General features: G+C 53.3%; 36 protein-coding genes, 5 tRNA genes and 1 pseudogene (1 of these 42 running past the window's edge). 9 read left to right on the top strand and 33 right to left on the bottom strand.

Features of this window, described 5'->3' with window-relative positions:
- A protein-coding gene (locus Q5741_RS17560; RefSeq protein WP_305025424.1) for a bifunctional 2',3'-cyclic-nucleotide 2'-phosphodiesterase/3'-nucleotidase crosses the window boundary here: on the top strand, positions 1–2,844 show its 3' portion. The gene continues 1,275 nt to the left of window position 1, outside the view; 2,844 of the gene's 4,119 nt are visible here — the last part of the coding sequence; the start codon falls outside the window, past its left edge; its stop codon occupies positions 2,842–2,844.
- Positions 2,845–2,927: 83 nt separating this feature from the next.
- Here Q5741_RS17560 and Q5741_RS17555 read toward each other — a convergent pair whose 3' ends face one another.
- Positions 2,928–3,764, bottom strand: a complete 837-nt coding sequence (locus Q5741_RS17555) for a methyl-accepting chemotaxis protein (protein ID WP_305025423.1) — start codon at positions 3,762–3,764, stop codon at positions 2,928–2,930.
- 121 nt (positions 3,765–3,885) lie between these two features.
- Complete coding sequence (locus tag Q5741_RS17550; protein ID WP_305025422.1) at positions 3,886–4,491, bottom strand: TetR/AcrR family transcriptional regulator; 606 nt, start codon at positions 4,489–4,491, stop codon at positions 3,886–3,888.
- Between the two features lie 210 nt (positions 4,492–4,701).
- Between Q5741_RS17550 and Q5741_RS17545 the strand changes: the two genes are divergently transcribed.
- The gene (locus Q5741_RS17545; protein WP_305025421.1) at positions 4,702–5,463 is read left to right on the top strand and encodes an SDR family NAD(P)-dependent oxidoreductase; all 762 of its coding nucleotides are present in this window, start codon (positions 4,702–4,704) and stop codon (positions 5,461–5,463) included.
- A gap of 118 nt (positions 5,464–5,581) precedes the next feature.
- On the opposite strand, the gene Q5741_RS17540 is transcribed toward Q5741_RS17545, so the two are convergent.
- Positions 5,582–6,472, bottom strand: a complete 891-nt coding sequence (locus Q5741_RS17540) for an aldo/keto reductase (RefSeq protein ID WP_305025420.1) — start codon at positions 6,470–6,472, stop codon at positions 5,582–5,584.
- Positions 6,473–6,816: 344 nt separating this feature from the next.
- Here Q5741_RS17540 and Q5741_RS17535 point away from each other — a divergent pair, with 344 nt between their 5' ends.
- A complete protein-coding gene (locus Q5741_RS17535; RefSeq protein ID WP_305025419.1) occupies positions 6,817–7,212 on the top strand; it encodes a hypothetical protein in 396 nt (131 codons plus the stop codon).
- 99 nt (positions 7,213–7,311) lie between these two features.
- On the opposite strand, the gene pyk is transcribed toward Q5741_RS17535, so the two are convergent.
- The 8 genes from pyk to Q5741_RS17495 form a co-directional block, all read right to left on the bottom strand.
- The gene (pyk, locus tag Q5741_RS17530) at positions 7,312–8,727 is read right to left on the bottom strand and encodes a pyruvate kinase (RefSeq protein WP_305025418.1); all 1,416 of its coding nucleotides are present in this window, start codon (positions 8,725–8,727) and stop codon (positions 7,312–7,314) included.
- A gap of 134 nt (positions 8,728–8,861) precedes the next feature.
- Entirely contained in the window at positions 8,862–9,878 is a 1,017-nt protein-coding gene (locus Q5741_RS17525) for a lysylphosphatidylglycerol synthase domain-containing protein (RefSeq protein WP_305025417.1), read from the bottom strand.
- 317 nt (positions 9,879–10,195) lie between these two features.
- Positions 10,196–12,457, bottom strand: coding sequence for a glycoside hydrolase family 3 protein (locus Q5741_RS17520; protein ID WP_305025416.1), 2,262 nt, complete (start codon positions 12,455–12,457; stop codon positions 10,196–10,198).
- Positions 12,458–12,584: 127 nt separating this feature from the next.
- A complete protein-coding gene (locus Q5741_RS17515; protein WP_305025415.1) occupies positions 12,585–13,904 on the bottom strand; it encodes an MFS transporter in 1,320 nt (439 codons plus the stop codon).
- 168 nt (positions 13,905–14,072) lie between these two features.
- A complete protein-coding gene (locus tag Q5741_RS17510; protein ID WP_305025414.1) occupies positions 14,073–16,592 on the bottom strand; it encodes a GH39 family glycosyl hydrolase in 2,520 nt (839 codons plus the stop codon).
- 3 nt (positions 16,593–16,595) lie between these two features.
- A complete protein-coding gene (locus Q5741_RS17505; RefSeq protein WP_305025413.1) occupies positions 16,596–17,687 on the bottom strand; it encodes a threonine aldolase family protein in 1,092 nt (363 codons plus the stop codon).
- A gap of 35 nt (positions 17,688–17,722) precedes the next feature.
- A complete protein-coding gene (locus tag Q5741_RS17500; protein ID WP_305025412.1) occupies positions 17,723–18,538 on the bottom strand; it encodes an endonuclease/exonuclease/phosphatase family protein in 816 nt (271 codons plus the stop codon).
- Positions 18,539–18,670: 132 nt separating this feature from the next.
- Positions 18,671–19,570: an NAD(P)-dependent alcohol dehydrogenase gene (locus Q5741_RS17495; protein ID WP_305025411.1), complete on the bottom strand. Its 900-nt coding sequence runs from the start codon at positions 19,568–19,570 to the stop codon at positions 18,671–18,673.
- 68 nt (positions 19,571–19,638) lie between these two features.
- Between Q5741_RS17495 and Q5741_RS17490 the strand changes: the two are divergent.
- Positions 19,639–19,800: pseudogene (locus Q5741_RS17490) on the top strand (helix-turn-helix transcriptional regulator); the annotation flags it as partial.
- 47 nt (positions 19,801–19,847) lie between these two features.
- Positions 19,848–20,567, top strand: coding sequence for a DUF4386 domain-containing protein (locus Q5741_RS17485; protein ID WP_305025410.1), 720 nt, complete (start codon positions 19,848–19,850; stop codon positions 20,565–20,567).
- 123 nt (positions 20,568–20,690) lie between these two features.
- Here Q5741_RS17485 and msrA read toward each other — a convergent pair whose 3' ends face one another.
- The gene (gene msrA / locus Q5741_RS17480) at positions 20,691–21,287 is read right to left on the bottom strand and encodes a peptide-methionine (S)-S-oxide reductase MsrA (protein WP_305025409.1); all 597 of its coding nucleotides are present in this window, start codon (positions 21,285–21,287) and stop codon (positions 20,691–20,693) included.
- Positions 21,288–21,415: 128 nt separating this feature from the next.
- Between msrA and Q5741_RS17475 the strand changes: the two genes are divergently transcribed.
- Together Q5741_RS17475 and Q5741_RS17470 are read left to right on the top strand one after the other, a co-directional pair.
- A complete protein-coding gene (locus tag Q5741_RS17475) occupies positions 21,416–23,185 on the top strand; it encodes an SWIM zinc finger family protein (RefSeq protein WP_305025408.1) in 1,770 nt (589 codons plus the stop codon).
- The gene (locus Q5741_RS17470) at positions 23,182–26,142 is read left to right on the top strand and encodes a DEAD/DEAH box helicase (RefSeq protein WP_305025407.1); all 2,961 of its coding nucleotides are present in this window, start codon (positions 23,182–23,184) and stop codon (positions 26,140–26,142) included. Before Q5741_RS17475 ends, Q5741_RS17470 begins: the two co-directional genes overlap by 4 nt.
- A 79-nt stretch (positions 26,143–26,221) precedes the next feature.
- Here Q5741_RS17470 and htpG read toward each other — a convergent pair whose 3' ends face one another.
- From htpG to Q5741_RS17455, 3 genes are all read right to left on the bottom strand, one after another.
- Positions 26,222–28,099, bottom strand: coding sequence for a molecular chaperone HtpG (htpG, locus tag Q5741_RS17465; protein WP_305025406.1), 1,878 nt, complete (start codon positions 28,097–28,099; stop codon positions 26,222–26,224).
- 136 nt (positions 28,100–28,235) lie between these two features.
- Positions 28,236–29,030, bottom strand: a complete 795-nt coding sequence (locus tag Q5741_RS17460; RefSeq protein WP_305025405.1) for a sulfite exporter TauE/SafE family protein — start codon at positions 29,028–29,030, stop codon at positions 28,236–28,238.
- A 7-nt stretch (positions 29,031–29,037) separates the two neighbouring features.
- The gene (locus Q5741_RS17455; RefSeq protein ID WP_305025404.1) at positions 29,038–29,901 is read right to left on the bottom strand and encodes an alpha/beta fold hydrolase; all 864 of its coding nucleotides are present in this window, start codon (positions 29,899–29,901) and stop codon (positions 29,038–29,040) included.
- Between the two features lie 250 nt (positions 29,902–30,151).
- Between Q5741_RS17455 and udk the strand changes: the two genes are divergently transcribed.
- Positions 30,152–30,787 carry a uridine kinase gene (gene udk, locus Q5741_RS17450; RefSeq protein WP_305025403.1) on the top strand — a complete coding sequence of 212 codons (636 nt, stop codon included), beginning with the start codon at positions 30,152–30,154 and terminating at the stop codon, positions 30,785–30,787.
- Between the two features lie 146 nt (positions 30,788–30,933).
- Here udk and Q5741_RS17445 read toward each other — a convergent pair whose 3' ends face one another.
- From Q5741_RS17445 to Q5741_RS17400, 10 genes are all read right to left on the bottom strand, one after another.
- Positions 30,934–33,699: an alpha-mannosidase gene (locus Q5741_RS17445; protein ID WP_305025402.1), complete on the bottom strand. Its 2,766-nt coding sequence runs from the start codon at positions 33,697–33,699 to the stop codon at positions 30,934–30,936.
- Complete coding sequence (locus tag Q5741_RS17440) at positions 33,696–36,899, bottom strand: beta-galactosidase (protein WP_305025401.1); 3,204 nt, start codon at positions 36,897–36,899, stop codon at positions 33,696–33,698. Before Q5741_RS17440 ends, Q5741_RS17445 begins: the two co-directional genes overlap by 4 nt.
- Positions 36,896–38,215 carry a glycoside hydrolase family 125 protein gene (locus Q5741_RS17435; RefSeq protein WP_305025400.1) on the bottom strand — a complete coding sequence of 440 codons (1,320 nt, stop codon included), beginning with the start codon at positions 38,213–38,215 and terminating at the stop codon, positions 36,896–36,898. The genes Q5741_RS17440 and Q5741_RS17435 overlap by 4 nt, the downstream gene beginning before the upstream one ends.
- Positions 38,216–38,347: 132 nt before the next feature.
- The gene (locus Q5741_RS17430; protein WP_305025399.1) at positions 38,348–41,515 is read right to left on the bottom strand and encodes an alpha-mannosidase; all 3,168 of its coding nucleotides are present in this window, start codon (positions 41,513–41,515) and stop codon (positions 38,348–38,350) included.
- The gene (locus Q5741_RS17425) at positions 41,515–43,821 is read right to left on the bottom strand and encodes a glycoside hydrolase family 3 N-terminal domain-containing protein (RefSeq protein ID WP_305025398.1); all 2,307 of its coding nucleotides are present in this window, start codon (positions 43,819–43,821) and stop codon (positions 41,515–41,517) included. The genes Q5741_RS17430 and Q5741_RS17425 overlap by 1 nt, the downstream gene beginning before the upstream one ends.
- A gap of 47 nt (positions 43,822–43,868) precedes the next feature.
- Positions 43,869–44,789, bottom strand: a complete 921-nt coding sequence (locus Q5741_RS17420) for a carbohydrate ABC transporter permease (RefSeq protein ID WP_305025397.1) — start codon at positions 44,787–44,789, stop codon at positions 43,869–43,871.
- Positions 44,790–44,818: 29 nt separating this feature from the next.
- Positions 44,819–45,748, bottom strand: a complete 930-nt coding sequence (locus tag Q5741_RS17415) for an ABC transporter permease (RefSeq protein ID WP_305025396.1) — start codon at positions 45,746–45,748, stop codon at positions 44,819–44,821.
- Between the two features lie 79 nt (positions 45,749–45,827).
- Positions 45,828–47,303, bottom strand: coding sequence for an ABC transporter substrate-binding protein (locus Q5741_RS17410; RefSeq protein ID WP_305025395.1), 1,476 nt, complete (start codon positions 47,301–47,303; stop codon positions 45,828–45,830).
- Between the two features lie 274 nt (positions 47,304–47,577).
- Complete coding sequence (locus Q5741_RS17405) at positions 47,578–49,098, bottom strand: response regulator transcription factor (protein ID WP_305025394.1); 1,521 nt, start codon at positions 49,096–49,098, stop codon at positions 47,578–47,580.
- 1 nt (position 49,099) lies between these two features.
- Positions 49,100–50,932: a sensor histidine kinase gene (locus tag Q5741_RS17400; protein ID WP_305025393.1), complete on the bottom strand. Its 1,833-nt coding sequence runs from the start codon at positions 50,930–50,932 to the stop codon at positions 49,100–49,102.
- A gap of 295 nt (positions 50,933–51,227) precedes the next feature.
- Between Q5741_RS17400 and Q5741_RS17395 the strand changes: the two genes are divergently transcribed.
- Positions 51,228–53,978: an endo-beta-N-acetylglucosaminidase gene (locus Q5741_RS17395; protein ID WP_305025392.1), complete on the top strand. Its 2,751-nt coding sequence runs from the start codon at positions 51,228–51,230 to the stop codon at positions 53,976–53,978.
- Between the two features lie 84 nt (positions 53,979–54,062).
- Here the strand turns inward: Q5741_RS17395 and Q5741_RS17390 are convergent, their stop codons facing one another.
- The 8 genes from Q5741_RS17390 to Q5741_RS17355 form a co-directional block, all read right to left on the bottom strand.
- A complete protein-coding gene (locus tag Q5741_RS17390; RefSeq protein ID WP_305025391.1) occupies positions 54,063–54,449 on the bottom strand; it encodes a GyrI-like domain-containing protein in 387 nt (128 codons plus the stop codon).
- A 72-nt stretch (positions 54,450–54,521) separates the two neighbouring features.
- The gene (locus Q5741_RS17385; protein WP_305025390.1) at positions 54,522–55,502 is read right to left on the bottom strand and encodes a helix-turn-helix transcriptional regulator; all 981 of its coding nucleotides are present in this window, start codon (positions 55,500–55,502) and stop codon (positions 54,522–54,524) included.
- Between the two features lie 73 nt (positions 55,503–55,575).
- Entirely contained in the window at positions 55,576–56,973 is a 1,398-nt protein-coding gene (locus tag Q5741_RS17380; RefSeq protein WP_305025389.1) for an MATE family efflux transporter, read from the bottom strand.
- A gap of 212 nt (positions 56,974–57,185) precedes the next feature.
- Positions 57,186–57,257 (bottom strand) — tRNA-Gly (locus Q5741_RS17375).
- Positions 57,258–57,262: 5 nt separating this feature from the next.
- A tRNA-Leu gene (locus tag Q5741_RS17370) sits at positions 57,263–57,346 on the bottom strand.
- A gap of 21 nt (positions 57,347–57,367) precedes the next feature.
- Positions 57,368–57,440: transfer RNA gene (locus tag Q5741_RS17365), tRNA-Lys, on the bottom strand.
- Positions 57,441–57,503: 63 nt separating this feature from the next.
- A tRNA-Phe gene (locus Q5741_RS17360) sits at positions 57,504–57,576 on the bottom strand.
- Positions 57,577–57,593: 17 nt separating this feature from the next.
- Positions 57,594–57,670, bottom strand: a tRNA-Asp gene (locus Q5741_RS17355).
- Position 57,671: the final 1 nt, after the last annotated feature.

The following is a 57,671-nucleotide window of genomic DNA, read 5'->3' as shown; positions in this document are numbered from 1 at the left end:
GAAGACTATGTTAAGAAAAATCTGCCTCAGTATGCCAAAACTCCAGTTCTGTCTGTAGGCGCTCCATTCAAAGCCGGACGCAACGGTCCTGAGGAGTATACGGATATCGCTAAAGGTTCTCTGGCTATCAAGAGTGCCGGTGACCTGTACCTGTACGACAACACGCTGAAAGCTATTCTGGTGAAAGGTTCTGTTATCAAGGAATGGCTCGAAATGTCTGCGGGCAAGTTCAACCAGATTGATCCGAACAAAACGGAAGAGCAGCCGCTTCTGAATGATTCTTTTGCGGTTTACAACTTTGACGTGATTGACGGTGTAACCTATCAGGTGGATGTAACGAAGCCTGCGAAATATACACCTGACGGCAAAGTCAACGATGCCAACTCCAACCGGATCGTTAACCTGCAATTCCAAGGGAAGCCAATTGATCCTAATCAGGAGTTCATCGTAGCCACGAATAACTACCGTGCAAGCGGCGGCGGCAACTTCCCTGGTGTGAAGGGCAGCAAGTACATCATCGACAGCCCTGATGAAAACCGTCAAATCCTGATGGACTACATCACGAAGAACAAGGAAATCAACCCGACGGCTGACAACAATTGGTCGATCGCGCCAATCTCCGGTAACGTGAAAGTAACATTCACTTCTTCTCCTAAGGCCGAGACGTATGCCAAGAACTCCAAGGACATTAAATATTTGAACAAAACGGATGATAAAGGCTTCGGCGTCTTCTCTTTGGATCTGAGCAAGGCAGCAGCGCCCTCTGTGCCGACTACACCGTCAACACCGGCACCAACTACCGGTTCGTTCAAGGATGTGCCAGAGGACCATTGGGCATTCAGCTACATCAGTGATCTGGCTGCCAAGAAGCTGGTATCCGGTAAAACTGCAGACGCGTTCGCACCAAATGCGAATGTTACGCGTGCTGAATTTGCTTCCTTGCTTGTGAACGCACTGGAGCTGAAAGCCAAAGGCAAAGCTCCGTTCAAAGACGTTGCGGCTTCCAGCTGGTACAGCAGTGCTGTAGCAGCAGCTTATGAGAACGGCCTGATCTCCGGTGTAACCAAAAACAGCTTCGCACCGAATCAGCCTGTGACTCGTGAGCAAATGGCTGTGATTGCTAAACATGCTCTGGACGTAAAAGCCGGCGAAACCATCAAAGCCAGCTCGACCAACAGCTTTGCTGATGCTTCCAAAATCAGCGCTTGGGCTCAGTCCGATCTGAACGTAGCTGTAGACCGCGGCGTAATCGGCGGACGCGGTGCAAACCTGTTCGTACCGAAAGCAACGGCTACCCGTGCTGAAGCTGCGAAGGTTGTGGCTACACTGCTCAGCAACATTGAAGTCCAACTGCTCAGCATTAATGACTTTCACGGCCAGCTCGATTACAAAAAAGAAGTAAAAGACGCCAGCGGCAAAGTAACATCAACGCTTGGCGGCGTCGAATATCTGGCTGCTTATCTGAAGCAGCGTGAAGCTGCCAACCCGAATACCCTGCTGGTTCATGCAGGTGACGCGGTAGGGGCGAGCGCACCAGTATCTGCACTGATGCAGGACGAGCCAACCATCGATATCCTGAACCGCCTTGGATTCGATGTAGGTACAGTAGGCAACCACGAGTTCGATAAAGGTCCTCAGGAAGCTCTCCGCCTGATTAACGGCGGTGTGAATCCGAAGACAGGCAAGGACTTTGGCGGCGCTGATTTTCCTTATGTTGTAGCTAATGTCCTGCTGGACGGCAAACCGTTCCTTGATCCTTATGTGATCAAAGAAGTGGGCGGCGCTAAAATCGGCTTCATCGGTGTAATCACCAACATCACACCAACAATCGTTAGTCCTGCAGGCGTTAAGGGCCTGACCTTTACAGATCAAGCCGCTGCTGTCAACAAAGCCGTAGCTGAACTGAAAGCAAAAGGTGTTAAATCCATCGTTATCCTGGCCCACGACCCGTTCTCCGGCAGCACTACAGCACCAACAGGTGAAGTTGTCGATCTGGCTAACCATGTGGATCCGGAAGTTGACGTTATTCTGTCCGGTCATGACCATGGCCGTCTGAATACGATCGTGAACGGCAAGCTGATCGTTGAGTCCAATTCCTATGGTACAGCCTTCTCGGATATGACTCTGACGATCGACCGCGCGACTCAGAACATTATCGAGAAAAAAGCGGATGTTGTTGATGTGAAACAGGAAGGAATTACACCTGACCCTGAGATCAAAAAAATGCTGGAGAACTACCAGCAGCAAAATGCACCAGTTCTGAATGCTCCGGTAGGCAAAACCGATGCAGCCATCACACGTACTACAACACCTGCCGGCGAGAGCGCTCTGGGTAACCTGATTGCTGACGGTATGCGTGAAACGATGAAATCCGATTTTGCCTTTATGAACTCCGGCGGTATCCGTAATGATCTGCCGCAAGGTACTGTCACTTATGGCAATATGTTCAGCATCAACCCGTTCGGTAATGTCCTGATCAAGCTGACTCTGACTGGCGCCCAAATGAAAGAGCTGCTGGAACAGCAATGGACAGCAACAGGTACGAAGATCGGCCAAGTATCCGGCTTTACGTACAGCTATGACGACAGCAAACCTGTCGGCTCCCGGATCGTGGAGATCAAGAAAGCTGACGGTACCAAACTGGATGATAAAGCTTCCTACACGATTGTAGTAAATGACTTCATGTCTACCGGTGGTGACGGCTACACGGCACTGACGAAAGGAACCAACCGTGAAGCAGGTCCTGTCGATCTGGATGCATTCATCAGCTATGTTAAAACGAAATTCGCAAGCAGCAGCATCACGGCTAAAACCGAAGATCGTATTACGAAAGTGAACAAGTAATACCCGAACTTATTCATTCATAAAAGGCTCTGGTCCGAGGACCAGAGCCTTTATATTTTCTTCAACAAGAGATTTATCCGATTTTACGCTTCGTATGTAATCACTTTTTTGATGAAATCTGCCATCGTCTGATTGGTCTTGTTCAACCGCTCAATAGCCTCCATAAACTGACTCACCAGCTGAGCCTGCTCGTGGGAGAACGTCGCGATCTCTCCAATTTCAAGCTCCAGCGCTCGGATGGAATCCTGCACACTATGCAGTGACTCCTCAATGGTAGCTGTGGCCTTTTTGGTATCCACCGATAGCTTGCGCACTTCTTTGGCTACTACGTCAAAGCCGGCACCGGCTTCCCCTACCCTTGCCGCTTCAATAGCTGCATTCAATCCCAACAGATTGGTCTGATCCGAGATTTCACGAATCAATGCTGCAACCTGGGTCACGCTTTTGGAGTTATCCACCGCTTGACGCGTATTCACGAGGATTCCCTCGGTAGTCGAGCTGAGCTCTTCAGAATGGGCGGCTACATGCTGAATGCCGTCGAGCAGTTCGGCTGTAATTTCTTTAGCATTGACCATCAGCCGGCTGAGCATGTTCTGGTTCTTCATACTGTACATGACACATAGAGATGCAACGACCTGGTCCTCTTCATTCTTGATAGGGATAAATAAACAATCAAAGGGTGTGCCGAACATATCTTCAGGAAAATGAACGAGATTCTTCTCCCGGCCATTCTTCAGATTTTTAAAATCCCGATCAGCTTCCATCAGCGGGCTGCCCACCTCAAAGCCCATTTCCATCCCGGGGATCGGTGAATAATACAAAAATTTCTCATGATCCAGAACGGACAACGACGCATCCTCCCGAACTACTTCCCGAATCAACGGCATCGCGGCAATCACAGAACTTACGATATCAGACATAAACGAACTCCCCTTTTAATACGAGTTATGCACCTCATGCTCCGTTATAAGATGCCTATTAAGGTTTATATCGGCTGTAACTCGTTGATTGTGCAGTTGACATCCCTTTCGGCCTGCTTTGTCAATCCTGACGGGAGTGGTTAAATACAAGCTGCGTCGGCTTCACATTAATCAGTGCGGTCAGCTGTTCACACATATAATCGGCTGAATAGATAAAGTTGCTCTCTGCCCAGTACATAATTACGCCTACCGTAGCGGAAATCTGGTAACTCAACATGATTTCATAATTGATAGGTATATCACTAGGCTCCGTAATCAGGCGAAAATCGCCCGTAAGGTAAGAGCGAAACATATCACAAAGCTGGTTCGGCAGGTCCCTGTACATCGAATGGAGCGCTTTAAAGAGCGGTTTATTCTGATCTACATAATGAAAGACCTTTGTCGTTGAGGGCAGCAGCTGGTTCAGCTCGAACGTATCAAATTCCCGGTAAGGGTCCGCATAGGCCTTGCGCATCCCATTCATAAAGTCATCACCGATCTCCTGCAACAGTTCCTGCTTGCCCAAGTAGTGCTTGTAAAAAGTAGTACGGTTATAGTCAGCACGATGTGCAATCTCTTGTACCGTAATCGGATCATATCCCTGCTCCAGGATGAGAGTGATGAAAGCTGACTTTAAAGCTTCCCGGGTTCTGCGGATTCTGCGGTCCATTTCTTGCTGTTCTTTCATGAACAATTCCTCCTCCAATGTCGATTATCGCTATTTTTATCACCATGATGATCGCTCATGTCGATTAGGCGACGTTATCTTAATTTGTGATTATTGTTATAACAATTAGAAGGCGTATACTTGAATTGTAACGTTCAATAAGATGGCATATATCCAAGTGCACATCCTATTGACGATTCTCTATTCTATAACGCTAAGGAGCGGATTCATATGAGTCAAACGAAAACAGCTGTCATTACAGGCGCCGCAGGCGGTATCGGTAAGGAGCTGGCCCAACGTCTGGCCCAACGTCAAGTCAATCTTGTACTGGTGGACCTGAATGAAGATGCCTTGAAGCAGGTAGTCACCGATCTGAAACTGGATGACTCTAATTCGTTAATTGTAACAGCTGATGTATCCAAAGAAGAAGATGTTGAGAACTACGTAAATCAGGCTGTAACACGTTTCGGAACGATTGACTATTTTGCCAACAATGCCGGTATCGAAGGCCCTTCGGCCCTAATCGAGGATATAAGTGTCAAAGCTCTTGATCTCGTATACCATGTTAACGTTCGCGGGGTTTTCCTCGGCCTTCAGAAAGTGATTCCTGTGATGAAAAAACAGGGGTACGGCGCGATCCTGAATACATCCTCGCTAGCGGGATTGATGGGCGGCCCTACCGTATCTCCTTATATTATGTCCAAACATGCGGTTGTCGGTCTGACCCGCGTGGCGGCGAACGAGCTGGCTTCCTTTAATATCAGGGTGAATGCCGTCCTGCCAGGCTCTATTAACACACGCATGATGCGTCAGATTGAACAGAATTCCGGCAACTCTGATCAGTATAAGGACAGTATTGAGTCTACCATTCCAATGGGCCGCTACGGCGAACCGGAAGAGGTTGCTTCAGTTATGAACTTCTTGCTCTCCGAGGAAGCTTCTTATGTAACAGGTTCTCTGTACACCGTGGATGGCGGTATGATCGGGCAGTAAGCTCGTTTTACAGTATCACTTTAAATTTTACTCTCTCTATGACAAAAAGCCTGCAGTCGTCCAGATGGACGGCTGCAGGCTTTTCGTTATGCGCTATGGAATCAGGAATCTTTTTAACCTATACAATATCCAATGGAACTTTGTGGCCCGGTGCAGGAAAGGCCTGATCCAGCAGATTCAAATCTTCCTCTGTCAGCTGTACCCGGGCGGCCGCAGCATTATCCCGAACATGCTCGGGCGAAGAAGTCTTTGGTATAGCCATCACATCCGGGTGACGTATGCACCATGCCAGCAGGAGCTGATACGGTGTAATCCCGTGACGTTCCGCTACGGCTTTAACTGACGGATCATGGACCAGCTCGGATCGCAGGGAGCCGGCCTGGGCAATCGGACAGTAAGCCATCACTGGCATACCGTTCGCCCGCTGCCACGGCAGCAGATCATACTCAATTCCGCGGGAACCGAGATGATACAGCACCTGATTGACGGCACAGTGACCGCCTCGCTCCAGGCTGGTGAGCTTTTTCATCTCACTGGTGTCGAGATTGGATACACCCCAGCGTCGTATTTTCCCTTCAGTAACCAGGCGCTCCATCCCTTCCACCGTCTCTTCCAAGGGGATATTCCCCATCCAGTGCAGCAAATATAAGTCTAGATGATCGGTTCCCAGACGCTTCAGGCTAGCTTCACAGCTCTTGGCAATCCGATTCAGCCCGGCATTGTGTGGATATACCTTGGATACGAGAAAAACCTGATCGCGAATTCCCCGTATAGCCTCTCCTACCAGCTCCTCAGACCGGCCTTCTCCGTACATTTCCGCCGTGTCGATCACTCTCATCCCCAGCTCTACACCCAGCCTTAACGTCTCAATCTCCTCCTGCCGCTGGTCCGGGTTATCGCCGATATGCCAGGTACCCTGACCCAGCCGGGGCAGCTCGGTACCGTCATGCAGCACCAGAGATGGAATGTCAGGATGAAGTGCGTCCTTATGGTGTGATTGTATTGTCATTGCAGGTCCTCCTTCTGTTCAAGCCTCTGATTTATGTTTACCCCCCATTCCGTAGGCCAATCGCCCAAACGGCATTTGGCTGAATCTTTCCCGAGGGTTTCTGCGTAATATAAAGGGGCTGTTGGTGGTCATTTATCCAGGATAACTCCTATTAAGGTCAGCTTAAGGTTCATCGTCTATAATAAAGTTCAGAGTCGACCACCGGCGTTACCTGCCTGAACGGCTGCGGCTACTTATCCGTTATACATCATTGAGCCAGAGAAAATGAAGCTGATTGAAATTACATAGAAGCCCATGCATCGTACATGAGTGCCATACTTTATGAAGGAAAAGAGGATGAACCTATGAAACCAAGACATATTATTATCGTTGGGACGGTCGTTGTCGCCATGACGGTCAGCAATGCTGCCTGGGGTAAAACCGCAGTCCGGGCCGATGCCGCGTCTGCGACGAAAACATTGACCCGAGCCATACCCGCTGCAGAGCAGGAGGACCTCCTCTCCCTGCTGAAGCTGAACTCCGAGGAGCAGCTTCATGATGCGCTGTATAACGGCCAGTCTCTGGCAGAAATCGCCCAGTCCCAGAACGTGAATGTCGAGAAGGTCATCAACCTGCAAGTCCAGGAGCTGGGAGCCCAGCTTGACCAACGGCTCGCTGCAGGCAGCTTGACAGAAGGCCAGTATAAGGAACAGAAACGTGAACTGACCTCCATGATTACAGACAGCGTATACGGCCGTTAGACGAAGGATGCTGGTCAAAAAAAGCACGGGACCCCTAAAGAAGGGGTTCCGTGCTTTTGTACATGCCGGGTTTACTGTAACGAGCACGCTGCACCCGTTCTAAACCTGCTGCACCTTGATCAGGTTCGTATTGCCTGTCTGTCCGATCGGTACGCCCGCTGACAGGACAATAATGTCGCCTTTCTTGATGTGTCCGGAACGCAGGGCATGGTGCGTAGCCGATTCGAACATTTCATCCGTGGATGATACCTTAACCCCTTTGACCGGAATGACCCCGGACAGCAGACACATCTGCGGAAGCACCTCTTCGTGCTGGGTGACTGCAATAATAGGCGCAGCCGGGCGATACTTGGAAATCATCCGTGCGGTAAAGCCACTCTCGGTAGATGTAATAATCGCACTGGCGTCCAGCTCCAGCGATGAATTGACAGCACCCTGGCTAATGGTCTCTGTAATGTTGTTCGCATGCTGACTGCGCTTGCTGTCAAACTGGACACGGTAATCAATCTGGTGCTCGGCCCGCAGGGCTACGGCGGCCATCGTCTGTACCGATTCCAGCGGATATTTGCCGGCAGCCGATTCACCGGACAGCATCACGGCGTCAGCCCCCTGGATAACAGCATTAAATACGTCACTGACTTCCGCTCTTGTCGGACGAGGATTCACCTGCATCGATTCCAGCATATGTGTTGCTACGATAACCGGTTTGCCTGCCAGGTTACATTTATCAATCATTTCTTTTTGCATCACAGGTACTTCCTGCACCGGCACCTCAACGCCCAGATCCCCGCGTGCCACCATAATGCCATCGGAAGCTTCAATAATATCATCCAGGTTGGTCATGCCTTCTTCGTTCTCAATCTTTGAAATAATCTGCACATGTCCGGCACCGTGCTTCTCCAGAATACTGCGGATTTCGCGGATGTCATCACCTTTGCGGACAAAGGAAGCGGCAATAATCTCAATGTTATGCTCCAGTCCGAACATAATGTGCTTTACATCCCGCTCGGTTACACCTGGAAGCGTCGTTTTGATCCCAGGGAGGTTGACCCCTTTTCTTGGCTTCAGGATACCGCCGCTGATAATCTCACAGTGCATTTCGGTGCTTTCCACCGATTTCACCCGCAGATCCACCAGACCATCATCGATGAGAATCCGGTCTCCCGTCTTCACCACCTTCGGCATATCCGGATAGTTAACCGCGATGCGCTCGGCATCTCCAAGAATCTCTTCGGTTGTGAGCGTAAGTATCTGCCCAGGCTTAATCATCACGGAGTCTTCACGAAGCTTGCCAATCCGGACTTCCGGACCCTTGATATCCATCATGATCGGCACGATGGTGTTCAGCTCAGCGGCCGCCTGGCGAACATTGTTGATCCGTTTCAGATGATCCTCCGGTTCACCGTGTGCCATATTCAGCCTTGCCACCGTCATACCGGACTGAATCATACTTTTCAACAGGGAGATGGAGTCACAGGCAGGTCCCATAGTACATACAATCTTGGTTTTCAGCATATCGTTGTCCTCCTCAATTCGTCGCATTCGTATTCGTTCTCGTTAATTTTAAGTATACCTTTTTTATTTTTCTATAAAATAAGGTATTGAAAAATAATGAAGCCTGACAAATTTCGCTTGAATCCTTCAACAGGTTAACTGCTGACGATACCGCCGCGGCGTTTTCGCTTCCGCCTGTTGCCCATCACCAGTTCAATGAGTGCCAGCACCAGTCCCATTAAACATGGAATCAAATAATAAAATAGACGGAAAAGGACCAGAACCGCAGCTGTACGATCCGGAGGATAGCCGGTTGCCTGCAGGGCAATAAGTACGGTCAGGTCGAACCCCCCCATACCGCCTGGTGTCATGCTCAGCAGCCCTGTAATAGCAGCCGCTATATAGATGCCTATAGTGTAGTAGGGTGACAGCCCGGGCAGCAGCTGCACCGCAATCAGCCAGAAACAGAGACCGGCCAGCATCCACTCCAGGGCAGAAGCAGCTACCGAGAACGTAATCGTCCACCCGTTCATCAGGCCTGAATCACGGTTTACCCATTTGGCATACAGTCCGGAACGTACGATGATTAAATACAACGGCAGAAACAATGCCATCCCCCATACCGCATAGGATATCCAGGCGTACGACATGATCTCGGGATGAATAGGGAAAATACCGGCCACCCCAAGCCAGGCGAGCACAGATAATCCGATGACCGTGGTCATGGACAGAAAAGCTACAATCGCTGTAACGACGCGTACCGGAACACCCTGACTGCGGTATAGCCAGGTTCTCAGTCCCACACCTGCAATTCCGGCGAAGCCGATAACGCTGTTACAGGTGTTCGCGATCCACGAATATCGGAAGGTCTGCCATAGACTGATGGGCATGCGGAAATGCCGGCGCAAAATGATGTCATACAGGCTCAGGGAAGCTACCGAGAACAGGGCAAAACCGAGCAGCCCGGCGATGACGCCAGGTCTCATTTCATGCAAATGATGAAAAGTCGCTCTCCAGTGGATCCGGTGAATTTCCTTGCGACCCTGCATATAAATCAGTGAAATCACGATCACCGGGATCAGTATCTGAAGGATTTTGAATTTTTGTATGGTAGAAAGAATGGTTTTAAGTACAGAACGCTTGTTATTGTCCGGTTGATGCGGCTGCTGCATGAAAGGTCTCCTAACACAAGTAGTGTATCCGTACGTACAGCAGCTAACAGCCGCGCGCAGCACGATACGCTTCTAATATACCCCGACCCGGTCGGAGCGAAAAGGCTCTGCCTCTTCCAAGCACCCAATAAAAGGGTTCTCCTCCATGCTATCGCTTCTGCGTAAAGATTGCAAAAAAACGAAATAATTGTAACCTGTGCCTATTTTCATTCCATTTGCTTGCCAATCATCAAAAAAGGGACGCCGGCAGCTGCCGGTCATCCCTATCCTATCTATTACTATTGAAAAACGTATTAACGGACATGCCGGACTCCGAATCATGCTCTCGCATACTTGCGGGTACGCTCATCGGAGATGACACCGCCCCAGTTCATTCCAAATGCAAAATCATAGACATGGCCCTCCGTATCCACATGGCAGTCCATATCATGCGGTACATCCTCCAGCTGCTCTTCCACCGTCTTCATGTTCGCAGGCATCTGCATGGGCAGCAGACCTGAAGGCTCTACGGCACCGCTCAACACTTCCATAAGTGCCTGGTCCTGTACCCCAAAGTTAGCAACAATCGCATCGACCTCGGCCTCAAATTCTTCCACAACCGCCGGGTTGGACAGCAGCATGGAGACGATGACCGGCTTGCCGTTCATCTGCCGCTTGGTATCAAGCACGGCGTCAAGGTCCGCAGTATTGTGCGGTGTGACACTTTTACCCTTATAAGAACGGTTCAACACATCCCCCTCACGGCTGTCACCGGCCAAGCTCACTTCACGTGCATGCTCAGCGGTATAAGTCCCATACTGCAGACTCAGCGGCACATAACCATTGCCTCCCTGCTCAACATCCTCCTGGCTGTACCCTGTGCCGGATTTCGGTGAATGGATAAACACGAGTCCAAAGTCAGCTTCTTCCGGCTTGTCGGTTACATTGAAGTACTTGGACACCACATTCAGATTCACCGGATATTCATAAGACGGGGGCGTCGGGTTTCCGAACCAGTCTTTACCTTCAGGAAGGGAGCGTTTTGGAATGTAAACGGTGCTCTTCTGCTGCAGCGGCAGCACCCCGTCATGGTTCTTCAGCAGAACAATCGACTTGAGCTGGGCTTCGTAGCCCTCTCTCATGAACGCTGCATTGCCGACCACCCGCTCGCTCTCCTCCGGATCAAGGTATGGATTCTCGAACAGACCTAGACGGAAGATGTTCTTCAGCAGTCGAACCGCAGAGCGTTCGAAGCGGCTGCGCATTGCCTCCTCACCGTGTTCAGCGACCCCCATCCGGTAAGCTTCCAATACCGGTTCAATCTCATTGTTGCCGCCGAACTGGTCAACGCCTGCCATCAGCAGCTTGTAGTGCCGCTCGGCCACACTAAGCTTCTCCACTCCCCATGGCTTGCCGCTCAGGAATGAATCTCTGGCCGTCTCATCTGCGGTAATCAGCCAGTCCGTGCAGACAACACCGTCGTATCCATATTTCTCACGAAGCAGATCTTTAATAATATAAGTACTGTAGGAATTACCCACGTTCTCGCTGGTGGCCTGGTCGACGGACACCGTATAATACGGCATAACCGCAGAAGCCGTCCCCGTCTTGCCTGACAGCTTGAATGCACCGTTCACGAATGGCAGCAAATGCTCTTCAAAGTTATCTCCCGGATACACCGCATACTTGCCGCAGCCGTAATGGGCATCGCGGCCAGCTTCCCCGGAACCGCCGCCTGGCCAGTGCTTCACCATTGCATTGACACTGTCGTATCCCCAGCCGTCCATAATCTCACGTTCCGATCCAGAATTCTGGAAGCCGTCAACATAAGCTTCCGCCATAGCTGTGGTCAGCCCGGAGTCCTCGCCGAACGTACCGTTAAAACGGAACCAGCGCGGTTCAGTCGCAATATCAATCTGAGGGGACAGTGCTGTGCTAAGACCAAGTGCACGGTATTCTTTTGCCGCTACCTGGCCGAATTTGCGCGTCACTTCCGGATCGAAGGTTGCGGCAAGACCTAATGACTCAGGCCACATGGAAATTTTACCGCCTGAGCCTGCATTGAATTCAGAACTGGAATCTGAAGCATGGCGAGGGTCTGAGCTGTTGTTGGCCGGGATGCCGTGGCCGGTTCCCTCTGCGAACGCCTGAACCTTGTTGTTCCAGCGGGCGGCAATCGCAGGACTCTCTACGGTAGTCACCAGAATATGCCTCAAATGATCTTTCGCCAGGAAGTGAAGCTGCTCATCCGTTAACTCCCATGGTTTAGCACCGCTCTCTTCATAGGTTTTACCGCCGTAGGTACTGGCAAACCAGCCTTTGCTTTCAGCCGGAATCGATTGATGGCGGCTGTACAGCATAAGCCCTGCGATTTGCTCGACAGACATTTTGGAAGCCAGATCTTTCGCACGCTGTTCCGCGGGCAGACGCCAGTCTTCGTAAATGTCGAGTTCTCCGTCTTTGCTGAGGTCCTTAAAATACAGTCCGTCTCGTTCGATAATCTTGACGCCGGATGCGGGCGAATAACCCAATACGGGGCCATTCGGATTATGAACGTATTGAATCGTTTGTTCGTTGGGTACAGCTGTAGTTTGACTCATAATAATGATCCTCCATCCCCTAAATGCAGGTGTTTTATTGATTTCAGATAAACAAGAAAGAGCCGGGGATATCTCTGTCTCCGGCTCCTCCCTGTTCAGATTCCTATCCTTAGCATGATGCAATCCGTTACAGTGCCTGGTGCTGACTTCCGCCTACGATAGGACTGGCTTCTGTACTCTTGGGACCATCCACCTGCGGATTCTGTCCCACTTCCGGAATTGGCTTAAGTGCTATGACTGACAATACGGTGCACACGGCCAGCGCAATATAAAAGAAGGACCAGCCGCCGACGCCGAGCAGGAGTGGAGCAATGGCCGGAACAATAGATTGCGGAAGCGCATTGGCCACGTTCATGATGCCAAAGTCTTTGGCCGCATCCTCCTTATTAGGAAGAATGCGGGACACCAGCGCCATATCAACGGCCGAGAAGCAGCCGTAACCGATACCAATCAGCAGCGAAGCGAGTGTGTAGGACATCATCGTTGGCACAAACGCATACAGGAAAATCCCTGCGGCAATGACGATAACGGTTACATAAAGGAACGGCTTTTGTTTCCCTACTTTATCGGACCAGATTCCGCCCAGCACACTGGTAATCGCCGTACCGATCATCGCAATAATGTTAATGGTGGCTACGCTTGCTGTTGCAGCGCTTTCAGACAAGCCCATACGGTTTACGAGCATGACAGTCAGGTACAAGCTGCTGCAGTACCCCATCATCATCAGAAATTTTAATGCTACAGCCCACGTAAAGTGCGGGTATTTGCGCGGACTCGGGTACACCTTGCTAATTCTCTCGCTCAGCGAAGCCTTGGTTTGAGGCTTTTTGACAACATCGACTTTACCATCACGAATCAGGAACAAGCTGATAAGCGGTCCTACGATACCCAGTGCAGCCATAACCGACCACTTCACGCCGGTGGAGGCATCCCCCATCACATTCATCAGCAGCATACCGATCGCAATCGAAGCCGGGATACCGAGACCCATAATACCGGAAAGGGTGCCCTGCCGCTTGGAATCAACCTGATCCGGAATCAGGGCTGTATAGGATGCCATTCCAAAGTTAAAGAACAATTGAGCTACAGCCCAGCCCAGGATAATCTGCCAGGTTTGCGAAGCAAAACCAACAACCAGCAATGCGGCACAGCCGACCAGAGGCCCTATCAGAATCCATGTACGCCGGCGGCCGAAGGAGATATTCGTACGGTCACTGATCGCCCCGCCGATCGGGTTGCCCAGCAGGGCAAAGAAAGCCCCGATCCCGGCTACCAGACCGTAAGAAGAGGTATAGCCGTTGGGATCAATTTCAATCATCTTAAATGTCAGCAAAAGCGTTGCAGGAGTCATAAGTGCTAGCATCATCAGGCCATAGCCGAGTATGATACCGAATGTGAGCCGGCGAAATGGTGTGATCGCCTGACCTTTTATAACGGAACCAGCCATTGTGGTTACCCCCTTTATCTACTTGGAAACGATTACAATTTCATTGTAAATGAAAACGCTATCTCTATGAGAGATAGCGTTTTATATAGATTTAGGTTAATTTTTAATCAGTTTAGTGTAACCGCTTCATTTCATGACAGGTCGCTTCATTAAAAATTGACATAATCACTACAGCACGGGAATGATCTCGACCAGCTGCACAGCGTGCGGCTCCAGCACGGAAACACAGGTCCAGCTGTCTTGAATCTCCAGCTGCTGCACATGACGCCGTGGTACCGAGCTGTCCTGCAGATAGCTCAGGTCCTCCGTCCTCAGTACCGAAGGGGCCCCCATCTCCACCCACTTGTCATAGCTGCTTCCATGCAGCCGGTCAATCGTATGGGTAACGACTTGGTATAGACCCTCCGGAATCCCTTTCAGCTCAATCTCCTGCCGAAGGGTCTTCTCCTCTTTGAAGCCGTTATAACGATTAGTGGCATGGATAAAAGACGTATCTCCCATAGCATAGAGGTCATCGAAGTGAGCATAGTTGTAGGTCATGATCTGATACCCGCCGTTACCGGCTGTCACGATGCTGCCTTCCTCACGGGCGATCCGTGTGCTTCCCAATCTGGACAGCAGCTGAAACGCATACATTCCGGGTTTCGGAATACCATACTGCGTCAACAGTCCAAGCCCGCCATGAAACAGCTCTGCTGCAGCGGGATATTCCTCGTGATTGTCACTTAATACCCAATAACCGAAGCTTTCGATGCGATCCAGATTCTCCACGATATTCTTCACAATATAAGCCGCCTTGTACAGCGTATCGTTAGTCAGATCCCGGTGATACGCGGTCGAATTCCACTCTGTCAGATACAGGGGAAGCTGTGACAGTCCCAGATCCTGCAGCAGCTGCTGCTCACGGATCAGCATATCCCGCAAAAAATCCGGATTGGCGGAGATGCCCTTGAATTCCTCCAGCAGCTTGCGGTAGGCGAGGGGGACGTCGAGCTCGTCTGATTCAACAATCTGGTCCATGCCCTCGTGCGGATAGAAATGCACCGGGACAAAATCCGGAATACAATCTCTCTCCCGGCAGAAGGCGAAAAATCGCTCATTCAGCTCATTGGAGTGAATCGTAATGATTCGCCCCGGCCCGCCAATCTGCAGTCGCGGGGAAATCGTTTTGACCGTCTCATACGTACGGGCATACATTTCATTAAACTCATCCAGCGTGGACGGCCAGAAGATCGGGAATTCCGGCTCGTTCCAGAACTCAAACATCCAGCTCTCCACCTCGGCTGCACCATAACGGTTCATATTATGCCGGATAAAGGCGTCAACCATGCCGCACCAGCGGTCGAGCGAAGCCGGCGGACTCGTATAGCTTTTACGGTAAAAGACCGTTTTGTCCGGGTCCGCAGCCATCGCCGAAGGCATAAAGCCCAGCTCGATGAAAGGCTTCAGCCCGATCGACAGCAGAAAATCAAACAGCTGGTCGGTCAATCGGAAGCTCAGCACAGGCTGGCCGGAGGAGTCCTCACGGTAGACCGACATCCCGTCATCGAAGATACCATGAAAGCGCAGGTAACGGAATGGAACGGTACGCTGCACATATCTCAGCTGCTCCTGAATATCACCAAGAAGTCCTTCCTGGGCTTTACCGATCGTGATCACATTTCTCCACGTATGACGGAGCGGGTCTCCCGCTCCCCCAACCTCAATTGATCTTCTCACCAACTGAATGGAATGAAGATGCTCCTCATGATAGGTCACTCTCCGCTGGAGATACTGGTTAATGATCCCGAGCGCGCTGGATTGATTAAAGGTCAGGTAATTGGATGAGGGACGTTCCTGCTTGCCTTCCCGGAGATCCGGCCTGTACTGCTTGCGGTATTCATTTGGCGTTATGTGATAGCGATTCTTGAAGGCTGCGTAGAAGGACTTAACGTTCGGAAAGCCATGGTTTTCTGACAGCTCTGCAATGGGAAGCTCTTCATGACGCAGCAATTCCTCCACCGCGTTCTTAAGCCGGATGCTGGTCAGATAGTTCTGAAAATTAAGGCCCATGTGTTCACTAAAAAACTTGGACAGATACGGTACTGACAGAAACTCGCGCTCCGCAATCGATTGCAGGGTTACCGGCTCCTTATAGTGGTCCTCAATATAAGTAATAATCCGGAGCATCCGTTCCATGTACTTCTCATTGGCTCCCCCGGCGGTAACGCTGGATTTAAACTGCTTGACCAGTACGGAGAGCACTCCGAGCATACGGGACTGCATCTCCAGCTCGTAGGCTTCCCCCTTCTTATAGGTCAGGTGGACCATCTCGGCCAGCAGCTGGCGGATCTGGTCCAGTGCAGACTTCTTCTCAGGCGGGGCCGTACCGGCATGACAGTCGAACTGTATGTGCTCACCGCCCGCCAGATTAGCCTTCATATAGTTCAGCGGGATCTGAAAGGTAGCGATGATATTCAGATCAAGTCCGATCACTTCATGAACGAGCGAGTGGTTGATCAGCAGCACATCTCCTTCACTAAGGCTGTACTTGAGGCTGCCGACGGAGGCCTCCAGATTGCCCCGCAGCACAAAAATGATCTCCATGCTGTTGTGCCAATGGCTTGGTACATAGTTCACACTGTGCAGCGAGACGTCAAAAGGAACGCATTCATCCGTGACAATCAATTCATAGATGGAACTGCTCATGAATCAGAACTCCCCGAGCAGCCGGTCCAGCTCCTGAAGACTGTGACGCAGTCGTTCCTTCGGCAGACCGGCATAACGGTCGCCCAGACTGATTTCACTGTAGCAGGTTGATGGCCCTGTCTCGTTCAAATAGGCAATCAAGCCGACACCGGTTGTCTCCTGTACCTGAATCAGGATAGGCTCCAGCTGGGCCCGCGGCACGTTGAAATAAACATGAAACATGCTGCTGACAGGTGTCTGCGGCAGGGTGGAAACCTGCCTGCATGCATTCAGCTGGGCCGCCAGCTCCTTGGCTTCTTCATAATACTGGCCCATCTTATCCTGCCGCTGCCGCAGATAATGGTCTGCAGTGATGATATAAGGATAGAGGCTGATGAGATCGCCGCCGTGACGTCTTTTCCATACTTTTGAAGCTTCCGTAAATGAGCGCTCTCCTGCAAGCACGGCCCCTGCAATACCGCCGATTCCCTTGTAGACGGAAAGATAGACACTGTCGAACAGGCTGCACACCTCGGCTGCTGTTCTCTGATAATAAGGCAGAATCTCAAGCAGGCGTGCACCATCGAGGTGAAGCCTTATTCCCTGCTCACGGCAATAACGTGAAATCGCCTCCAGCTCTTCATAAGCAGGCAGCTGCCCGCCAATCTCCCGCTGAGGCAGCTCCAGCAGCAGACAGGAAATATCCTCCTGCAGCCCTTTCACATCCTCAAGCGTGATTAACCGCTCCGGATCCGCCAGCAGCACAGACTCGATATGATGAAGCTCCTTCAGCCCGTTCTCTTCGTGGATTTCCAAATGGCAGAGCGGATGGTAAGCGACTCTCTTCAAGCCTTTCTCTTCACACCAGATCCGCAGTGCAATCTGCTGGGCCATCGTTCCGCTCGGAAAGAAAACAGCACGCTCCTTGCCCAGCAGATCTGCCATTCGCTGCTGAAATTCCTCAATGACTTCCCCTTTACCGTACATATCGCTCAGCAGACTGCCATCCAAAGAATCGAATACATCCTTCAGCACCTGAACGCTGCGCGGGCCATGCCCGGCAATTTTGTATTCAGCCGCATTATACGAATCCGCCAATGTTGTTTCTTTAGTCATTCTATTCCCTCCGATTCCTTGATCTGCTTGCCTGTTTATAATTCAACGGCCACTCCGTAATGATCGGAGACCACCGGTCCGTTCGTACCGTTCAACACGACCTGAGAGCGAAGCGCCTTCACAGGCTGTGAAGAGAAGATGTAATCAATTCGAAGCTTGGCCTCATTGTTTTTCCAGCCGGCAATAGCTTTAGTCACCGTGGCTCCATCATCCCGCTGTGCTGCTGCATGATAGAGATCATGCCAACCACGGGAGACGACATAGTCGTATCCTTCGTCACGGACCTCCGCGACATTATTAAAATCGCCCATTATATACATTTGACGTGAACGGTAAGACTGAAGCAAATCCTCTGTACGATCCCACTGCCCGCGGAAGGATTCTTCATCATTCCACCAGCCGTAATGGGCGCTGAAGAACCAGACAGCCTGTCCGAGCACTTCCGTTTCAATCCCTGCAATTTTGCGTGTGCGGTAATTGTTATGATCTTTCAACTGGGAGACATAATCGTGCATCGTACCGGTGATCGGCTTCCGGGACAGCAGGGCGAGGCCTTCATCATATACGGAAAACGTCTTGTGGGTCGTTACCCAAGTCCAGGAATAAGGCTGATCCAGCTGCTCGCGAAGCAGATAGGCAAAGTTATCTTCGCGGATGACCGTTTCCGGATCCGATGCGTGATAGCCCGCCAACGCAGATATTTCAACGGCCCGGCTGTTCTGCTGCTGGTTCACTTCCTGAAGTGCGATGACATCGTACTTCTGTTCATTAATGAAATCGGCCAGCTGCCGGATTTTATCCAGCTGTTCAGTCTCCATCCAGGAGTGGGTGTTGAGCGTTAACAGTTTCATGATGTCACCTTCGCTTGATGTATTTTTGATATATCGTTATTAACAGTATACTCCTTGAACATTCATCTGCCGAATTCGGTGTACGGTAAAAAGAAACAAGCACCCCTGAGCCTGGGGTGCTTCAAGAAGCCGTTAGGCTTTAATTTTTATGACGGCTTTCCCTTTAACCCGGCCTTCTCCAAGATCACGAATCGCCTGGGCCGCATCGTCCAGTGAATAACAGCGGTCTACAACAGGAGAAATATAGCCCGCCTCGGCCAGCTCCTTCCATACCTGTTGATCTTCGTGATTTGGGCGATGAATCAGAAGCGCGAGATGCTTATCCTCAAATCTGGAGGTCAGCGGCGCCGCAATTATTGTTTTAAAGATGCTGGACATGGTACCGCCGATCATAACATAGCTCCCTCCTGGCTTAAGCGCGCGCTTGATGGAGGCTAACGAACGGGTTCCAACCACATCCATGATCAGATCATAGTGCAGCTTGTTGGCTGTGAAGTCCTCTGCAGCATAATCCAGGACATGATCTGCTCCAGCCTGACGCATGACCTCCAGCTTATCGGCACAGTCTACACCGCTCACTTCTGCTCCAAGGTATTTGGCATATTGGATTCCGAACGTACCAACGCCGCCCCCCGCCCCATTGATCAAAACCTTCTGGCCTTGCTGAAGCTTACCCTTATCGCGCATACCCTGCAGTGCAAGAACCGCGGCCTGGGGAATGGCGGCCGCCTGCTCGAAACTCAGCCCGGCCGGCTTGGCAGTCAGGGCCTTTTCCTGCACACTGACATATTCTGCGAATCCGCCCCAGCCTGATCCGGAAATATCGCCGAACACCTCGTCCCCCGGCCGGAACCGCTGGACACCAGCACCAGCAGCAACGACCCTGCCTGCGATATCTGCCCCAAGTATACGGTAACGGGGCTTGCGCAGTCCGCCCATGCGGTTCACGAAGGGCTTGCCTCGCAGCAAATCCCAGTCCCATGAGTTTACCGAAGCCGCATGAACTTCAATTAATACTTCATACTCCTTCACTGCGGGAATGTCCACCTCTTCAATCCGCAGGACCTCGGGTGATCCGTACTGGTCATAGACCAGGGCCTGACAAGGCCTTTGTAACCAGACAGACCATCGTAGCTCTCGAAAAAGGGAATTATTCGCCTTCTCTCGAATTGGCTTTCCGCATTGCTCTGGCCTTTCATTTACCTCTGGAAGAAGTATTCTTTTATGAGACAGAGACAGAGACCAAGTCCCAGGAAAATTAGTGCTTTCGTTTCACAGCTTGTGAATTTATTGAAAGTGGGGATGTTAAATGAGTTTGAGGACTGCAGGCAGATTGGTGGGTTTTTTCTTTATTCTTGCAGTTGTTACAGCCGTCGTGGGGGGGCTTGTTCTGTATGATCCTGTTCTAAAGGATCCCGGTTATCTGGTTCAAGGTGCTGAACATGCCAACCAGGTCATATTAGGAGCGCTTATGGAGTTACTTCTTGTCATCTCTGCTGTGGGTACTGCAACAACCATGTTCCCGGTCCTCAAAAAATATAATGAAACGATCGCACTCTGGCACGTCTGCTTTCGTTTTCTTGAAGCAGTTGTCATAACGATAGGTCTCATCAGCGTACTGTCTCTGGTTACCCTGAGCCGTGAATTTACAGCGGCGGGCGTCTTGGACACAACCTCTTTTCAAGCTTCGGGAATTGTATTAAAAGCCATTCACGACTGGACCTTTATGCTTGGCCCCTTGTTCATGCTCGGAATTAACACCATGATGTACAGCTATATTTTTTATAAATCCAGATTGTTACCGAGATTTATCCCTATTCTGGGCATGTCAGGGGCAGTGCTAGTTTTCATCTGTGCCTTGCTGGTCATGTTCGGTGTAATTAAGCAGGTTTCATTCTGGGGAGGAATTCTTGCGCTGCCTGTTGCCGCTAATGAAATGATTCTGGCCGTATGGCTCCTTATCAAAGGATTCAATGAATCTGCCTGGACCTCCCTGTCTGCTAACAAGAGCGTACAAAGCTGCAGCTAATCTCTTATGCTCCTCCCAACCAATCTGCATTTTCTAATTTTATAATTCTAACCTTTTTTGCTTCGCAGCCCTGTCCACCCCTTTATCTTCTCATGTGGTTAGTCTCCCTTCTTCAGTAGTTCATCATGATGATATGAAGACTGAATCCGGCCCATAGGCGGGAAATTCAATATGTCCTCTGGCAGCTGCATTGAGCCGGGCGGCCAGCGTATTGTCCCACCAGTCACAGGACGGCGGTACGACCGATTGAAGCTTGCGCAGATACTCCGGCCGCCGCTGCAGATAATATTTCTGATGGCGTTCTTCAGCGGGATAAAACTCGGTAAGCATCGCAATCTCTGTGGCACTGCGGTCTGTACCGCTATGATGCCTCCGGGCAGCCTCCATAGCGGTACACCGCTGCTCTTCATCAAAACACAGGATCAGCGACCGGTACTGTCTTCCTTTATAATTGTTAATCACAGCAGGCTGGTGATGGTTCCAGAACAGCTCCAGCAGTTCCTCATAGCTTAGCCGCTGAGGGTCATATTCGACCCTGACACATTCCGAATGATCGCCCAGACAGCGGTATCGGGGAGCGGGGGCCGTTCCACCGGCATACCCTGTCTTCGTGCCTATGACGCCGGGCAGTGCTCCGAACCGGGCCTCTGGTCCCCAGAAGCAGCCCATACCGAACACGGCCAGCTTCGGCTGCAGTACTGCATGATCTTCGGTGTTCATCGTTTCCCCCCTGTTCATGCTGGATAGACCAAAATACCAACATACATTCGTATATTTGTTATAATAAACTCATTAATAAAGTTCCATCTAATCAGATTTACCAATCAGGTCAGGAGACGATGACATTCATGCTGCCAATCTATATGATGGATGATTCGCAGTGGCGTGCCCTGCTGCAGGATACCGCCGCCGCGATCAATGACCTTACTATAAAACGGGGGTTTCAATATTTCAAACAGGGCCGGGTCCGGCAGTTCTCCATGCCTGATGCCGGCCAAATTCAGGCTGTTGTGCAAGGCAGCGAGGATTATAACGTGGTGCTGAATCTGGATGAGCTGCCCGAAAGCCGCTGCGCTTGTCCGATTCAACAGAACTGCAAGCATATAGCGGCTGTTCTGATGGAATACGCCGACCGGCAGAACCGCCCCGTGACTTCCATCGTCAATGTGAATTCAACAGCGCTGTTCCAATCCGCCGGCAAACCAGGCTTGGCTGCACGAAGCGGAATGACTGCAGGCAAAGCCGCTCCTGCTGCAGGAACTGGCGCCGGCTCCCAAGCACCGGTGTCCGCTCTGCACAGCAAGGCGGCCCTATTCGTGCAGTTTAAAGTGCTGGCCGAGTCCCTCCCGGAGCGGCCGATTGCTGCCTGGCACGAGCTGTTCCAGCGCTGCATTGACGCAGCCGGGGTCGGCAGCAGCAATACTTATTTCACCGAGAGTGCACTGAACTCGCTGATGGCGATCAAACCCCCGCTCTCCGGCGGGATGGAGCAGCTGTACCAGCTGCACATCCGGCTGTTTCTGCTGGGCCGGCTGGTCCCCCGGCAGCGTCCCGCGGGAACGCCCGGCAGCACCTATATGGGGTACCATACCCAGATGGCGGCTGACGAGATCAAGACAGCCATTGACGGCCTGCTCCAGGAAGGATTGGATGCTGCCGTAGATATGGAAGCGGCCCTGAAGCACCCGGTTGCCGAAGCGGAAAGTCCTGTGACCAATAACAGCTCTCTGGTCGGGGCCCGCATTCAGGAAACGCTGGACGATCTCCGCGATCAGATGCTGTCCCAGTACCGTCAGCTCGAGTACTACCCGTCCATTTACTATGGAATCTGGCAGTTCTGGATTTCACCGCGCGTTCATGGGAAACCGCTGTACCGGGAGGAGCTGGACAAGCTGCAGCAGGCCGGATCTTCTCTCGAAGAAGTGCCCGCTTCAGCCCGTCTGCCGCTGCACCTGGCTGCTGCCTGGATGCATTTCTACCTTGACGAGGATGATTTGGCGCTGGCCGAGCTGCAGACTGCTGACCGCACCCACTCCCTCCGGTTTCCACCGGAGCAGCTGCTCCCGTTCACCCGCAGGCTGGCTGAGAATCAGGCTTGGTCCCGCCTGCCCGCTTGGCTGGAAGGAATTGCGCCGCTCCTGTCCGGCGTACGGTCCGGACAGCTGAAGGAATATACCGCACAATGGCTGATCTGCGCCGAGCAGGTTCCCGGCGCTGAAGCTTTAATGTGGTCGGCGCTGCGCGGCATGCTGCCGTCCACCGCCACCATCTACCAGGAGCTGCTCCTGGCTCGAGGGCGCTGGCGGGAATGGATGGATTACCAGCTGAGCGCGGGCAAGGAACCGCTGGAATACCGTGTAACGGAGCTGCAGCCGCTGGAGAAAGAAGCCCCTGAACTGCTGCTGCCCTTTTATCATCAAGCTGTGGAACGATATGTCCTGCAGAAGAACCGCAGCAGCTACAAATCGGCGGTCAAGCTGCTAAAGCGGCTGGCCAAGCTGTACAAGAAGCTCAAGCAGCAGGAGCGCTGGGACGCCTATATAGAAGGCTTTGCTGTTCGCCACAGCCGTCTGCGCGCACTGCAGGAGGAAATTCGGAAAGGGAAGCTGCTGTCATGAATCCATATGTTAACGATATTACGATCGGCCTGTTCCTGACATCTTACGGGGATGCCCTGGTTTACGGGTCGCTGCCGGACGGACGGCCTGTGCCCGGCCTGCAGCTCAAACAGCGGCTGTTTGCCTGGCATGCGCCTTCCTTTTATGGCACCGAGCTGGAGCTGCAGCAGGTAGAGGAGATGGAGCTGGCCGTTCTTCCTGCCGAGCAGGTGATCCCGTTCCTTGCTGAACCGGCCTTACTCGCGCACTTGTCCTGGACTTGGGATGAGGCCACTGAGCCTCTGCTCGCTGCCGCTCCGCCCCTGGCAGAGAGCATCAACCAGCGCCACTACATCCCCAGCTTCAAGGCCTTCCGTGAAGGCAAGCTGCAGTGGCTCTGGGATGAAGACCGGCTCGATTGGCCGGTCAAGAGCCAGCTTCGGCAGCTGAGCGAGGATATCGACCTGATGGCCGGCCTGACCGCAGCGTATTCCGCCGCGGTCTTCCAGCGCCATTACGGTACCGAGGCCGAAGCTGCCGACCTGCGGCGCGAATATCCGCAGCTATTCGCAGGCCGCAACCCGCGTCTGGCCGGGCTGGACGCGAAGACCTGGCTCGTCGAGCTGGGCTGGAAAGCCGACACCGCGCCGTTCCGGCCGCTGCTCCAGCTGCTCGAGCCGGGCGAGGAAGAGCCCGCCTGGCGCCTGCAGCTGGTGCTCCAGGACAAGCTGGACCCTGTCCATCTGGTCCCGGTGCACCTGGCGGCCAGCGGCGAAGCCGCCGGATCGTGGCCGGACAGCTGGTCGGCCTCGATTGTGGAGCGCTCCAGCGGCTGGCTGGAGCGGCTGCGAGCCGGCCTGCCGCGCGAGCGCTGGGCCGGGCTGCAGGAGGATGTCCTATCGCGGCCGCTGGATCATGAAGCGGCCTGGCAGTTCCTTACATCCGACAGCCGGCGGCTGCTGGACCTGGGCTGGCAGGTGCTGCTGCCAGCCTGGTGGGAATCCGCCAGCCGCAAGAAACCCCGCCTGCGTGCCAAAGTGCAGGCAGAGGAAGCCGCCGAACAGCAGCAGAGCGGAGAATCGCTGTTCGGGCTGAACTCGCTCATTGCCTTCGACTGGCGGATTGCCATCGGCGATGTCGACCTGAGCGAGGAGGAGTTCCTGGCGCTCGTGGACCGCAACGAGCGGCTCGTTCGCTTCCGCGGTCAATGGATTCCGCTGGATCCGGTGCTGCTGGCGCAGATCCGCCGCGCCATGGACGGGGTAGACCGCAGCAAGGGACTGTCCTTCCAGGACGTGCTGCATCTGCATCTGCTGAAGGCGCGGGACGAAGCCGAAGATGGCGAAGTCGATGAGGAAGAAGAAGACGAACGCGATCAGGTCCAGCTCGAGGTCGAGCTGAACGAACACCTGCTGGCGCTGATCGGCAAGCTGCGTCAGCAGAAGGATCTGCCCCCGCTGCAGGTGCCGGAAGAGCTTCATGCCACCCTGCGCAGTTATCAGCAGGAAGGATTCACCTGGCTGGCCTTCATGCGCCGCTTTGGGCTCGGCGCCTGTCTTGCCGATGATATGGGGCTTGGCAAGACGATTCAATTTATTACGTATCTGCTGCATGTTCAGGGATCGGAGCACAGCGAGGCCGGTTCCCGGATGCCCGCACTGCTCATCTGCCCGACCTCGGTGCTCGGCAACTGGCAGAAGGAGATGAACCGCTTTGCCCCTACCCTGCGGGTAGGTCTGCATTACGGCAGCCGCCGTCATCATGGCGAGGCGTTCCGGCAGTTTACAGAAGAAGTGGATGTCATTCTGACCTCCTATGCTACCGCTACCCTGGATTTGGAGGAGCTGGCCCTGTATGAATGGACGGCCATCTGCCTCGATGAAGCCCAGAATATCAAGAACGCCCAGACCAAGCAGTCGATGGCGGTCCGCAGCCTGCCGACTGTGCACCGGATCGCTCTGACCGGTACACCGATCGAGAACCGGCTGGCCGAGCTGTGGTCGTTGTATGACTTTATGAACCCCGGCTATCTCGGAAGTATGCGGGCCTTCCAGAATCGCTTCGGCACCGCTATTGAACAGGAGCGCGATGAGCAGCGGATCCGGGATCTGCAGAAGCTGGTTCAGCCGTTCATGCTGCGGCGCAAGAAGAAGGATCCGAACATTCAGCTCGACCTGCCGGAGAAGAACGAGATGAAAACCTATGTCAGCCTGACACCGGAGCAGAGCGCCCTGTATGATCAGACGGTACAGGAGCTGATGACCCAGGTGAAGGAGCTGCAGGGGATGCAGCGCAAAGGCGCGATCCTCTCCGCGCTGACCAAGCTGAAGCAGCTGTGTGATCACCCGGTGCTGCTGACCAAGGAATCTGCGGATGTGCCGGAAACGGATGAGGAGCTGCAGGCCGTGAACCGCTCGCTCGTCGGCCGTTCGTCCAAGCTGGAACGGCTGCTCGCCATGGTACGCGAGCTGCGCGAAGAGGGCGAGCGCTGCCTGATCTTCACCCAATATATCGGGATGGGCGAGATGCTCCAGGAGGTGCTCAGCCAGGAGCTGGGAGAGCCGGTGCTCTACCTGCACGGCGGCATCTCCAAGTCCGCACGGGACCGCATGATTGAGCAGTTCCAGTCTCAGACCCTGCCTGCCGCAGAGCAGCCGTCCATCTTCATCCTGTCCATCAAGGCAGGCGGAGTCGGCCTCAACCTGACGGCGGCGAATCATGTCTTCCACTTTGACCGCTGGTGGAATCCGGCGGTAGAGAACCAGGCAACCGACCGCGCATACCGGATGGGACAGACGAAGGACGTGCAGGTGCACAAATTCATTGCGCTCGGCACGCTCGAGGAACGGATTGATGAAATGCTGGAGAACAAACAGCAGCTGAGCGATAACATCATCTCCAGTACCGAAGGCTGGATTACCGAGCTGTCCACGGAGGACTTGAAGGACCTGATCACGCTGCGGCGAAATTGGGAATAAAATTATGTAACAGCAAAAAGGGTGTTCCTGCTGCCATTGCGGCTGCGGAACACCCTTTTTGAAGAAATCCTTATTTCGTTTAGACCATAACCTTGCAGATGCTGTTCGTGAATTCCACCGGATCCTGAATCGGCAAACCTTCAATGAGCAAGGACTGGTTGTACAGAAGACCCGTATAGAGCTGCAGCTTCTCACGATCCTGCTCGTAAGCTTTTTTCAGAGACTGGAACACTTCATGCTGCAGGTTAATCTCCAGCACCTTGTCAGCTTGAACACCCGGATTATCCGGCATCTGCTGCAGAATTTTCTCCATCTCGATCGTCAGATCACCTTCGGCTGTCAGGCACACCGGATGGCTTTTCAGACGCTTGGAAGCTCTGACGCTCTTCACTTTGCCGCCAAGCAATTCCTGCATGGCCTCGAACAGTGCCTTGTTCTCGTTCTCTTCCTCTTCGGATACCTGGTCTGCTTCGTTCTCGATGCCGAGGTCGCCGCTGGATACAGATTTAAATTCTTTCTCCTTGTAGCTCATCAGCATTTTGATCGCGAACTCATCCACGTCATCGGTAAAGTACAGGATCTCGTAGCCCTTGTCCTTCACCATCTCCGTCTGCGGCAGCTTATTGATCCGCTCTACCGATCCACCGGCGGCGTAGTAGATATACTTTTGGTCTTCCGGCATGCGGGATACATACTCATCCAGGGTAACCAGCTTCTGCTCCTTGGAGGAGTAGAACATAAGCAGATCCTGCAGCATATCCTTGTTCATGCCATAGTCGTTATAGATACCGAACTTGAGCTGGCGGGCAAAGGAGCTGTAGAACTGCTCGTACTGCTCGCGTTCATCCTTCAGCATGCTCTGCAGCTGGCTCTTGATCTTGTTCTTGATATTCTTCGCAATCAGCGTCAGCTGACGGTCATGCTGCAGCATTTCACGGGAGATGTTCAGAGACAGGTCCTCGGAATCCACCATCCCTTTGACGAAGCTGAAGTAATCGGGCAGAAGATCGCCGCATTTCTCCATAATCAGAACGCCGTTGGAGTAGAGCTCCAGCCCTTTCTCATATTCCTTCGTGTAATAATCAAACGGCGTTTTCTCCGGAATATACAGGATGGCGTTATAGACTACAGCGCCGTCCGCACTGATATGAATATGCTTGAGCGGCTGGTCAAAGCCATAACGCTTTTCGGCGTAGAAATTGTTGTAGTCTTCATCCGTCAGTTCACTTTTGTTCTTCCGCCAGATCGGGACCATGCTGTTGACGGTCTGCTCTTCGCGGACCTCCTCATATTCGCTCTCCGTTCCTTCCTTCAGCTTGTTGGACATGATGTCCATTTTGATCGGATAACGGATGAAGTCCGAATATTTTTTGATAATAGCCTTCAAGCGGTACTCTTCCAGATACTCATCATAGGAATCTTCTTCCGTATTCTCTTTGATATGCAGGATAATATCCGTACCCACGCTGTCTTTCACAGCCGGCTGGATGGTATAGCCTTCAGCACCTTCAGACGTCCATTCGAACGCGGTATCACTGCCCAGCGCCTTACTGATTACGGTTACCCGGTCGGCAACCATGAAGGCAGAGTAGAAGCCGACGCCGAATTGACCGATGATGTTGTGACCATCCTGCAGCTCGTTCTCATTCTTGAACGCCAGCGAACCGCTCTTCGCGATGACACCCAGATTATTCTCCAGGTCCTCTTCGGTCATCCCGATTCCTGTGTCCGAGATGGTGAGCGTACGCCCTTCTTTATTCACAGATAATTTAATGTAATAGTCTTCTTTGTTGAATACCAGGGAGTCGTCCGTCAGTGCCTTGTAGTAGATCTTGTCGATGGCATCACTGGCGTTGGAGATCAGCTCCCGCAGGAAGATTTCCCGCTGTGTATAAATGGAGTTAATCATCATTTCGAGCAGACGCTTCGATTCGGCCTTAAACTGCTTGGTCGCCATGCGTGTTATTCCCCTTTCAAACCTTAAGTATGGTTAATCACAATTCATATGGATAACGCACGTTTAGCACTCTAATGATCAGAGTGCTAACACTAACTTTTATATAACATAAACCAAAATTGAATGTCAATGAAGATCAACCTTTAAACATTAACCGCACAGCTACAATAATCAAACATACCGATAAGGCACGCAAAATGATCTTGGCCGGCAGCCTCGATGCCACCTTGGCGCCCAGCTGGCTTCCGATCAGCGCACCGATGGCCAGCCAGAGCACCTTGATCCAGTCGATATGCCCCAGCCAGGCATGGGAAATGGTTCCCGCCAGAGCCGAAATCAGGATGGACAGTGCGGATGTCGCCACCGCAATATGCGGAGGGAAGGACAGCAGCATCACCATCGTCGGCACCATAATGGAACCTCCGCCAATACCGAACAGACTGGAGATAAATCCGACAATCAGGCCGATGCCGATCCCGGTCTGGATGTTGAACGAATACGTGAACCTCTGACCGGCAGCATCCACCAGAGTTCGGGTAACGGTAGGGCGCAGCAGGCCGCCTTTGGCACCTTCCTTCGGTTTCATGAGCAGGAAGAGGGCCATAAGGAAGAGGAAGATTCCCAGGGCAATGAAGAAGCCGCGGCTGCTGATGCCGCTCGACGTGATGGCTCCCAGCACTGAGCCCGGCACCATCGCCAGTGCAAAAGCGACACCGCTTTTGTAATCAATCCTTTTCTGCTTGATAAATGCCGCTGTACTGGATATAGAACTGATGGCAAGCACGGCCATGGACGTTCCGACAATTTGATAGACCGGCATTGGATAAACGAGGGCGAGGAATGGCACCATAATAAATCCGCCGCCTAATCCAACCACGGTCCCGCACAGGGATGCAAACAGCCCGACCAGGATCAGAAAAACATCATGCATAGGTTATTCAGCTCTTTTCTAAGTTGTAGTTGTTCAAAAAATCGCGCAGCGTCTGACACAATAATGCCGGCTGGTCAATCCACGGGTAGTGTCCGGCCTGCGGCAGAACCTTCATCCTGCTGTTGGACAGGAGCTGTGAAAGCCTGGCCGCATAACCGGCCGGACGCGGATCCGCAGCTCCATGGACGAACAAACTCGGCACCCGGATCTTTCTGACTTGCAGCCGGAAATCGTTCTTGACCATCCAATTGGCAGTATCGCTGTTCACCGATGCATTCACTTCCGCGTTAAGATAGGGACTCTCGGTTTTGGGCAGCAGGTGCCGGCGTTCCGGATAAAACAAATCCGTCCCTGCGCTCAGATAACGGATGCGATTCAGCGCGTTTTCCTGCTCCTTGCCGCTTAATTGTTCCACAGTCGAGCGTAGATATGTATATTCTTCCCGGTCCGCAGCCTGCATAAGTTTCAGCCGGTTTACGCGGTAATCCTGATGCCAGTCCGGGTCTATGCCCGTTCCTGACATATAGATCAGAGCCTCTACGCGCTCTTCATAACAGGCTGTGTAGGCGAGTGCAAGAAAAGCACCCCAGGAATGGCCGCAGACGACCCAGCGTTCGATACCCAGTGACATCCGCAGCTGCTCCAGGTCCTTAATCATGATGGCTGTATGGTAAGGACCTTTTTTGGCAGACCGGAAGCTTCCGCGCTGATCATATCGGATCACCTGGTAGTCCCGTGTAAGCATCTCTGCGACCGGCTCCATGTAATCATAAGAACCCGGTCCACCGTGCAGCAGCACGACCGGCAGTCCCTGCCCGTTCATGAGATGCCACAGCTTCGTGCCATTAACCTCCAGCATGCCGCTCTGCATAACCAGCCTCCTTTCATATATGATTTATATGGTACCCGTTAAAAGGTGATCATTCATGATGCGTATTCATGGTTATAAATGGATATTTTAAATAAAGAACCCCTCCATTATACACGAAGATCTGCCAGAAGTCGGACGACCGTAAAAATTGCCAACCCTTTGCGTTCATTTTCAGGTGAAAAAAAGCGCGTACTATGCTACAATACTAGGATTGTTAAGGCCAACATCTCAGGGAGGTTTAGTAAATCGCATGCTTACGATAGGTATTGCCGGCGGAACCGGTTCGGGAAAGACGACGGTTGCCCGTTCAGTTATAGATCGTTTGGGTTCAGGTAAAGTTACATTTATATCTCAGGATAATTATTATAAGGATCACGCCCATCTCAGTCTCTCAGAACGTGAACTGATCAATTATGATCACCCGTTTGCATTCGACAATGAGCTGTTGATTGAGCACTTGGAGCAGTTGAAAGACGGCCAGTCTGCGTTTGCTCCGGTGTACAATTTTGCGGCTCACGCCCGCTCGGCTGTGGAGACGGTAGAACTGCTGCCGAACAACATTGTGATCATCGAGGGGCTGCACGTCCTCTCGGATGAGAAGCTGCGCGGCCTGCTCGACATCAAGGTGTTCGTGGACACGGATCCGGATGTGCGCATTCTGCGCCGGGTGCTGCGGGATATTGAGGAACGCGGACGGACAATCCAATCGATCCACCAACAATACATGGCAACAGTCAAGCCAATGCACGAGGCATTTATTGAGCCTTCCAAAAAATACGCCGATCTGATCATCCCTGAGGGCGGGCAGAATGAAGTGGGCATCCAACTGCTGGCCGTGCTGACCGAGAAATATTTGACCGGTGACCGGACCTGGGGCGAAGCTTAATAGAAGCTATTGATAGTCATCCATGATGGATGGCTATTTTTTATTTTGTAATCTCTTCTTCCCTTCGCCATATGAAAAAGGTATCGGACAGCCAACACGGTTGGCTGCCCGATACCCTCTTGCCCCGATCCCCTCCTGCAAGGGAATTAATTCTCCAGCTTCAACCCTAACGTTACAATCTCGCAAGGTCCAACCGGCTGCCTAACTTCTGTTGAGCCGTTATCCCTGCTCTGCCGCTCTGTTTCCTGACCCCGCTCCTCCAAAATAGTGCTCCGGTATACCTGCTCGACAGGCCGTTCAGAAACCAGCTTCAGAAGGGTCTGCTCCCGGGTCATGTTAAACCAGCGTATCATCAGATCCCCTGTTTTCTCGTTCACTTTCAGCGAGGAGAAGGCCAAGCCCGGTGCTTCCCACTGCAGCGGTATGTAGTTCGGCTGCACGGAACCGCTGTGCACATCGGTCTGACGGACCGTCCATGGAACCTGATACTGATAGGCATCGGCGTACGAACCGGAAGCGATGCCGTCGCCGCTGTGCGGAATCAGCTTCAGATTTGCTGTCTGCCGGCCCAGACACTGCGCCTCCGGTGTCGGGAACCAGCCCCAGTCGCCCAGCTCACCGACGGAGCGCAGTAATGTTACCGCCACGGTATTGCGTCCATCCCGCAAAATTTCGTATTCCTGCAGACCCCGATTGGCTACCGTCAGTCCGGCATTTGCCCCGCTCACATCCACAAAAGCCTGCTGATGCTGGGTATTGCTCGGGTTCTCCCACTCCGGTGCAGGCGTCTGATCCCGGTCGACAATCTCGAACATCGAATCCGCCTGATGTACATCTGCTTCCAGATCTGTCGGGAACAGTACCCGCAGCCGGTGATCCTTCGCCGTGTTGTTCATCGTAATGTCGAGTTCCACACCGGCGCTGCTGCGGCTTAACGATATCACGGTTGTAATATCCAGTGTCACCAGCTCATTGGAGCGCTGCGCCTTACGGTGCGGATACCAGACCAGCTCCCGCTGTTCACGCTCCAGCACCTCATCAGCGGAACAAGGGACCTCCCAGCGGTGTTTGATCTGCAGCGCGGCCCGGTATGGAGTTGCCTCCAGCACCTGAATCTCTGCGGCCAGCCCGCGGGTTGTTAAGGCCTGCTCTCCATCCGGCTGGCGGTACATATATTCATTGCCGATGTCGCCCGTATCCTCATAGATGCCCAGATCCCGATACAGCTGCCCTGTTTTTTTATCCAGCAGAGTGAACGAACCATCGTCTGCTACCTCAATCTGCAGCCATTCATTCTCCAGCGTCCGCTGATTTTTGAGCAAAGACCCTGCAGCCGCTGCCGGTAAAGCCTGGGGCTTCCCGTGTTTCTCCCGCACCCAGGCATAGAGAGCCATTCCAAGTGCCGGAATCTGCTCGACTTCAAAGGTAAGCCGGACCCGGCGGCACATATATGGCTGACGGAATCGGTCATCCGGCAGGTCATACCCGAACTGTGTTCCCAGATCCTCTACGCCGCAGGCCAGCCGGCGTCCATCAGAGTCAACCAGTATACGACCGGACACATCAACTGCTTCCACGAGACCTGCAATCTCATCCAAAGGCCTGCCGTCACGGAAGTAATGGCGCTCGACATCAATATCGATCGACACGGTGCCGCTGCGTACCCAGCCTGTTGTGTTGAACACGATGACAGGGAGGGCCTCCTCCCCATATCCAGCAAATACTGATGTATCCACCGCGTCTGCGATAGCCCTTGAGCTCTCCTCCACTAGAGTCTCCGCTACATGTCTGCTCTTATCAAAGCGGGTCACCATCTCCCGGTGCACCTCATCCACGCTGCATCCGCAAATGCTGTCATGCGGGTGGTTCTGCATGAGTGTTTTCCATGCATAGGTGAACAAATGATGCGGGTAACGCTGCCCGAGCAGATGGGCGGCAGCAGCCAGCGGCTCTGCCACCTTCTCTAGAAGAGCCTGCCCGCGCTGATTCATCTGCTTCAGATAGACGCGCGCAGACGCTGTATTCACCAGGGTTCCCCATCCATCGGTACGCTGGCTGCGCAGCTCTCCCTGCACAGAAGACAGTTCTTTGCCCTGCAGCTGCTGGGCAAGTGCCTCCAGATAATCCGGAAAATTCGAGTGAATGAATTGGACTTCCGGGTGAAGCTTTCCGGCTGTACGCAGCGCTTCTGCCAGATCCCGCTGAATGGGCTGATGATCGCAGCCATTCATGTACAGCAGCTCATTGGTAGCCGCATACTTCTCTGCATCGCTCAGCTTGCGGTCCCAGAAGCTCCGTGCCTCCTGCTCCTCGACCGGCACCTCATTCCCGTTGGAGTACCAGTTGGCGAACAAAATGCCCAGCACTTCCGAGCCGTCCGGTCCCCGCCAGATCATTTCGGAGAAGGAAGATTCATAGCCGCCGTCGGCAACCGTGTTGTTGAACCCCGTTGGTTTAACCCCGCGTCCGAAGAATACATTATTAATTCCCGATTGTACCATCAGCTGCGGAATCTGACCCACGAGGCCGAAGGTATCCGGAAAGTAACCGATTTTCGCCGGTATTCCATAGCGGGCCGCATCCCGGTGCCCGATCTGCATATTCCGGATGTTGGCTTCACCGCTGGTCAGAAAGGCATCCTGCAAGATATACCACGGTCCGATGATAATCCTCCCCTCACGGATATACTGCTCCAATCGTTTCTGCTGGTCCGGCCGGACCTGCAGATAATCCTCCAGAATAATCGTCTGCCCATCCAGATAGAAGCTCCGGTAATCCTGATCCCGCTCCAGCGTGTCCAGCAAAGTATCCATGAGGGAAACCAGCCGCATGTGATGCTTCTCATAGGGCAGATACCATTCCCGATCCCAGTGGGTATGCGAAATGACATGTGCCGTTGTGTGTCTGTTCATCGCTCAGCGCCCCCCTCCTCAAGTTCAATCTTCACTTCTTCAGGACGATACACACCCAGCAGTTGTCCCTTCCGATCGGTGGCGAACAGAACAGAGCGCCCTTTCTCCAGTTCAAAAGCGTACGTATTTCCTGTCCCTGCATCTCGGACACGAACATCTGCATTCCAGGCATACTCTGACACGAAGACATACAGACTACCTCCATGAAATGCCAGCTTCCGGCCATACACGCCAGGCAGCTCACCGCCGGATAACCATTCTAATTCAGCTGTGATCCCCGCCTTCCCGGCCGCATAACGATACAAGGCTTGGATGGGCTCATCCCGGTCGTTCAGTTCCAACGGAAGCGGGCACCAGATCAACTGCCCCTTGCCAAGAGGCACTTCCACGACATCGTCCGTTCCTCCGGACGGCACCGCGCCAGATGCGCTCGGCCTGCTCTCCATCCGCTCTTCCTTAGCTACCTCCGCGATCCGGCGGTGGCCGTACGATACCGGAAAGGCTCTGCCGTCGAGTCGCAGCATCTCCTCCCGCTGTACATTACCGAGTCTGCGTGCTCCCACCAGTTCATCGGCCCGGCCGCTCGTGTGCCAGTACGCATCAATGCCAAGGGAACCTGTGACCAGCAGCGTCGAGCCTGCGGTTTCAACCAGCTCAAGCAGTCTGGCCAAGGCTTTATCCTCGAAGTTGTGTGCACTTGGCAGGATAAGCAGCTTCGGCATGTTCGTATCCAGCGAGTCCAGATGGTATTCTGAGACCGCGCGAAACGGCAGCTTCAGATCATAGGCCAGCACGCGTGTCAGTCTCGTTGTCGCATCGAAGGCCAGCGGACGGTTCGAGAAGTCATTGGAATAAGGGAATACAACAGCGATATCCTCCAGTTGACGATCCTGGAACAAATCCCGGATTCCGTTCATAAAACGGCCAAAATCATAAGACACATCGGCTTCCGGTTTCTCGGTCCCGTCTGCACGCAGTGCACCGATATGCGATTCATTGGCATTGTCCATATAAAAATTGGTATTCCAGATCCAGTGAATAGCCCCGGCTCCGCCGGTGGAGAAAGCATAAGCATATTTGCGTTCAAGCAGGTTCCGCAGCTCGGATTCCGTCCGCTTCGCCCGTCCATCCGGGGTCTCCACGTACATTACGCCGGTTTCCTGAATCAGATTGGGCTTATCCGGTGTCTTGGCAAAGATACCGTCCCATACCAGGAAGTCATTGAACCACCAGGAATGGACCGTTGTATAGTCAACCGCTTCTTCATAGAAGAACGGGGATGGACGCTGGGCTCCCAGTGCCTCGTCTTGGCCGATGGTAACCAGGTGATTCGGTACCAGTTGCTTGATCGTATCGCGCAGCTCCCGCGCCCAACGATTGTGCATGTCCATGGAGAACAGGCAGTAGTCCAGCCAGCGGGTTCCCTTTTTGGCCCGGTGCATGTCCTGTACGTCAAAATTGATATCCTCCGGCTCCGGAATCACCGCTGCACAAAAGTCCGGCAGCTGCTCCGGCGACATGTTCCAGCGTTCCTGCAGCTGTTCAATACTGCCGTGACGCTGAATCAGCCATTGGATGAACGCTTTCTGCTCATAGGGATCTCTGGCAGAGCGTGGACCCTCCGCAAATATGCGAGCCGGATCGAACATAGATGGCTCATTGATCAAATCCCAATCGATATGTGTAGATGCCGTGTGGCGGCTGACGATGCTGCGGATGAACCGCTTCTGTGCCTCTACACTCTGTGGATCCAGATACGGATTGACTCCCTCCCAGGTCTCCGGCGTAAAGGAGAAGAACGTAAAAGTCACCTGCAGCCCATGCCGCTTGGCCGTCAGGAAGAACGCATCCACCGCGCGCAGCACCTCTTCGGAGACGTAGCCGTCCACCTGCATGATGTTGCGGTAAGCCGTCCATACGCCCGTCCGGATCCAGTTGATGCCTGCCTTGGCCATCTGGGCCATATCCCGGTCCCATACATCCGCGTTAGGCAGGAACAGGAATTTGCGGGCTACATCCGAGGTCATATACGTCATCCCAACCACCGGGAGCGGACGTCCTTCCTTGATAAAATAATCCCGGCTGCGTGCGATGGGCTGCCCGGCAGCCAACAGCTCCTCGTCCCGCCGCCAGTAGCCCTGGCGCAGAATACGAACCTCACCGTCCGGCGCTACGGCCCGGCATACAATCCGGTGAAGACCGATGCCAAGGGGCAGCTTAACCGGAATCCGGATGTGCTTCTGTTCATGCGTGACTTCGGTCTTCAGGCTGTATTCCCAGCTATCCGCAAGTTGGCTTGCCCGTTGGTCAATTGGCAGTGATCCCGATCGTTCAGGTGAAGTCACTTTGATCTCAAAGGACCATCTCTCCGCCGCATTAGCCTTCGCTGGCAACCTAGCCCGCTGCAGACGCTGGGTCTGAAGGGTCAGTATAGCCTGTTCACCTGCTTCATACGAAGCATAGTTCGGCCGGATCGACAGCTCTGTCACACCTCTGGCACAGTACGCGGCCCAGTTCAGCATCTGCTCCATGCCACTCTGCTCCCAAAAGGCTGCCGTCAGCGGCAGATGGATGAACAGCCAGCGGGAACCGGAATATGTCCCCCGCGAGTTCTCCCACAGGACAACCGGTGCAGCGATTTCACGTCCTGCTGCACTGACCCCTTTCAGCAGAGGATAAATCTGCGTACTCATGCTGCCGGCTGAACCCATCTGATGCGGAAGGTCGCTGTTCCGGGTCGTATGCGGAACGAGATTCCATGTACCGGCCAGCGGGAACAGCTCTTCATATCCCTCCAGCAGTGGAAGGGTATCGGAAGCCGTGTAAGAAATGACTTTGGCTGCATCCACCGGCAGGGTCTCATGAATATACAGTTCCTGATGATACGCAGTCTGCTCGGCCTCCGGCTTCCAGCTTCCTTCCTCCCAGCGGACCGGAATTTTGAAAGGCGCTCCGCCCACATTCATCCACCCGCCGCCTTGACGCAGGTAAGCGGCAATGGCAGCCCAAGCCGATTTCGGGAAGAACGGCGCATGCAGGTTAACGAAGCACCCGCCTTCCGCCTGCTGCAGCGCCCCGGCCAGTTCATGGGCCTTAACGAACAGCACTTCTCCGCCCTGTTGCAGCAGGAGATCAGGAGCTGGAAGTGCAGCTGCCGCTGGGAAGGACGGGTCGCATAGAACGATCACCTTAAGACTCATAGCAGACCCTCCTTCATCGCTTGATAGACAAGCTGCGAGAAGAGACTGTTGGACCAGGCGAACCATTTGCGTGTAAATACAGTCGGATCATCTGCATGGAATCCCTCATGCATATAGCCAGTGTCCGCGTCGGTCGCCTCCAGCATGTTGATCATCTCAAGCTTCTCTTCCGCGCTCTGTGCTGTCAGCCCCTGCATGGAGAGCGCCATATGCCAGATGTAGTCAGGCGGTGTGTGCGGGCTGCCAATCCCTTTGGCTGCTGTACCCTCGTAATAGAATGGGTTCTCCTTGCTGAGCGCAAAGCGGCGAGTGTTCTGGTAGATCGGATCATCGGCCGTCGTATAGCCCAGATAAGGGATCGACATCAGTCCGGGTGTCCCGGCATCATCCATCAGGCAGTAGTTCCCGAATCCATCTGTCTCATAAGCATAGATCGGGCCAAACTGCGGGTGGCGGTAAATCCCGTACAGCTGAATGCCGCGATTCACCTCCAGCTCCAGCTCTTGAAGCTCCTCCAGCAGGGCCATATCCCGGAACACCCACTCCGCGAATTCCTGCATCTGGCGCAGTGCCACTACCGCGAACATATTGCCGGGAATGTTGTAGTGAAAATCACAGGCGTCATCACTGGAGCGGAAGCCTGACCAGATCATACCGGTATAGTTCACCGGCATGCCTTTGCCTTCATTGCGCAGGGAATCATGCAGGATCCCGTTCCTGCGCATGAAGCGGTAGGAAGACTTGTCGGCATGATGCTGCTCTATTCGGAATACATCCAGAATCCGCAGCATTGCTGATTTGAAGCTGGCATCGAAGATGTCGGTCAGTCCGGTCTCCTTCCAATAAGTGAAGGCCAGGCGCACCACGAAGCAGAGCGAATCGATCTCAAACTTGCGCTCCCACACCCAGGGAGACATCTTCGTCTCGTCAGTCGTGTTCCAGTGCCAGTCATTGGCTGATTCGTTAAATGCGTTCGCATACGGATCAATGAGCACATACTGGATATGCCGCTGAATCAGCCCGCGGATGATCCGCTGCAGATCGGCATCGTCCTTGGCCAGCGGAACGTAGTGAATGACCTGCTCGACAGAGTCCCGCAGCCAGGAGGCTGGAATATCGCCGGTGATCACAAAGGTCGTACCGTCATCCATCAGCTTTGTTGTCGTTTCGAGCGTATTGGGAAAACAGTTCTTGAACAGCTGCAGCAGCTTCGGCCGGTGGGCCAGCTTATGCTCCGCCTCCTCTAGCACTGCTTGTACAGCTGCCGGCAGTTCGAGCGGCGGCATCGGTATTTGGGGAAGTCTGAATTGTTCCACGTGAAGTCACTCCTCTAATTGGGTGGGTTGTTCTATCAAATCTGTCATTATGCGCATTCCATCACTCGAGCCGCCCTTCTGAAGCAGCTTATGCTTCCGAAATACATGCCACCTTTGCTGCCAGCGAAGATTCTAATCCGTCTTCCCGGTGGTGAGCAGAATCGTTTTGATCTCGTACGGCTTGAAGTTCAGCTCGAACACACCGTCCTGATGGTCCACGGGCTCGCCCGGGACTTCCAGAGCGTCCGAGAGATGTGCGCTCTCTATTGGGAATGGCCAATGGATGGCCACCGTTTCCCTTCCTCCCGCTGATTCATACAGACGCAGTACGATCCCCCCGCCGTCTTCAGCAGGTTTCACGGTGTCCAGCACGACATGCTGGCTATCCAGCTGAATCAGCGACCCGGTGTGCGGCAGACTTCCCGGCGCGCGAAGCGCCTCAACGAACTGGATGCCATGGTTAAGCTCAGCCGCATGCCGCAGCGTATGTGCGGAGCGCCAATCGCCTTCATGCGGATACAGCGAATAGGTAAACTGATGCTCACCCTGATCAGCCGTATTGTCCGGCCAGCGTGGAGCACGCAGCAGAGACAGACGAATGACACTGCCTTGGATGTCATAGCCGTATTTGCAGTCATTCAGCAGACTGGCACCATAACCATGCTCGGATACATCGGCAAAACGATGACCGCAAACCTCATACTGTGCCTGCTCCCAGCTCGTATTGCGATGGGTCGGCCGCTCCAGGGTCCCGAACGGAATCTCGTATACCGCCCGGTCTGTAACCACATCGATGGGAAAAGCTACTTTCAGCAGCTTATGTGTTTCCTTCCAGGAGACATGGCTGATGAAATCGATACGACGGCTGTGATGATAGAATACGATGTCCTGCGTGATCTCCGACTCATGAATCCGCCAGCGGAAGCGCAGCACGTCCTTGGTTTTTCCGGCCAGCACCACCTGCTGCTCCAGCAGCTCCGCCTCGCCGGCCGGCTGCTCCTCGTAGCGCGGGTCAATATCCCAGGCATCCCACAAGGTCGGACGGTCGTGGAACAGCTGCAAATGATTGGCCCGCTCCCCGGACGGAATGACCTCACGGCGTGCACTTTTGTCGTACAGGCTCGTCATTTCCCCGCTTGTATTGAAACTGACTCTATAGAAGGGAGTCTCCCATTGGCCGTCAAAGACCGGCTGAGGTGAAGAATTACTGCTTATATCCTGATCAGGCCCACCTTCTCTCAGAACGTCCTGCTTCATCGCGTCCTGTGTACCTTCTATCCGCACCCCCGGCGTCAGCCATACCGTTTTGTACCCGAAGGCCGGAACATCCGGGACATAAATAGAGGCTCCATCCGGCTCTACATCGACCTCCATAGGAATGCCGTCTTCATCCCGTACGGTCAGCCCTGAGGCAAACGATCCTTCCAGCGAGTGCACCACACTGCGGGTCCAGCCGAGACTGTTGAAAATGATATGAGGTATACCGGTCTGCGGGCCGTCCGTTTGAATTCTGCGAACCAGTGACTCTACCGCAGGCGCTAAGGCCTGCTGCCCGAGCTGAACCACCTGCCGGTATTCCTTCTCTGACGTGACATAAGACTCCGGAATAGCCGATCCGGGAATAATATCGTGGAACTGATTCAGCAGAATCAGCTTCCAGCCCTCATGCAGCGCCTCCCGTGCGCTCTGCTGCTCCTGGGCCGCCAGCTCCGGTCCGGCCAGCACCTGCCAGAGCTCGGCTTCCCGGTACAGTACCTCGGCCTGCCGGTTGCTGCGCTTGTTGCGCGCATGCGTCGTGTAGGTGCCGCGATGCAGCTCCAAGTACAGATCGCCGTGCCAGGCAGGCAGCTGCGGGGCCGCAGCCGATATACCGGCGAAGAATTCGGCTGCTGTACTATAGCGGCTGGCAGGCTGGCCGGTCATCAGCTCACTGCGGTCGATGTATTCCAGCATCTCGCGCGTCACCCCGCCGCCGCCATCGCCGTGGCCATAAAGCAGCATCTGTTCAGGGTGTATCGCCTTCTCTCGGTACGATTGCCAGTGTTCATGAATATCCTTTGGCAGCGTATGCTCATTCACGCCATGATTGAGATAAGACAGCATCGCTGTTCCATCAATCCCCACCCATTGAAAGAGGTCGTACGGGAAGACGTTCGTGTCATTCCAGCCCAGCTTGGTCGTCATAAAGTATTCAATCCCGCCGTGCTGCAGAATCTGCGGCAGCGAAGCACAATAACCAAATGTATCGGGCAGCCATTCGATGCTCGAGGTTTTCCCGAATTCCTGCAGGTAAAACCGCTGCCCGTACAGCATCTGCCGCATCAGCGATTCTCCGCTCGGAATGTTCAGATCCGGCTCCACCCACATGCCGCCAACCAGCTCCCAGCGTCCTTCGGCGACCCGCTGCTTCACCCGCTCATACAGCTCGGGATCATGCTCCTTCAGAAAAGCAAACAGCAGCGGCTGGCTCTGGGCATACCGGTAATCCGGATATTCATCCATCAGCCGGTCGACCGTCGAGAATGTCCGGCTTGTTTTGCGCACCGTCTCCCGCACCGGCCACAGCCAGGCGATATCGATATGCGATTGCCCAACCATATGCTCTAACCCTTCTGCGTTGCCGCCAACCTTCTGCACATCCGCTTTCAGATCAGCCTCAATACGGCCAAGCTCCACTCCAGCACGGATTTCTGCCTCTGCGAGGTTCACAAACCGGTCCATCACCCGATATAAAGCCTCCATCAGCCGGACCCGGCGAAAATCCTCTGCGGGCAGCAGCTGCAGGGAGTCTCGCACCACTGTCACCGTATACATCAGACTCCGTACCGCCTCATTCGGCCGGACCAGCTGGCTTACAATAGAGGTGATCGGCGGCTGAATCACCGCCTGCTGATTCAGCGGATCCACGGGTTCGGGAATCGGATCGAACAGCTCGATCTCCAGTTCCGGTACCGCTCCAATCACGGACGGATCCAGCGTCACGTAAGTATGATTGCGATCCAGCCCCTGATAGGAACGGCCGTTCACACGCAGCAGGCCTTCGCCGCCCGAGTCAAATACCAGCCCGAACGACCCTTCCAGCCATGATCCCTCCAGCTGGATCGTCGTCCTGAAGAAGTAAGTCGTCCCCTGTCTGCTCGGGAAGGAGCTTAATCCCGCTCCCTCAGTATAGGGGGCCAACCCTTCATATTGACCCGGCAGGATATAGTCCGACCGGGTGATGCTCCAGCTGCTCAGCTCCTGCTGCTCCAGCCACTGGCATTCGGACAGCTCGCGGATCAAACGTCTGATTCGTTCCATTACGCCTCCTCCTTTACCATGAGATCGGCACTTAGTGTATCCATCACATGCCGGCCCACCTGTATGCGGAACCATCCCGGCTCCACGATCGGCTTCAAATCAGTGCCGATATACTGCAGCTGTTCATCGCCAATGGTGAAGGTGACGGTCCGGGTCTCACCGGGCTGAAGAGATATTTTGCGGAAGCCTTTCAGCTCCACTAGCGGACGGGTAACTGTGCTGACAGCATCCGTAATATACAACTGTACAACCTCCTGTCCCTGCCGGTCGCCGGTGTTCGTCACATTCACCGAGACCGTCATCTGCTCTCCGCGGCAGATTGATTCTGTGCTCAGCCTCATCATGTCATAGCTGAACGCGGTATAGCTCAGGCCATAGCCGAACGGATACCGGGGCTTCACATCCTCCTCCAGGTACCGCTTGCCGCGCGAACGCTTGCCGTTGTAGTAGACCGGCAGCTGTCCCACCGATTTTGGCAAAGACAGGGTCAGCCGTCCGGACGGGTTCACGTCCCCGAACAGGACATCTGCAATCGCATGACCGCCCTCCTGTCCCGGATACCATGCTTCAAGAATGGCAGGCACATGCTCATCCACCCATGGCTCGGCGACCGGACGGCCGTTGATGTAGACCACCACTATCGGCTTGCCGAGCGCATGAACCGCCTGAATCAGCTCCAGCTGAACGCCGGACAGTCCCAAGCTTGTGCGATCAATGCCTTCGCCGCAGTCCATATCGTTCCAGGCACTGTCGCTCACCTTCGAAGCTCCAGTCTTCAGATCAATCGTGCCTTCACCGAAATCCCGGGCGCTCGAACCTCCCATCACCATCACGACCGTATCGGCCTCGGCTGCACAGGCCAGTGCATGCTCGAAGCCTTCACGCGACTCTCCGCGAATGCGGCAGCCAGGTGCATACAGCACCCGCTCTGTACCGCCATCCAGCTTGCCCACAATGCCATCCAGCACCGTAGCCACTCTGGATTTGGACTGTGGTGAAGTATAATCGCCCAGCTGATTGTAGGCATGATGAGCATTGGGTCCAATCACAGCAACCGTTCCAACGTCCTGCCGTTCCAACGGCAGCAGACCGTCCTCATTCTTCAGCAGCACAATACCTTCGGCAGCCAGCTGCCGTGCCAGCACGGTATGTGCCTCACAGCCAATCAGCTCCTCGGCACGCTCCGGGTCACCGTAAGGGTTCTCGAACAGACCCAGTCTGAATTTGAGCATGAGAACCCGGCGCACTGCGGTGTTCACGGTCTCCATGTCCAGCTTGCCTGTGAGCAGCGCCTCTTGGAGATATTTGCCGAACATTTCACCCGACATCTCCATATCTATCCCGGCGCGCAGTGCCTGCACAGCAGCATCCAGGCCATCTTCGGCCACATCATGTCCGCCGGCGAGCATATCAATCGCTCCGCAGTCGGTGATCACCATACCGTCAAAGCCCCATTCCCTCCGCAGCACGTCCTCCAGCAGCCCGGTATGAACGGTGCAGGGAATGCCATCGATCTCGTTATAGGCCGGCATAATGGACTGTGCACCGGCTTCCACCGCCTTGCGGAACGGATACAGATCTACCTCCAGCAGCTCCCGCATTCCCATATGTACCGGGCCGGCATTGCGCCCGCCCTCCGAGCTGCCGTAGCCTACAAAATGCTTCAGCGTCGCCGCTATGCTCCCGCTGTCATCCAGTGCTTCGCCCTGAAGACCCTCTACGGCAGCGGCGGCAAACTCGCCGATCAGGTACGGGTCCTCGCCGAAGCACTCTTCTGTCCGCCCCCAGCGGGGATCGCGGACCACATCCAGCACCGGTGAATAGGTCACGGTGCCGCCCTGCGCGCGGGTCTCAGCCGCGACCGCGCGGCACATGGCCCGGTACAGCTCCACGTTCCACGTGCTGCCGAGCAGCAGTGGAACGGGATAGACGGTACCGTCTATCGCCATGTGCCCGTGAGAGCATTCCTCTCCGATCAGGATCGGAATGCCCAGGCGCGAATGCTCTACCGCATAGCGCTGGATCTGATTTACGGCTTCGGCCCCTTCCCTTGCTGAGAGCCCATTCTCCAGTGTCACACCGGTCCACGGATCGGCGCGCAGCACGCCATACAGGGATCCGATGCCGCCCTCTGTGATCTGCTGCTTGAACGACTCCTTCAACGTGACCTTGCCGTCCTTATGCTCATAGGTCTGCCAGCCGAACGGCTGTACCAGCTGGCCGACCTTTTCCTCTATCGTCATCAGACTGAGGAGATGCTCGGCCCGTTCGGCAATCGGCCTGCTGCGATCCTTATATCTCGTCATGTTGAGCTCCTTTCTTCATTGCAACTTCTCATCAACTTCGCCTGTCCTTACTCCTTCACACCGCCTACGGTCAGTCCCTGCACGAAATAACGCTGGAAGAACGGATACGCGAAGATGATCGGCAACGTCGCCAGAACGACCATCGCCATCCGTGATGTATCCTGCGGTATCGACTGCAGGGCAGCCATGCTGACCGCACTGTTCTGGGAATTCTGCTGGATGAACTGAATGCTGGATTCGATTCGCATCAGCATGGATTGCAGCGGTACCAGATTCGGATTATCGATATAGAGCAGGGCGTTAAACCAGTCATTCCAATAGCCGAGTGTACTGAAGAGACCAATAGTAGCAAGTCCCGGCAGTGACAGCGGAAGCACGATTCGCAGGAAAGCGTAGAATTCGCCGGCTCCGTCGATTTTGCCGGATTCAATAATGGCATCAGGCACACTCGTAATGTAAAACGTACGCAGAATCATGATATAGAAGGCGTTCATCGCCAGCGGCAGAATCATTGCCCAGATCGTATCCTTCAGGTCCAGCAGCTGCGTCACAACCATATAGGTCGGGATAATTCCGCCGTTGAACAGCATCGTTAGAATAGCGAAAATGGAGAAGAATCTCCGGTAGCGGAAGCTCTTTCTGGAGATGGCATAGGCATAGAGCGAGATCATGATCAGACTGATGATGGTACCGAGTACAGTAACGAGTATTGTGACGCCATAGGAACGCAGCAGCGTGTCCCCGGACTGCATGACGAACCGGTAGGCTTCCAGGCTCCACTGCGCCGGCAGAATCCGGTATCCATCCCGGGCCAGTGTCTTCTCATCGGTCAACGAGATAATGACAACGAAGATAAAAGGGAACACGCACAGGAAAGCGAAGATCCCCGCGATCAGATTCAGAATGAGGTTCCAGCCGCGGGACACATGATGGACATCGCGTTTCTTGGATATATTTTCAGCAGACATACGCTGCACACTCCTCTCGCATGGGGATTCTAGAACAGCGCACTGTCCTTATCGACACGGCGGACAATATAGTTGGAGATGATGACGAGCACGAAGCCAACCACCGACTGATAGAGCCCGGCTGCGGTACTCATCCCGATCTCACCTGTCGTCTTCAGGCCGCGGTACACATAGGTATCAATAACATTCGTGACGGAGTAGAGCGTGCCTGAGTCACGCGGCACCTGGTAGAATAAGCCGAAATCCGCATAGAAAATCCGGCCGACCGCCAGCAGAGTCATGATAATAATGATCGGTGAGAGAAGCGGAACCGTAATGTTGCGGATCTGCTGCCACTTGCTGGCGCCGTCAATCATAGCTGCCTCATAGAGCGATTTGTCGATACCCAGAATAGAAGCCAGGTAGACGACACTGTTATAGCCGATCGCCTTCCACAGGCTGACAAGGATCAGAATATACGGCCAATACTTGGCCTCGGAGTACCACTGAATCGGTTCCCCGCCAAACCAGCCGATAATCTGATTCAGCATGCCCCGGTCAAGACTCAGAAAGCTGAACGCAAAATAGCCGACGATGACCCAGGACAGGAAATACGGCAGGAACATCCCCGTCTGGTACAGCTTCGCCAGCCTTTTATTAATCAGCTCCGAGAGCAGAATCGCCATCGCCACGGACAGCACCAGACCCAGGATGATAAAAGCAAGATTATACAGCAGCGTGTTGCGTGTAATCACATAAGCGTCATCATTGCTGAACAGGAACTTAAAATTGTCCCAGCCTACCCATTTGCTGTTGAATATACTCGCCCAGAAGCCCTCCCGGCTGAAGCGGTACTGCTTGAAGGCGACGATGGTGCCGACCAGCGGCAGATAGGAGAAGAGAAGAAACCAGATTGCTCCAGGAAGCACCATCAGCAGCATGATTTTGTTTCTCATCAGATTTTTCAAGAATGCAGCCATGCACGTTCCCTCCCGATATCGTATTAAAAAAGGGACCAGGCGCTGCTACACCCGCCCGATCCCGTTCATTGCCCACTTCTTACTTTGCGTTTTCCGTTTTCCATGCATCCAGCTGGGTCTGCGCTTCAGCCATGACCTTGTCGAGACCCGCCTGCTTGAATTTCTCAATCGCTTTCGGCAGATTGGTCTCCGGATCGAGGGTTCCTGTCATTAGAGCCGACCAGAACTGCTCCTTCACGTTCTGGACCGCAGCCATCTCGGTCGATACCTTGGTGCTGTCGAAGTTAAAGCTCAGGATCGGCGAGTTCTGGCCATCGGCATTAAACTTCTTGAACTCATCCCACTTGTTGTCCGGGTCGTTCTGATTCAGGTAGAGCAGCATGTTGTTCCCCAGAGAGTACGAAGGCATATCATAGTTCTTCGCTTCCGGCAGATTCTCGATGTGATTATCATCAGTTTTCTTGTAATGCACCCCTTCAATACCAGAGTCCACCATGTTGCGCAGCGTCGCGTCCGTATTCAGCAGATTCAGGAACTCCATCGCCTTCTCGGGATGCTCCGAGTTAGCCGAGATCGCCATCATAGAGCCTTGTACAGAAGTGTTGGTAATGATCGCATCACTTGCCGGTGTCGACACCACCGGGTAGCCGTAGCTGGCAGACCAGAGATTGTCTGCGAGCGGCTGCGTCTGGGCACGGTCGAGGAACCAGTTGCCCGAGGTGGTCAAGTCATTGGTGGAGCCGGTTGTAGCGGCCTCCGGTGATACATAACCGGCTTTATAGTATTTATGCATCGTAGTCAGCGCCTCTTTCATCTCCGGCGTTTCCAGAATGTTGACGATTTTAAAGTCCTTGGTGTCCAGCTTCACGGCCATCGGCAGCCCCTGAATCACATAGTCATAGGGCACATAAGGGACATAGTTCTTATCCATGCCGAACGGTGTGACACCCGGCTCACTGGCTTTGATCTTCTGCAGCAGCGGCTCCAGGCTGTCGAGCGAACGGACACTGGAGATATCCAGCTTATATTTGTCGAGCAGGTTTTTATTGAAACGCCATACTTCCTGCTGCGGAAGTTCCTTGTTGGCCGGGATCGCATAGTTATGACCGTCTACCTTGGAACCGCTCAGGAACGCCGGATCAATTGTATCTTTCAGTTCCTTGCCGTATTGATCAAGCAGATCGTCCAGCTCTAGGAAGGCTCCTTTACGTGCATTCTGTACATAGTCAAAGCCGCCTGCAGCGGTGAAAATAATATCCATCGGCTCACCGGAAGCTACGTTAACCTGCATCTTCTGCGGGTAATCCCCCCAGTCGACCATTTTCATCTTGATTGTGGCATTGATTTTCTCTTTGGTGTACTTGCTGACCTCTTCCATGACACGGTCTACATCCTTTTGCGGCGTACCGATAGTGTACCAGATTAATTCGACCGGCTGGTCGCCGTCGCCTGATCCTCCCTCTGAGGAGCTGCTGCTCCCGCAGGCACTAAGAACAAGCGCTACAGCCATTAAAGTTGCAAGCATGAAGGAGAAGCGTTTTTTGCCTTTACTCATGAAGTGATCCACCCTTTCAGATATGAAATTGGACTCTCTGTCTGTCGATCATGCAGCCGCCGCTGTCCGGACCCTTGATGATCCTTCTCGTTGGTCTGACGGAGTAACTGCTTTAACCTTACCGGATGTTACCGCTTTCAAAAAGAAGAAAAACTTAATAAATTGAGGTACAAATTAAAGAACACGCTCCCGAGTTCCTTAAATCTGTACCTCAATTTCTAAAACGCTTACATGATTTGTCAGCTAGCTTCGTCTTTCTGCCTTCCTGTCCAGGTCAGCCGAGTCCCTTATAGTCGGTCGGAGATATGCCTACGTATTTCTTGAACTGCTTGTAGAAGTACCCGGTCTCCCAATATCCGACCTGTCTGGCGATATCCTGTACCTTCCGGTTGCTGCTGCGCAGCATTTCCTTGGCTTTCTCGATCCGGTATTTATTGATATACTCTGCAAAGGTTTCTCCGGTCTCCTTGTGAAACAGCTGCCCGAGATAAACCGGATGGAGGTGATACTGGCTGCCCAGCGTCTTTAATGACATCTCATCAGCGAAATGGAGCTTGATATGGTTCAGAACCTGGCTGATGATCGGATTCTTCATATCCTGCAGCAGCGTCTGTACGGTCCTGCGCCCCACCTCCTGCAGTACACCCAGCAGCTCGTCGAAGGTGCTGCTCTCTCTGATCCGGCCCAGCGCCGCCTGGTACATGGCCGGCTCATCATCTGCGTGCCGGATGCTCTCCAGCTCCATTTTGAACCGGATGACCAGCTCCAGCGCCATATGCTGAAGATCCTCCGGACGTATAGCACCGCAATCTCTGTACTGCTTCAGATCCTCCTGAATCGCATCTGCCAGCCCGTCCGCATCCCTCGCCATAATCCGTTTTACGTAACGGCTCCAATCGACAGGTGCTTCCTGCACCTGGCCTCTGTCTGTCTCCAGCTGTTCATGCTCCATGACTCTCCGCTCGGGGTAGACGATCACGTACTCCAGCGCCTTCCGGGCCTCCTGATAACTGACCGGAGCTTCCTCCGGCAGGCGGCGTACGCTTCCAACCCCCACATGCAGGCCGCTCTCCCTGGCGGGGACGGCGGAACACAGCCGCTCCAGCACCACATGCAGCCGCTCTTTCCCTGCCGCTTCATCGTCCATGACAGCGATCAGCACGGTATCGCCGTTCATGTCCCGCACCCGAATCCATCCCGGTTCCTCCTGCAGCTGTGCGGATAACAGCACGAAGCTGTCGAAGCCATAACACGCCCTAATGACAGCAACGGCCACAAAAGGCTGATCCAGCCGGATCCCCAGCAGCTCTCCACGTTCCTGCAGCTCAGGCAGGGCGATCGTTCCATTCAACCAGCGGTAGACCGTGTTATCCAGCAGGATTTGCTTATCGAAGGCCGGTTTCTTCTCATCGGCACGCTGGCGATCCAGCTTCGCTGCCGTATTGCGCAGCGTTGACTCCAGCTCGTCCACATTGATCGGCTTGAGCAGATAATTCTCGATCCCCAGCTTCATGGCTTCCTTCAGGTAATCAAATTCGTTGAAGCCGCTCAGGATTAGAACTTTTAGCTCCTGATGCAGCTTGCGTGCTTCCCGGATCAGCTCCAGTCCGTTCATCACCGGCATGGAGATGTCCGTCATCAGCACATCTACCTTCCTGCTCTCCAGCGCTTCAAGCGCCAGCCGCCCGTTCTCTGCCTGTCCCACGATTTCAAAGCCCAGCTCGGACCAGTCAATAATTTCGCATAACCCCTCAAGAATAAATGGCTCGTCATCGACAATAAATACTCTGTACATCTCAGTCGCCCCTTTCTTCCTGGTTCGGATAACATACCGTAATCACTGCGCCCTCGCCCTCTTTGCTCTGCAGCGCAACTCCATAATCTGACCCGTGCAGCAGCCGCAGACGGGTATGCACACTGCGCAGCCCGAACATCTGCCCGCTCTCCTCCTGCTTGGCCAGCTCCATCCGGATCTCGGCCAGCCGCTCGGGTGCAATTCCCCCGCCGTTATCGCTCACTTCAACACAAAGCCGGTGCCCCTGCTCTCGCACTTGCAGGGTCAGTTCGTTATCTGTACTGTTGGTCCGGATGCCATGGACGATATAATTCTCTACTACAGGCTGCAGCGATAACCGCATAATGCTCCGGTTCAGCAGTGCGGGATCGGCGTCGATCGTATAGTTGAACTTATCTTTGTAGCGGATGCGGAACAATTCCAGGTACAGCCGGCACATCTCCAGCTCGTCCCGCAGCGTATAATGCTTTTTTTGCTGCACCAGACTTTTGAACAGAACGGACAGGCTGTAGATCATCTCTCCCACATCCCTGGCTCCCTGCGAGATGGCACGCATGCGGATCACTTCCAGTGTGTTGTACAGAAAGTGCGGACTGATCCGGGCCTGCAGCGCAATCATCTCCGTCTCCTTCTGCTTGATCTCTGCCTTATACACCCGTTCAATGTACTGCTCCAGCTCATCCAGCATGGCGTTAAAGCTTCTGGAAATCTGACCCAGCTCGTCCTCACGCCGGTCTTCGATCCGGGCAGCAAAATCTCCCCCCCGCACCTTATGGGTAAAGCGGATAATCCGGTTTGTGCGTTTGGCGATATTCATGACGAACAAGGCCGGCACCAATACGGCAATCAGAATACAGATTATGCTGATCGTGATAATGGTACTGCGGATTCCCTGATACGATTGGGCGATCTCTGCATGCGGAGCTGCGCCGATAATGACATAACCTCCATCGGCAGAAGCGAGTTTATTGATGTACATAGCCGGGGAGACACCCAGCAGACTAAAGCCCGGACTATTGTCATTCAGGATTTTGGTTCCGTCGAAGTAGGGATACGTTTTCCCATAATACCGGTTTTTCGAATCAAAAATAACCGTCCCGTCCGCCGACAGCACAGCAATCTCTCCCTTCAGGGTGCTGATGTAACCGGTCAGCGCATTAGCAATGTTCCTGGAGTCGAGAAAAATGACCAGCTGCCCGTCATTTTTCAGTGTCTGTTTATTATTAATGGGCGCCCGAATACTGTAAAGGGCCGGGTCCTCCTGGCCGACTGCCTTGCGTAGCCAGATGTTGGGCGCGGCAATATACTTACTATCCAGTGCCATGACATCCGGTATATACGAATGGATTGCATTGACCGACTGCTGCTTGAACTGCTTGTACATATTCAGGCTGGACAGGATCTGGCGGTTCGCACTATAAAGCATCAGATTGCGCATATCGCTGTTCGTATCGATCACATTTTGAAAATACCGCAGCACATCCGTCGGATACCCGCCGCTGTCACTGAAGAACTGGTCCATCCGCTGCTGTACATACTCCGAGTACGGGTGGTTCAGAAAAAAAGACAGATTGGAGGACAGCGATTCACTCCAGTACATATCTCTTACGATTCCCTGTACCTCGTCATAACGCTGATGAATGTAGCGGTCCACACTCTCCATAGCGGATTTCTGGATATCCAGCTCACGCCGAATGTTGGCCTGGGAGATGGATATATAAATGACGTAGGATACCACGATGATTGCCAGTACAGCGATGAGTGCAAAAACCAGCAGCAGCTTCATGAACATGTTGTTTTTCAAATACCCTTTGTAAACGCTACCAAGTTTCATTTTCGCCCCTCCTGTACAAGTTGAGCTTGCTGCATGTTGGATCCTCAGTTAATTGGACTAAATTATAGCACGACATCCTGTATAACTGCCCTGCCAGTCCCTTCCAATTGATCATTTTCTTTATTTCGAACACAATATCTTGGATTTCGCCCTATATTAAAACGCTTTCTTCCGCTATGGTATTGCTAACTGTTGGAAGCGGCAGCCGATTGCCGGGTATCGACAGGATCCGATCAGAAGGGAGGGCACGTGAAGAAGGCCTATACCAACATGAGAAAGGGAGTTTCGATTATTCATGACAAGCAAAACGGCTCGCAAGTCTTTCGCTTCAAAGATAACGGCTCTTGCATTAACATCGGCCATGTTCAGTCTCACCTTCACTTCATTCGCCCATGCCGGTGACACCCTGCCCTATACGGGGGAAAGCGCCAAGGGGACGAATCAGCCTTACCAGCATGGATATGCCAGCTCACACATTCTAGACTGGACACCGCAAAGCGATCCTTATAGTGATCTGCTTCGTGCCCGGGTTCCGCTGCAGCAGCGCAACCAGGCTTTTGCACCTACCCAGGCTAACCCCAAGCTGAACCCGAATACGCAGAATTTCACGTTGAGCGGGGACTATGGCAACTCCTTTTTCGATAGCTACTCCTACACGAATGAATTCAGCGAGTACCTCTTTAACTATTGGCAGTACACCGACTTCTACGGGTATTGGCACGGGATGCCTACCGCCGGCGTGCCGCGGGAGATGTATGATCCTAACAAGGACTGGACTGAAAAATGGTTCGAATTCGGCATCCTGAATATCCCTAATCCTGCATACACGAATGCGGCACACAAGAATGGTGTGCGTTCCATTGCCTGTATCTTCTTCTCGGACAATGACCGCGGCCCGCAGACGTATAAACAAATGCTGGTCCAGGATGAGAACGGGGATTTCCCGGTGGCCAAGAAGCTTGTAGAAATGGCCCATTATTACGGCTATGACGGATACTTTATCAATCAGGAGGAGGCTTCCAAAGGCGTAGCGCCAGCGGATATTCCTCTCTATAAGCAATTCCTCAAATACTTAAAAGACCAGGGCATGTATGTCCAGTGGTATGACTCTACCGTTAACGATACCGGAGCCATCGACTACCAGAATGAATTTAACGCCGTCAACAGCCCGTTTGTCAAGGACAGCCAGTACGGCCAGATCTCGGATTCGATCTTCCTGAACTATTGGTGGGACAAGGAGAAGCTGAAGAAATCCAGCGAACATGCCAAAAATCTGGGGCTTGATCCGCTGCAGACTGTATTCGCCGGCATTGAGGGCGGAAACGGCGATTTCGGCCGCTGGAAGCAGAAATATGATCTGCGCCTGAACCTGGATGACCAGGGCCAGCCGATGAACAGCATTGCTACACTCGGTGCGGACTTCACCCACAATGCGCTGGACGAAGAGCTGGGCGGAGAGGACCGCAACCTGCGCGCCAATGATGACTATCAGTGGATGACCTTTGTCCGTGACCGGGCTTGGTGGTCTGGTCCGAACCTCGATCCGTCTCATGCAGAGCGAAATGCAGATGCTGATCTGGCCGATGTGAAGGCTTCCGGCGCCAACTGGGACGGCATGGCTGCCTATATTGCAGAGCGCTCAGTTATTAACGGCTCCAGCTTCTCTACCTCATTCAATACTGGGCATGGCATGCAGTATTATGTAAAAGGAGCTGTCTCTAATCCTAAGGAATGGTCGAACATCAATATTCAGGACATTCCGGTGACCTGGCAGTGGTGGCTGGAGACTAAGGGCAGCAAGCTGAACGTAGACTTTGATTATGGTCCTCAGTATACAGCCGGTCCACGCTATACGTACCAATCCATAGGTGCATACAACGGCGGGAACTCGCTGGTTGTGAACGGCAAGCTGGATGCCGATAACTTCCTCCATCTGTACAAAACAGATCTGGCCGTGAAATCGGGCTCCAAACTGTCTCTCACTTATAACAAGCCATCTGCTGACGACAGTTCGGCTGTGAGCGTGGGACTCATTTTCAAGGATCAGCCGAATCAGATTGTATATGTACCGGTTCCGGATACCGGCAAGCAGACCTCAGGCTGGGCAACCCGCGAGCTGGATCTGGGTGCTTACCAAGGGCGGGAGCTCGCTTCAATAGGCCTGAAATTTGCGAACGGCGGGCATTCCATTTCCAACTATCAAGTGAATATCGGACAGCTGCGGATTACAGACGGCACGACTTCTGCGCCGTCAGCGCCTACCGGGTTCCATGTGACCAAGGCGCTGACCGGAACGAATGAAATGTATGTCGCCTGGAATCTGGCCGATTACAAGCAGGTGAAGCAGTATAATTTGTACGAAAATGGTGTCTATGTCGGCGGCATCTATGATTCGGCCTACTATATCAAGAAGCTGACCCAGCGTAAAGGCGAACTGAGCCTCACCGCCGTCGGTGCTGATGGCACCGAAAGTGCACCAGCCAAGGTCTCCTATAATCTGGATGCCGGTGTCAGCAATATTTCGGTAGAGACCAAGAAGAACGGACATGCGTTCGTGACCTGGGTACAGCCGAAGGATGCAGCCGGCGATATCAAGCTGACCCTGAAGACTGAATATACGGACCAGCCGTTCACCAAGAGCTGGACCGTCAAGGGGAAAAGCCAATCCGCACAACTGACCGGTCTGCCTCTTAACGGTGATACCTACAGCCTGGATATCTCCATAGGAGACGGACAGCCTGTGACCTATAGAGGCAAGCTGGCGGATTACGAGATCGAACCTTACGCGAAGGAGAATGTGTCGGTGAATGGGAATACGTACACCCTCGCTCTTCCGACCATGAAGGATTGGCATTATATTTACGTCTATGAAGACGGTGTGCCCAAGGAATTCGGAGTCACTTATGTGCAGCGCAAATTCCCGTATATTGTCCGGGGAAGAACCAAGCTGAGTGATCTTACTTTTACAGCCAACTCCAGCACGAGCTCACTGAAGCTTGTGATTGAGGATTATACCGGTAATCAGGCAACTACGATTCTACGTTAACTCTTTTTAATGGTTCAGCAACCATAACAAAAGCACCCAAGAGATCATCATTCTCCTGGGTGCTTTTACCTGCTTCATCATGCGCTATACCGACAGATAAATCCGGATGCTTCCGTCTGCGGCGTAGTGCTCGAAGTCCGTAGTATACGCTCTTGGAATGCCACTGCTCCAGATCTGCTGCCACGCCTTGAAGACCCCCTGCGGGTCCGCCGTTTCCACTTCGACCACGTGATAGGAGCCTTCCGGAATGAGCACTTGTACCTGACCCTGCGGGATCTCGCCTTCGCCACCGACGATCAGATCATATTCCCCGGTATAATCACTTTCATAATTCGTATACACCGCAAACAGCTCGCCCTGCAGCTTCCACTGCAGCACGTCCTGCCACAGCCCTGCGATGGCCTCTACATGCTGATTGCTGGTACGAACCTTCTGACCTGTAATTGTTTTTGCCGCAGTAATTGTTGTCATCCTTCATCAACACTCCCTTAACTTGAATACCCTCATTCTAGCAGGCTAATGATGACAACTGTCTGTCTACATTTATTGAGTTTTCTTTGCGATTACGGCTGTATACATTGCTGCTACTTCCGCATGATAACGTTCCTGCAGCCACTTTGGTGCCTTCACTCTTACATGACTTCCGAACATCAGCAGAAAAGGAATCAGGCTGCCGGGATGATCATGCTCCAGGGTTACCTCAATTTCACCGTTCTCCTGTTCCTGAAGCTCCTGCTCCAGGAAAAAATCTACCAGCTTGCCCAACTGGCTCCGGGCAAATACCAGTCGCACCTGCTCCCCCAGCAGATCATCAGGTTTTTGGCTCTGCTGCTTGGAGCTCTGGCTCTTGCGCTCTGCGATGGGCTGCTGCCCTTCCATCCAGCTCAAGCTCTTCAGCTGTTCCCGGTCTATGATATCCAGCCTTGCCATCCGGGTCAGCTTAAAGCTTCGGGTATCTCTGCGGGTGGAACACCAGGCCTCCAGATACCAGCTGCCGTTCTTTAACTGAAGCTGCAGCGGCTGCACCTTCCGCTTGGTCCGATCTCCGCTGGCCGCGATATAGTCGAACTCCAGTCCGGCTGCCTGCTGCAATATCCCTCTGATCCTGTCCAATTTATGCCTTGTCTCCTGTTCAATAGCTGAACGATGCAGCGTGGCCTCGGATAAGGAGAAGATGGGTAACTTCCCCTCCGGCTCCGGCCGCTCCAGCAGCTCAAGCTTAGCCTTCACAAGTGCCGTCTCTTTCTCTCCCAGCAGTTCCTGAACCGCCTGTAGACTAACGGTCAGCTGCTGGCGCTCCTCCGTGCTGAAGGTGAAACGGTCCAACTTATAGGTATCCAGGAGGGCAAACCCGCCGTCCTTGCCGGCATAAGACACAATCGGAAAGCCCGCTGCCGACAGGACTTCCATGTCCCGGTAGATCGTTCTGCGGCTCACCTCGAATTGATCGCACATTTCCTGGGCCGTCACCTTTCCCCGATGCAGCAGCAGAACCAAGATAGCTAATATTCTTTCCAGTTTCATACTTTCTCCTCCTAACAAAAAAGGCACCTCTCGGTGCCCCTCATGCTGTCCATCCGCGTATCCATTCCCACGCTCAATCAATCAAGCGATGCTGATACCACTTCTTGCCGCGCAGCCGCCACCAGAAGACGATCCCCCTCACGCCCCACTCGATATCCATGGCCAGCCATACGCCGATAATTCCCATTTTGAAGACAATGCCTAGAATATAGCCCAGGACAATCCGGAACAGCCACATCGACAGCATAGATGTCATGGATGTAAACTTGGAATCCCCGGCCGCCCGCAGTGCGGAAGGAGCCAGGAAAGCAATCGACCAGAGCGGAATCTGAGCGATACAGTTAATCAGAATAACCAAGAATATATCGTCCACAATCTCCTGCGGCGGACTGAACAGGCTGACCAGTGGATAGAACAGCAGCATCGTCACAAGACCTGTCAGTACAAAGATGAAGGAGGACAGCCACAGGAAGGAACGTGTCAGTTTCCGTGCATCCTTCACATTACCGCGGCCAATACATTGGCCCACCACCGTCACCAGCGTCAGTGACAAGGCCTGGGCAGGAATCTGGGTCAGCCCTGCGAGGGTGCCTCCGATCGCATTGGTCGCAATCGCATACGTGCCCAGACTGACGATGAAGATTTGGGTAACGATTTTTCCCCCATTAAAGAACATCTGCTCCGCCGCAAAGGGCAGCCCGATAAACATAATCTTCTTGAACATCGACCACTGCACCTGGAACAAATCACGCAGCTGGAACCGCAGCTCATCATCGACCCGAATGAGATAGATCACAGCGACAATCGCTCCCGCGTACCGGGAAATATTCAAGGCGATCGACATCCCCAATACACCCATATGGAGCAGATAGATAAACACGGCATTGAGTACCACATAGGACAGATGCATTACCAAGGATAGCCCGAGTGAAGCTCGAGTTTTGCCGATTCCCCGCAGGGCACCGCAGACCGCTTCAATCATGGCAATACCGACATAAGAGATACAGCTGCCCAGCAGATAGATTTTCCCGTTTGACATGACGTCCGGTGAGGCGGTTCCGAACAGCATGTTCAGAATCGGACTGTAAAATAAAATCATCAGCGCACTAATCGCCAGCGCAAACAGAGAGACGGAAGATACCGTACCTGCCGCAGCACGCGAGACCATAAGGGGATTGCCATTCCCTTTGTATTGGGCGACAACGACTGTCCCCCCCGTAGCCACGGCGAGGAACACGCTGACCAGGAAGTTGTTGAGAGAATCGATCATATTCACGGCACTGATCGCATCCATACCGGCAGAGCTGATCATGGCCGTATTCACGAGGCTAAGCCCGATCAGAAAAGCCTGGTCAATCAATAGGGGAATGAATAGCGCAATGATCTGCTGATATTGAACAGATTCCCCCGAGAAATACTTATCCAGAAAGGACGTTTTTGACTTCTGAACACCTAAAGCGGGTTGACTCACATCATCACATTCTTTATATCAAATTTGCTTACTTACGCCTAACGACAATGAATAAGAGCTGCCTACATTTTAATTAACCTGTTACAGTATCCTGCTGGCTGTTCGTTCTGTCAATAGAAGTTCCCAATCTGTAATAAACAATTTGCGATGACCCGAGAAAAATCAAAACAAAAAAAGGCATCCGGCTAAAAGCCGAATGCCTTTCGTACAGAAGCGGACGACGGGAATCGAACCCGCGACCCTCGCCTTGGCAAGGCGATGCTCTACCGCTGAGCCACGTCCGCATAAGTGGTGCGCGTGGAGGGACTTGAACCCCCACGTCAAAGACGCTAGATCCTAAGTCTAGTGCGTCTGCCAATTCCGCCACACGCGCATACTACTTAAAGAAATAAAGTGAGCCATGAAGGACTCGAACCTTCGACACCCTGATTAAAAGTCAGGTGCTCTACCAACTGAGCTAATGGCTCTCATGATCTATATTCATCAGATTGCACTTTCAATCCGCACAAACTGGACAAAAGATAGAAAAGTGGCTCGGGACGGAATCGAACCGCCGACACGAGGATTTTCAGTCCTCTGCTCTACCGACTGAGCTACCGAGCCTAATTGCATGATATAAATGGCGGAACTGACGGGATTCGAACCCGCGGTCTCCTGCGTGACAGGCAGGCATGTTAGGCCTCTACACCACAGTTCCA

Source organism: Paenibacillus lacisoli, assembly GCF_030580655.1.
In the GTDB taxonomy this organism is placed as follows: domain Bacteria; phylum Bacillota; class Bacilli; order Paenibacillales; family Paenibacillaceae; genus Paenibacillus; species Paenibacillus lacisoli.
This window is presented reverse-complemented; position numbering and strand designations above follow the sequence as displayed.

Coding starts and splice junctions, on each gene's coding strand:
- Q5741_RS17555 (WP_305025423.1), bottom strand. CDS start 3,764: ATGTCTGATATCGTAAGTTCTGTGATTGCCGCGATGCCGTTGATTCGG.
- Q5741_RS17550 (WP_305025422.1), bottom strand. CDS start 4,491: ATGAAAGAACAGCAAGAAATGGACCGCAGAATCCGCAGAACCCGGGAA.
- Q5741_RS17545 (WP_305025421.1), top strand. CDS start 4,702: ATGAGTCAAACGAAAACAGCTGTCATTACAGGCGCCGCAGGCGGTATC.
- Q5741_RS17540 (WP_305025420.1), bottom strand. CDS start 6,472: ATGACAATACAATCACACCATAAGGACGCACTTCATCCTGACATTCCA.
- Q5741_RS17535 (WP_305025419.1), top strand. CDS start 6,817: ATGAAACCAAGACATATTATTATCGTTGGGACGGTCGTTGTCGCCATG.
- pyk (WP_305025418.1), bottom strand. CDS start 8,727: ATGCTGAAAACCAAGATTGTATGTACTATGGGACCTGCCTGTGACTCC.
- Q5741_RS17525 (WP_305025417.1), bottom strand. CDS start 9,878: ATGCAGCAGCCGCATCAACCGGACAATAACAAGCGTTCTGTACTTAAA.
- Q5741_RS17520 (WP_305025416.1), bottom strand. CDS start 12,457: ATGAGTCAAACTACAGCTGTACCCAACGAACAAACGATTCAATACGTT.
- Q5741_RS17515 (WP_305025415.1), bottom strand. CDS start 13,904: ATGGCTGGTTCCGTTATAAAAGGTCAGGCGATCACACCATTTCGCCGG.
- Q5741_RS17510 (WP_305025414.1), bottom strand. CDS start 16,592: ATGAGCAGTTCCATCTATGAATTGATTGTCACGGATGAATGCGTTCCT.
- Q5741_RS17505 (WP_305025413.1), bottom strand. CDS start 17,687: ATGACTAAAGAAACAACATTGGCGGATTCGTATAATGCGGCTGAATAC.
- Q5741_RS17500 (WP_305025412.1), bottom strand. CDS start 18,538: ATGAAACTGTTAACGCTCAACACCCACTCCTGGATGGAGACTGAACAG.
- Q5741_RS17485 (WP_305025410.1), top strand. CDS start 19,848: ATGAGTTTGAGGACTGCAGGCAGATTGGTGGGTTTTTTCTTTATTCTT.
- msrA (WP_305025409.1), bottom strand. CDS start 21,287: ATGAACACCGAAGATCATGCAGTACTGCAGCCGAAGCTGGCCGTGTTC.
- Q5741_RS17475 (WP_305025408.1), top strand. CDS start 21,416: ATGCTGCCAATCTATATGATGGATGATTCGCAGTGGCGTGCCCTGCTG.
- Q5741_RS17470 (WP_305025407.1), top strand. CDS start 23,182: ATGAATCCATATGTTAACGATATTACGATCGGCCTGTTCCTGACATCT.
- htpG (WP_305025406.1), bottom strand. CDS start 28,099: ATGGCGACCAAGCAGTTTAAGGCCGAATCGAAGCGTCTGCTCGAAATG.
- Q5741_RS17460 (WP_305025405.1), bottom strand. CDS start 29,030: ATGCATGATGTTTTTCTGATCCTGGTCGGGCTGTTTGCATCCCTGTGC.
- Q5741_RS17455 (WP_305025404.1), bottom strand. CDS start 29,901: ATGCAGAGCGGCATGCTGGAGGTTAATGGCACGAAGCTGTGGCATCTC.
- udk (WP_305025403.1), top strand. CDS start 30,152: ATGCTTACGATAGGTATTGCCGGCGGAACCGGTTCGGGAAAGACGACG.
- Q5741_RS17445 (WP_305025402.1), bottom strand. CDS start 33,699: ATGAACAGACACACAACGGCACATGTCATTTCGCATACCCACTGGGAT.
- Q5741_RS17440 (WP_305025401.1), bottom strand. CDS start 36,899: ATGAGTCTTAAGGTGATCGTTCTATGCGACCCGTCCTTCCCAGCGGCA.
- Q5741_RS17430 (WP_305025399.1), bottom strand. CDS start 41,515: ATGGAACGAATCAGACGTTTGATCCGCGAGCTGTCCGAATGCCAGTGG.
- Q5741_RS17425 (WP_305025398.1), bottom strand. CDS start 43,821: ATGACGAGATATAAGGATCGCAGCAGGCCGATTGCCGAACGGGCCGAG.
- Q5741_RS17420 (WP_305025397.1), bottom strand. CDS start 44,789: ATGTCTGCTGAAAATATATCCAAGAAACGCGATGTCCATCATGTGTCC.
- Q5741_RS17415 (WP_305025396.1), bottom strand. CDS start 45,748: ATGGCTGCATTCTTGAAAAATCTGATGAGAAACAAAATCATGCTGCTG.
- Q5741_RS17410 (WP_305025395.1), bottom strand. CDS start 47,303: ATGAGTAAAGGCAAAAAACGCTTCTCCTTCATGCTTGCAACTTTAATG.
- Q5741_RS17405 (WP_305025394.1), bottom strand. CDS start 49,098: ATGTACAGAGTATTTATTGTCGATGACGAGCCATTTATTCTTGAGGGG.
- Q5741_RS17400 (WP_305025393.1), bottom strand. CDS start 50,932: ATGAAACTTGGTAGCGTTTACAAAGGGTATTTGAAAAACAACATGTTC.
- Q5741_RS17395 (WP_305025392.1), top strand. CDS start 51,228: ATGACAAGCAAAACGGCTCGCAAGTCTTTCGCTTCAAAGATAACGGCT.
- Q5741_RS17390 (WP_305025391.1), bottom strand. CDS start 54,449: ATGACAACAATTACTGCGGCAAAAACAATTACAGGTCAGAAGGTTCGT.
- Q5741_RS17385 (WP_305025390.1), bottom strand. CDS start 55,502: ATGAAACTGGAAAGAATATTAGCTATCTTGGTTCTGCTGCTGCATCGG.